The 55445-nt window shown below is 60.3% G+C and carries 58 protein-coding genes, 1 tRNA gene and 2 pseudogenes (1 of these 61 running past the window's edge); 24 read left to right on the top strand and 37 right to left on the bottom strand.

Features of this window, described 5'->3' with window-relative positions; translation table 11 throughout:
* Positions 1–682 carry the final stretch of a Calx-beta domain-containing protein gene (locus tag AC13QO_RS15510; RefSeq protein WP_488541143.1) on the top strand. It extends 3599 nt beyond the left edge of the window, so only the last 682 of its 4281 coding nucleotides appear in the window; its start codon lies off the left edge, out of view; its stop codon occupies positions 680–682.
* A gap of 181 nt (positions 683–863) precedes the next feature.
* Positions 864–1718, top strand: coding sequence for a heparin lyase I family protein (locus AC13QO_RS15505; protein WP_488541142.1), 855 nt, complete (start codon positions 864–866; stop codon positions 1716–1718).
* A gap of 1225 nt (positions 1719–2943) precedes the next feature.
* Here the strand turns inward: AC13QO_RS15505 and AC13QO_RS15500 are convergent.
* The 5 genes from AC13QO_RS15500 to AC13QO_RS15480 form a co-directional block, all read right to left on the bottom strand.
* A complete protein-coding gene (locus AC13QO_RS15500; protein WP_488541141.1) occupies positions 2944–3627 on the bottom strand; it encodes a phosphatase PAP2 family protein in 684 nt (227 codons plus the stop codon).
* Positions 3628–3793: 166 nt separating this feature from the next.
* Positions 3794–4564, bottom strand: a complete 771-nt coding sequence (locus AC13QO_RS15495) for an SOS response-associated peptidase (protein ID WP_085779999.1) — start codon at positions 4562–4564, stop codon at positions 3794–3796.
* A 322-nt stretch (positions 4565–4886) separates the two neighbouring features.
* A complete protein-coding gene (locus tag AC13QO_RS15490; protein WP_488541140.1) occupies positions 4887–5207 on the bottom strand; it encodes a hypothetical protein in 321 nt (106 codons plus the stop codon).
* A 2-nt stretch (positions 5208–5209) separates the two neighbouring features.
* On the bottom strand, positions 5210–5410 hold the full coding sequence (locus AC13QO_RS15485; protein WP_085779998.1) for a hypothetical protein: 201 nt from the start codon (positions 5408–5410) through the stop codon (positions 5210–5212).
* A 145-nt stretch (positions 5411–5555) separates the two neighbouring features.
* Positions 5556–6290, bottom strand: coding sequence for an SOS response-associated peptidase (locus AC13QO_RS15480; protein WP_488541223.1), 735 nt, complete (start codon positions 6288–6290; stop codon positions 5556–5558).
* A gap of 107 nt (positions 6291–6397) precedes the next feature.
* Here AC13QO_RS15480 and AC13QO_RS15475 point away from each other — a divergent pair, with 107 nt between their 5' ends.
* Together AC13QO_RS15475 and AC13QO_RS15470 are read left to right on the top strand one after the other, a co-directional pair.
* The gene (locus AC13QO_RS15475; RefSeq protein WP_488541222.1) at positions 6398–6694 is read left to right on the top strand and encodes an ATP dependent DNA ligase; all 297 of its coding nucleotides are present in this window, start codon (positions 6398–6400) and stop codon (positions 6692–6694) included.
* A 771-nt stretch (positions 6695–7465) separates the two neighbouring features.
* Positions 7466–7636 carry a hypothetical protein gene (locus AC13QO_RS15470; protein WP_488541139.1) on the top strand — a complete coding sequence of 57 codons (171 nt, stop codon included), beginning with the start codon at positions 7466–7468 and terminating at the stop codon, positions 7634–7636.
* A gap of 64 nt (positions 7637–7700) precedes the next feature.
* Here AC13QO_RS15470 and AC13QO_RS15465 read toward each other — a convergent pair whose 3' ends face one another.
* Positions 7701–8042, bottom strand: a complete 342-nt coding sequence (locus AC13QO_RS15465; RefSeq protein ID WP_085777321.1) for an NIPSNAP family protein — start codon at positions 8040–8042, stop codon at positions 7701–7703.
* Between the two features lie 216 nt (positions 8043–8258).
* Positions 8259–10220, bottom strand: a complete 1962-nt coding sequence (locus AC13QO_RS15460) for an elongation factor G (RefSeq protein ID WP_488541138.1) — start codon at positions 10218–10220, stop codon at positions 8259–8261.
* 233 nt (positions 10221–10453) lie between these two features.
* Between AC13QO_RS15460 and zwf the strand changes: the two genes are divergently transcribed.
* From zwf to AC13QO_RS15445, 3 genes are all read left to right on the top strand, one after another.
* On the top strand, positions 10454–11923 hold the full coding sequence (gene zwf / locus AC13QO_RS15455) for a glucose-6-phosphate dehydrogenase (protein ID WP_488541221.1): 1470 nt from the start codon (positions 10454–10456) through the stop codon (positions 11921–11923).
* Between the two features lie 293 nt (positions 11924–12216).
* Positions 12217–12810 carry an ankyrin repeat domain-containing protein gene (locus tag AC13QO_RS15450; protein WP_085777318.1) on the top strand — a complete coding sequence of 198 codons (594 nt, stop codon included), beginning with the start codon at positions 12217–12219 and terminating at the stop codon, positions 12808–12810.
* Positions 12811–12824: 14 nt separating this feature from the next.
* Positions 12825–13328, top strand: coding sequence for a YHS domain-containing (seleno)protein (locus tag AC13QO_RS15445; RefSeq protein ID WP_488541137.1), 504 nt, complete (start codon positions 12825–12827; stop codon positions 13326–13328).
* 15 nt (positions 13329–13343) lie between these two features.
* Here the strand turns inward: AC13QO_RS15445 and AC13QO_RS15440 are convergent, their stop codons facing one another.
* The 10 genes from AC13QO_RS15440 to AC13QO_RS15395 all read right to left on the bottom strand — a co-directional run bounded on the left by AC13QO_RS15440 (position 13344) and on the right by AC13QO_RS15395 (position 24988).
* On the bottom strand, positions 13344–15506 hold the full coding sequence (locus tag AC13QO_RS15440) for a tetratricopeptide repeat protein (RefSeq protein WP_488541136.1): 2163 nt from the start codon (positions 15504–15506) through the stop codon (positions 13344–13346).
* A 107-nt stretch (positions 15507–15613) separates the two neighbouring features.
* A complete protein-coding gene (locus AC13QO_RS15435) occupies positions 15614–16498 on the bottom strand; it encodes an intradiol ring-cleavage dioxygenase (protein WP_488541135.1) in 885 nt (294 codons plus the stop codon).
* A 7-nt stretch (positions 16499–16505) separates the two neighbouring features.
* Positions 16506–18260, bottom strand: a complete 1755-nt coding sequence (locus tag AC13QO_RS15430) for an FAD-dependent oxidoreductase (RefSeq protein ID WP_488541134.1) — start codon at positions 18258–18260, stop codon at positions 16506–16508.
* Positions 18253–19368 carry a branched-chain amino acid ABC transporter permease gene (locus AC13QO_RS15425; RefSeq protein ID WP_488541133.1) on the bottom strand — a complete coding sequence of 372 codons (1116 nt, stop codon included), beginning with the start codon at positions 19366–19368 and terminating at the stop codon, positions 18253–18255. The genes AC13QO_RS15430 and AC13QO_RS15425 overlap by 8 nt, the downstream gene beginning before the upstream one ends.
* A gap of 7 nt (positions 19369–19375) precedes the next feature.
* Positions 19376–20239, bottom strand: coding sequence for a branched-chain amino acid ABC transporter permease (locus AC13QO_RS15420; protein WP_488541132.1), 864 nt, complete (start codon positions 20237–20239; stop codon positions 19376–19378).
* Entirely contained in the window at positions 20226–20945 is a 720-nt protein-coding gene (locus AC13QO_RS15415; RefSeq protein ID WP_285192929.1) for an ABC transporter ATP-binding protein, read from the bottom strand. The genes AC13QO_RS15420 and AC13QO_RS15415 overlap by 14 nt, the downstream gene beginning before the upstream one ends.
* Positions 20946–20947: 2 nt before the next feature.
* The gene (locus tag AC13QO_RS15410) at positions 20948–21667 is read right to left on the bottom strand and encodes an ABC transporter ATP-binding protein (RefSeq protein WP_488541131.1); all 720 of its coding nucleotides are present in this window, start codon (positions 21665–21667) and stop codon (positions 20948–20950) included.
* Between the two features lie 50 nt (positions 21668–21717).
* Complete coding sequence (locus tag AC13QO_RS15405) at positions 21718–22998, bottom strand: ABC transporter substrate-binding protein (protein ID WP_285192927.1); 1281 nt, start codon at positions 22996–22998, stop codon at positions 21718–21720.
* A gap of 56 nt (positions 22999–23054) precedes the next feature.
* On the bottom strand, positions 23055–24116 hold the full coding sequence (locus tag AC13QO_RS15400) for a maleylacetate reductase (protein WP_488541130.1): 1062 nt from the start codon (positions 24114–24116) through the stop codon (positions 23055–23057).
* Entirely contained in the window at positions 24113–24988 is an 876-nt protein-coding gene (locus AC13QO_RS15395; protein ID WP_097597516.1) for a dioxygenase family protein, read from the bottom strand. The genes AC13QO_RS15400 and AC13QO_RS15395 overlap by 4 nt, the downstream gene beginning before the upstream one ends.
* Before the next feature lie 98 nt (positions 24989–25086).
* Between AC13QO_RS15395 and AC13QO_RS15390 the strand changes: the two genes are divergently transcribed.
* Together AC13QO_RS15390 and AC13QO_RS15385 are read left to right on the top strand one after the other, a co-directional pair.
* Positions 25087–26037 carry a LysR family transcriptional regulator gene (locus AC13QO_RS15390; RefSeq protein ID WP_488541129.1) on the top strand — a complete coding sequence of 317 codons (951 nt, stop codon included), beginning with the start codon at positions 25087–25089 and terminating at the stop codon, positions 26035–26037.
* Between the two features lie 286 nt (positions 26038–26323).
* On the top strand, positions 26324–28030 hold the full coding sequence (locus AC13QO_RS15385) for an adenylate/guanylate cyclase domain-containing protein (RefSeq protein ID WP_488541128.1): 1707 nt from the start codon (positions 26324–26326) through the stop codon (positions 28028–28030).
* A gap of 163 nt (positions 28031–28193) precedes the next feature.
* Here AC13QO_RS15385 and AC13QO_RS15380 read toward each other — a convergent pair whose 3' ends face one another.
* A complete protein-coding gene (locus AC13QO_RS15380; RefSeq protein ID WP_488541127.1) occupies positions 28194–29834 on the bottom strand; it encodes a tetratricopeptide repeat protein in 1641 nt (546 codons plus the stop codon).
* Here AC13QO_RS15380 and AC13QO_RS15375 point away from each other — a divergent pair.
* On the top strand, positions 29833–30108 hold the full coding sequence (locus AC13QO_RS15375; RefSeq protein ID WP_085777304.1) for a DUF4242 domain-containing protein: 276 nt from the start codon (positions 29833–29835) through the stop codon (positions 30106–30108). The genes AC13QO_RS15380 and AC13QO_RS15375 overlap by 2 nt on opposite strands.
* Before the next feature lie 204 nt (positions 30109–30312).
* On the opposite strand, the gene AC13QO_RS15370 is transcribed toward AC13QO_RS15375, so the two are convergent.
* Complete coding sequence (locus AC13QO_RS15370) at positions 30313–31254, bottom strand: LysR family transcriptional regulator (protein ID WP_488541126.1); 942 nt, start codon at positions 31252–31254, stop codon at positions 30313–30315.
* A gap of 6 nt (positions 31255–31260) precedes the next feature.
* Here AC13QO_RS15370 and AC13QO_RS15365 point away from each other — a divergent pair, with 6 nt between their 5' ends.
* Positions 31261–32100, top strand: a complete 840-nt coding sequence (locus tag AC13QO_RS15365; protein WP_488541125.1) for an SDR family oxidoreductase — start codon at positions 31261–31263, stop codon at positions 32098–32100.
* Between the two features lie 80 nt (positions 32101–32180).
* Positions 32181–32570 (top strand): limonene-1,2-epoxide hydrolase family protein, encoded by a 390-nt coding sequence (locus AC13QO_RS15360; RefSeq protein WP_488541124.1) that lies wholly within the window; start codon positions 32181–32183, stop codon positions 32568–32570.
* Between the two features lie 349 nt (positions 32571–32919).
* Here AC13QO_RS15360 and AC13QO_RS15355 read toward each other — a convergent pair whose 3' ends face one another.
* The gene (locus AC13QO_RS15355; protein WP_085777301.1) at positions 32920–33471 is read right to left on the bottom strand and encodes a DUF1003 domain-containing protein; all 552 of its coding nucleotides are present in this window, start codon (positions 33469–33471) and stop codon (positions 32920–32922) included.
* Positions 33472–33818: 347 nt separating this feature from the next.
* Here AC13QO_RS15355 and AC13QO_RS15350 point away from each other — a divergent pair, with 347 nt between their 5' ends.
* A complete protein-coding gene (locus AC13QO_RS15350; protein WP_085777300.1) occupies positions 33819–35087 on the top strand; it encodes a DUF892 family protein in 1269 nt (422 codons plus the stop codon).
* Positions 35088–35387: 300 nt separating this feature from the next.
* Here the strand turns inward: AC13QO_RS15350 and AC13QO_RS15345 are convergent, their stop codons facing one another.
* The 6 genes from AC13QO_RS15345 to AC13QO_RS15320 form a co-directional block, all read right to left on the bottom strand.
* The gene (locus AC13QO_RS15345; RefSeq protein ID WP_085777299.1) at positions 35388–36293 is read right to left on the bottom strand and encodes an NAD(P)/FAD-dependent oxidoreductase; all 906 of its coding nucleotides are present in this window, start codon (positions 36291–36293) and stop codon (positions 35388–35390) included.
* A gap of 112 nt (positions 36294–36405) precedes the next feature.
* Positions 36406–36624, bottom strand: coding sequence for a hypothetical protein (locus AC13QO_RS15340; RefSeq protein ID WP_085777298.1), 219 nt, complete (start codon positions 36622–36624; stop codon positions 36406–36408).
* The gene (locus tag AC13QO_RS15335) at positions 36621–36881 is read right to left on the bottom strand and encodes a DUF982 domain-containing protein (protein WP_085777297.1); all 261 of its coding nucleotides are present in this window, start codon (positions 36879–36881) and stop codon (positions 36621–36623) included. The genes AC13QO_RS15340 and AC13QO_RS15335 overlap by 4 nt, the downstream gene beginning before the upstream one ends.
* A gap of 295 nt (positions 36882–37176) precedes the next feature.
* Complete coding sequence (locus AC13QO_RS15330) at positions 37177–37644, bottom strand: DUF2269 family protein (RefSeq protein ID WP_085777296.1); 468 nt, start codon at positions 37642–37644, stop codon at positions 37177–37179.
* Positions 37641–38927, bottom strand: coding sequence for an SDR family oxidoreductase (locus AC13QO_RS15325; protein WP_085777295.1), 1287 nt, complete (start codon positions 38925–38927; stop codon positions 37641–37643). Before AC13QO_RS15325 ends, AC13QO_RS15330 begins: the two co-directional genes overlap by 4 nt.
* 325 nt (positions 38928–39252) lie before the next feature.
* On the bottom strand, positions 39253–39999 hold the full coding sequence (locus AC13QO_RS15320) for a glucose 1-dehydrogenase (protein WP_085777294.1): 747 nt from the start codon (positions 39997–39999) through the stop codon (positions 39253–39255).
* A 107-nt stretch (positions 40000–40106) separates the two neighbouring features.
* Between AC13QO_RS15320 and AC13QO_RS15315 the strand changes: the two genes are divergently transcribed.
* The 6 genes from AC13QO_RS15315 (at position 40107) to AC13QO_RS15290 (ending at position 44551) form a co-directional block, all read left to right on the top strand.
* The gene (locus AC13QO_RS15315) at positions 40107–40451 is read left to right on the top strand and encodes an ArsR/SmtB family transcription factor (RefSeq protein WP_488541123.1); all 345 of its coding nucleotides are present in this window, start codon (positions 40107–40109) and stop codon (positions 40449–40451) included.
* Between the two features lie 218 nt (positions 40452–40669).
* Positions 40670–41311 (top strand): nitrile hydratase subunit alpha, encoded by a 642-nt coding sequence (locus tag AC13QO_RS15310; protein WP_488541122.1) that lies wholly within the window; start codon positions 40670–40672, stop codon positions 41309–41311.
* Positions 41311–41949, top strand: coding sequence for an SH3-like domain-containing protein (locus tag AC13QO_RS15305; RefSeq protein WP_488541121.1), 639 nt, complete (start codon positions 41311–41313; stop codon positions 41947–41949). The genes AC13QO_RS15310 and AC13QO_RS15305 overlap by 1 nt, the downstream gene beginning before the upstream one ends.
* Positions 41936–42286, top strand: coding sequence for a hypothetical protein (locus AC13QO_RS15300; protein WP_488541120.1), 351 nt, complete (start codon positions 41936–41938; stop codon positions 42284–42286). The genes AC13QO_RS15305 and AC13QO_RS15300 overlap by 14 nt, the downstream gene beginning before the upstream one ends.
* 125 nt (positions 42287–42411) lie before the next feature.
* Complete coding sequence (locus AC13QO_RS15295) at positions 42412–43095, top strand: winged helix-turn-helix domain-containing protein (RefSeq protein ID WP_488541119.1); 684 nt, start codon at positions 42412–42414, stop codon at positions 43093–43095.
* 58 nt (positions 43096–43153) lie between these two features.
* Positions 43154–44551 carry a sensor histidine kinase gene (locus AC13QO_RS15290; RefSeq protein ID WP_488541118.1) on the top strand — a complete coding sequence of 466 codons (1398 nt, stop codon included), beginning with the start codon at positions 43154–43156 and terminating at the stop codon, positions 44549–44551.
* On the opposite strand, the gene AC13QO_RS15285 is transcribed toward AC13QO_RS15290, so the two are convergent.
* The 9 genes from AC13QO_RS15285 to AC13QO_RS15245 form a co-directional block, all read right to left on the bottom strand.
* Complete coding sequence (locus AC13QO_RS15285) at positions 44448–45344, bottom strand: glycosyltransferase family 25 protein (RefSeq protein WP_488541117.1); 897 nt, start codon at positions 45342–45344, stop codon at positions 44448–44450. The two genes, AC13QO_RS15290 and AC13QO_RS15285, sit on opposite strands and share 104 nt — an antisense overlap.
* Before the next feature lie 297 nt (positions 45345–45641).
* Positions 45642–46058 (bottom strand): GFA family protein, encoded by a 417-nt coding sequence (locus tag AC13QO_RS15280; protein ID WP_488541116.1) that lies wholly within the window; start codon positions 46056–46058, stop codon positions 45642–45644.
* A gap of 1001 nt (positions 46059–47059) precedes the next feature.
* Positions 47060–47653: a hypothetical protein gene (locus AC13QO_RS15275; protein WP_488541115.1), complete on the bottom strand. Its 594-nt coding sequence runs from the start codon at positions 47651–47653 to the stop codon at positions 47060–47062.
* A gap of 14 nt (positions 47654–47667) precedes the next feature.
* Positions 47668–47877, bottom strand: coding sequence for a response regulator transcription factor (locus tag AC13QO_RS15270; protein ID WP_097597546.1), 210 nt, complete (start codon positions 47875–47877; stop codon positions 47668–47670).
* Positions 47874–48170, bottom strand: a complete 297-nt coding sequence (locus AC13QO_RS15265) for a GcrA family cell cycle regulator (protein ID WP_221114659.1) — start codon at positions 48168–48170, stop codon at positions 47874–47876. Before AC13QO_RS15265 ends, AC13QO_RS15270 begins: the two co-directional genes overlap by 4 nt.
* Positions 48167–48565, bottom strand: coding sequence for a hypothetical protein (locus AC13QO_RS15260; protein WP_488541220.1), 399 nt, complete (start codon positions 48563–48565; stop codon positions 48167–48169). Before AC13QO_RS15260 ends, AC13QO_RS15265 begins: the two co-directional genes overlap by 4 nt.
* A complete protein-coding gene (locus AC13QO_RS15255) occupies positions 48531–48899 on the bottom strand; it encodes a hypothetical protein (RefSeq protein WP_183706706.1) in 369 nt (122 codons plus the stop codon). The genes AC13QO_RS15260 and AC13QO_RS15255 overlap by 35 nt, the downstream gene beginning before the upstream one ends.
* 35 nt (positions 48900–48934) lie before the next feature.
* Complete coding sequence (locus AC13QO_RS15250) at positions 48935–49201, bottom strand: sigma-70 family RNA polymerase sigma factor (RefSeq protein ID WP_285196212.1); 267 nt, start codon at positions 49199–49201, stop codon at positions 48935–48937.
* Positions 49202–49338: 137 nt separating this feature from the next.
* Entirely contained in the window at positions 49339–49563 is a 225-nt protein-coding gene (locus AC13QO_RS15245) for a hypothetical protein (RefSeq protein ID WP_488541114.1), read from the bottom strand.
* 83 nt (positions 49564–49646) lie between these two features.
* On the opposite strand from AC13QO_RS15245, the gene AC13QO_RS15240 reads away from it, so the two are divergent.
* The 3 genes and pseudogenes from AC13QO_RS15240 (at position 49647) to AC13QO_RS15230 (ending at position 51607) form a co-directional block, all read left to right on the top strand.
* Positions 49647–50294: a S24 family peptidase gene (locus AC13QO_RS15240; protein ID WP_488541113.1), complete on the top strand. Its 648-nt coding sequence runs from the start codon at positions 49647–49649 to the stop codon at positions 50292–50294.
* An 809-nt stretch (positions 50295–51103) separates the two neighbouring features.
* Positions 51104–51367, top strand: a complete 264-nt coding sequence (locus AC13QO_RS15235; RefSeq protein WP_085777280.1) for a hypothetical protein — start codon at positions 51104–51106, stop codon at positions 51365–51367.
* Between the two features lie 14 nt (positions 51368–51381).
* Positions 51382–51607: pseudogene (locus tag AC13QO_RS15230) on the top strand (hypothetical protein).
* A gap of 26 nt (positions 51608–51633) precedes the next feature.
* Here the strand turns inward: AC13QO_RS15230 and AC13QO_RS15225 are convergent.
* Positions 51634–51873, bottom strand: a complete 240-nt coding sequence (locus AC13QO_RS15225) for a DUF982 domain-containing protein (protein ID WP_085777278.1) — start codon at positions 51871–51873, stop codon at positions 51634–51636.
* Positions 51874–53220: 1347 nt separating this feature from the next.
* Here AC13QO_RS15225 and AC13QO_RS15220 point away from each other — a divergent pair.
* Positions 53221–54066 (top strand): annotated as a pseudogene (locus tag AC13QO_RS15220) (septal ring lytic transglycosylase RlpA family protein); the annotation flags it as partial.
* Positions 54067–54494: 428 nt separating this feature from the next.
* Here the strand turns inward: AC13QO_RS15220 and AC13QO_RS15215 are convergent.
* A tRNA-Pro gene (locus AC13QO_RS15215) sits at positions 54495–54571 on the bottom strand.
* Positions 54572–54833: 262 nt separating this feature from the next.
* Between AC13QO_RS15215 and AC13QO_RS15210 the strand changes: the two genes are divergently transcribed.
* Positions 54834–55241, top strand: a complete 408-nt coding sequence (locus AC13QO_RS15210) for a hypothetical protein (protein ID WP_085777277.1) — start codon at positions 54834–54836, stop codon at positions 55239–55241.
* Positions 55242–55445 lie beyond the last annotated feature (204 nt).

The raw sequence follows: 55445 nt of genomic DNA, 5'->3' as shown, positions 1-55445 counted from the left end.
CCCTCGCACGGTTCGCGCTCAAGACGTTCACAATCTGTCCGGCAAAGTCCTGAGGATAGATCCGATGACCGGCGCGGGCGTTCCGGGGAACCCCTTCTATGACCCCGCAGATCCGAACAGCAATCAGTCCAAGGTATTCTATTCGGGCGTGCGCAACGCCTATCGCTTCACCTTCGATCCAGTGACCAACCTGCCCGTGCTCGGAGATGTCGGCTGGACCACTTGGGAGGAAATAAATACCGGCCCTGCAGGATCGAATTTCGGTTGGCCGTATCTGGAAGGTCCTGGCCGAACGGGCGGCTACCAGGATCTCCCTCAAGCGATCAGCTTCTACAACAATGGGAACCGAAACAGCCCTTCTGATCAGCCTGCTGTTTTTCCGCTGCTATCGAGAAGCCACGGTTCGCCCGACAACGCCACTGCGATCACCGTCGGGGACTTCTACAACGACAACACCCTGATGTTTGCGGATCTTGTCAATGGAAATGTCTACACCGCCACGATGAACGCAAGCCGGCAGATCTCGAACGTACAGGTCTTCGATACGGGCGTCGCCTATCTCGTAGACATTCAGAAGGGACCCGACGGCTGGCTTTACGGCGCTGATTTGGGCACCGGCACTATCCGTCGCTGGGCAGACCCCAATGCGCCGACCGGCGCGACCCTGTTGACACCGACTTGAGCCGCAGCATTCAGGATGGGATTGGTGGCACGGCTCATTCGGTCGTCTTTAAGCGGTGTGCCGCTGGCCACCGCTGAAGTCGTCTGGTTGAAGCTCCATAATTCCTTCAAAGCTGAAGGTCGCCCCTTATGGCATATTGAACGCGTAACAGGCGATGCCGAGACAATGAGGGAGGTTGGTGATGCCGCTGAGACCTAATTGGTCAAGCTCAGGGTTCAGGAATATCGGCATATTGAACTTCCTCCGCAAAATCCTGGTGGCAGTACTTCTGCCAGTTCTTTCAGCAAATCTTTCATCCGCTGCGGAAAGGACATTTAAAGTTCCTGGCTTCACTCACCCCTTTAGAGTTACGACGGAGCGCAATCAGCCGGGCGGCTTTACTATGGTGAAAGACCCGCTGGATCAGCACAACGCGGCCAAGGTGTTCAAGTTCTCGATCAATCCAGGCCCGTGCGTGCAGGACGACTGCGAGCAACAGTCGGCTCGCGCGACGGTTCAGCAGGGACGCAAGGCCAAGCAACCCAAGGAGGCATGGTATGGCTGGGACATGTATTTCGTGCCCGACTTTCCGATTGGTTCGAAACAGGTAAGAGGTCACGAGATATTCGTCGAATTCAAGGATCAGGACCAATGCCAACTCGTGGCCCTGACCACCAATCCCCATAGCAACGACCAATTCCTTTCATGGAGTATGGAAAAGCCAAGCGGGAAGCAGATGACCCAGTTCGGCGGTGACTGTATTAACCTTTTCGACATGCGCGTCGCCTCTATCAGCGAACTGGCGGGCGCTTGGCACCGTTTCGAACTCTTTGTCCGATGGACCAGGGAAGGCGACGGACGCTTCTTGATGTTTGTGGATGGGAAGCAGGTCGTGGACTATCACGGCGTTACCTGTTTTTCATGCGATAAGCTGAATTACTTTCTTTTCGGCAACTACCTGTGCTGCACGACTGGCACCAAATTGGTGGTGCCCGCGACGGTCTACTATCGCTACGTCAGCATGGCGAAATCTCGTGAGGCTCTCGTTTGGAAGTAGCTCAGCAGGATCGACGGCGATGGAGCTCCGCGCACAACGAAGTTTGCGGAGCCGAAGTGCACGGAGGGAGGTGGGCGGCCCGTCATCAAAATTTCCACGACTCACGAACCAATCCGCCGTCCTTGATCAGCAAATGTGTTCGACACTTATGTTCATTTGGCTGGGCTGATAAAGAAGTCGTGCGTCGCGTTGGGAGCCCACTGGGAAACTTACTCCGCACGACCCCACTCCGGGGTGGGGTGGATCGCAAGCTGAAAGGCGTGTGCGATCCGAAGTAACTACCTCTCTGCCGCGATCCGGTGACTTAACATCACTGTGCTGCCTGTGGTTCCGGTACACTACCGGACAAAAGCCCTCGCAAGGGGGCAAGTCTTGGCAGGCGGCGCCAGGCATTGTGGACATTGGAACATGAGCCGCCGCCAAACATTATGTGCTTGCAACCTGGCTCATTCCCATTGAAGGAGATTCCACGTGAATAACTTAATCTGGCTCGTCGGCGCCGTCGTCATCGTGCTCGCTATCCTGAGCTTCTTCGGCTTCCGTTGAGAAAGAAGTGCGGCGGCTCAACTGCACCATCCATGAACGCAGGAGCACGCCGCTACGCCGGACGAAGAACCCGACCGGCGCAGCATCTTATATGGGGAGCATTAGCAGCGACTTAAATGTCTGCTGTCGTACCCACTGTGGAGGTTGTCCGGTCGAACTCGCGAACTGGATGCGTCCGCGTTTGATGGCGCCTCACATGGAAACGGCGCCATGAGGCCGCGGTGTTAGAACCCTTCACTTCGATCGGATTCTAGGATGCGCTCGACTGAACATCACTCGGCGATTCTTTCGAATTGTCTTGGAAGTGGGCTCGGGCAGTCTCGTCAAGATCGATCAGCTTGTCGATCGCTTCCTCAACAGCGGCGGGTGATCGGGCATAGTGCGGTTCCGGTACGATGCCGGACAAAAAAAGCCCCGCCGAAACGGGGCAAGTCTTGACAACACGGATCGCACAGGAGGAACACCCGTGCTTTCCTGTTGCCTCAACGAACGAGGACCGGCTAGGTTCCGTTACAGCGTTGGAGATAGTTAAACTCAGCTTCGGCCTTCTTAATTAGGCCAATCTCCGCTTGCTACGGTTTTGATTCTCGCCAGCCCGCCGCCAAAGCTTCGTCTATGTGATCCGGAACGGCCTGCAGTGGAAGGATGTGCCGTTTATCCGAGCTCGTCGAACTCGCAATCACGAGATGAGGTGTTGAAGGGCCCTTCCGACGAGCCGCAGTTCTTCGAACTGTGTCACAAATTCATAGGATATGACAAAGAAACCAGAGAAGAACAAACCTGGAAAGCGCTCCTCAGCCGTTAGCACAGACGGCATCAATAGCTTCTGAAGAGGGCGTGCAACCAGAAGGGCTGTGCACACGCCTACAAAAGCGCCACCCAGGATGTCGGTCGCATAATGATAGCCAGCATAGATGCGCGGCAGGCAAATCACGAACGTCGACCAGATGAAGCAGGCCGCACCAAGCGGTCGGGATGCACGCCACATTGTTGTCGATACCGCGAAGGTCAGCGCGGCATGGTCACTGGGGAAGGAACTCCAATGCTCAAGCGCATTCGGATCGACGCCCAAAGGCAGCACGAAGTCGGGATTGCCTGAATGCAGCGGCCTGAGACGCTCTGGCAGGAACAGTTGTATAAATCGCGATATGCCAATTCCGAAGAACATGTCGATGATGCATTCGGTAACAACTGGCTTCCACTTATTTCGAAAAAACCATAGAAACCACAGTAATATAAATAAAGTCAGAAATTTTACAGTGTTCAAGTCAAGAAAATGAATAATGAACTTATTCGCTATAATCGACTTGGATGAATATTGACCCATCAGCTTCATCACGAAGGTGTCGAGACCGTTCAGCATTGAGAAGCCAGCCAATTTCTTTGGTTTGGAATGATCTATGATGTATAGTTATGTCATCATCCCATTAAGACCACTCCGCGCAGCCGGCGACACAGCAATAGTGCTCGATAATCAGGTTAGCGCCCGGCGCCGATGATGCCTTTATGCCCTTGTCCACTCATAGTGGTTACAGCAAATTCGTTTGCACCGGCTCCCCGGCGTTGCTGATGATGGTGGAGCCATAGGCCTCGCGCGAGATCACCCTGATTGCATCGTTCGGCAGCGGGCGGGCGAGCGCCTTCGCCTCTTCCCAAGGGGCGCGCATCCACACGTCGACTTCTTCTTGCGTCAGCAGCAAGACCGGCATCGCCTTTCCATGGATCGGTTTGACGACGTCGTTGGGGTCGGTGGTCAAGAAGCCGTAGAGGTCGTCGGTCGTAAGACCATCCTTGACTTTCCGAACGCTTTGCCATTGCGGAACGTGGATCCCAGCGAAGAACATCAACGGCCTACTGTCGTCACGGGCGAACCACGCGTTCGGCGTGCTTCCACCGTCCTGTTTACTGGCGGGATCGGGTTCGGCAAAACTGGTCACCGGCACTATGCAACGGCTCTGGACGCCGAACCATTTCTTCCAGTGCGAAACATTGAGGTTGCGGACGTTGGTGACGCCCTTATCCGGCTCCATCCGGATGAGCATGTCCATGTCGACGGGCTTGGCTTTTTGGCGCAATTTCTCTGCCCGGGCCTCAGCTGCCTGTTTGATCACGAAGAATGGCGAAGGAAGACCCCATCTCGCATGGACAAGCTGCTTACGGCCATCTGGTGTGTTGCGGACGATCGGGCCCAATTGGTCCGGGTTCATCTGGTAGGCCGGCATCAAGTTGACCAGACTCTCGACGTCTTGAGCCCACTTATTGACCCAATCCTTCGCATCCATCCGGTATAGATTGCACACATCTCCCTCCTTCGGCGTCCAGGCCCCATTGCGGGCCACTTCGTCCGTATCGATTAACTGGCCGTCCCAGCGATCCCTGAATTGCTCTGCAGCTTCGCGGCTGCTGAAGCAAAAGACAAGATAGCTATCCCACTCGATCGACGCCCTATAGCTCTTCGATCTGCTGTCCAGTGCGAGCGCGGAGGTGATGACCGTACCCCGATCGTGAACGGAATAGGGGTGTTCGCCGGAGTGATAGTTGCCCCACCAGAGTATGACGTGATGAGGAAGATCAGTTTTTAGGCGCCAGCGGGCGCTAGGATTATCTCGGCGCGACGCCATCCTACAAAACTCCGTCTTCCCAGATTGGTTTTTTGACCGATGTCACTTTGACCAGTCGGCGCACTGTAAGCTTGCCGATTTCAGCCCCCCAAATCTGGACGACCTTCAGATTCATGTATTCCCTTCGGTCGCAGAGCTGACACCGGAAGCGGCCGGCCAAGCGATCGAGGCTCACGTCCTTCGTCAGCTTCAACAGATCTCGCGGAAAAAACCGGTAAGTCCTTCGACACAGCTGGCACGTTACCTCGAGCAATTGGTTAGCATCAGCCGCGTCGCGCAGGGTCCACCCGCGCAACTTCTTGGAATAGTTGATTTCCGGCATGGTCAGTCTCGGTCGTATCTCGGCCGCCACCCACGCGTGATCCCTCGGCCCATAGCGCCTTCGGTCAGCACTAGCTGCCAGCGAAGGTGACGGATGTCTGCCAGGAGCGTTCCTATCGCCGCTTGCACATCGCCTTTGTGATAGGCAAGCACCTCGGCAATCTCATCATCAACCATGGCTTCGCCAATCGGCTGCTCGCGCATCCCGTGCTCCATACTTTAAGTTTTCAGATTGGCGGCCGCACGCCGATGTTCTCATTATGTTCACGCGGGGCGATGGAGTCAATAATCCTCTGTTTCTTTTCGAGGGCGGCTGATGTCGTGACAGTGTGGAGGGCGGTTCCGCCTCTCAGCGAAGCTGACGAGTCAGAGGACGCCGCGGACCGAGATTAACCGGGCTGATGATCTCGGGGCCGGTATTCTTCAGATTGTCAACGCCCGTGCCGATCGGCCACATGGTCAAAAGGTCGGCCGAGTATGGCTTCATCAGGTCGGATGGATTTGGATCAGGAGATAGCCAGCGCTCATAGTCTTGCCGACGGAGAATGACTGGCATTCGTTCACTGATTGTCGTCATCATCTCATTCGGCGCGCAGGTGACGACGGCGAAGGTGCGGATATCGATGCCGGCTGGGTGGCGCCAGAGCTCCCAAATGCCTGCGAGAGCAAACAGAACGTCCGTCTTCATCGCGATAGCATAGGGTTGCTTGTCTCGGCTGTGAGCGGAGATCAACTTCCACTCAAAGAATCCGTTGACTGGAATCAAGCAGCGCCGAGACCGGTAGGCAGGCCCGGCGAGTCTGTGTGCGGCAATCTTTTCGCAGCGAACATCGACCAATGGGCGACGCCGGTCGCTAGGCGTTCTAGATGCCGGCGCCAGTCCCCACTTTGCTATTGCAAAGACCGGGCCAACGATACCGGTTCCCGGCGCTGCTTCCTGGATGATGATCGGATAGACTTGGCCTGGTGAGCCGTTGTATCGAGGGATGCGGTCAACCAAGCCGTCAAGCTCGCCGTATCCGGCGAAAGAGAAACTACGCGCGAGCTCGTGAAGCGATTCTTTGATGTAAACGCGACTACACATTCGGTATTCCATGGGGAAACTACTTATTTAGATATAACCCTCCCTCAGCAGGTCAAGGCAGCCGAAATGTTTTCCCCGCCGCGACTTATGAAGTGTCAATACTCAATATGGGTCAATTGCATTTTAAGATATGGCTGTTCAACTTGCGGTATGACAACGCCGCCTCGCAAGCCTTCCCAGCCGGAACTGGCTTTAAGGCAAGCCGCAAAAACCTGGTCTGGATCAAGCCGAAACTCGTCGCTGAGATCGAATACGGAGCTTGGACACATCACGGGAAGCTGCGGCACCCCTCATATAAGAGCCGCGGGACGCTGCTGATAGTGCGGCAATTTATGAGTTATAGGAGATGGCGATTGATGGTGATAGGCTGCCAGCAAGTCAGCGAGATGGCGCACTTTCTTTGACATTCATGCTGAGCACTGAATTCTTTGGAGGCTAGGGTGACAAAGCGCCTGTGTATCAATTGTCTAATAGGTTTCATCCTCTGTTTCGTTGGTATGTACGCGCTAAGTGTTTTCAGTGGTGGCGTGCAAAATATGCATGGATTTGCGAGATACATATACAATATTCTTTGGGCGCTTCTTGCAATACTGTTCCTGCCGTTAACATGCAGGATATCCGTTCCGGAAGAAACGGCAGGTCACGCCGTCCCGTCGACGTCCCCATCTTCGTCCAACTCGTGCACCGGCAGATGGGTGTTCTGCTCCACTAACGGGCGACGCTAACCTACTGCCCCGTCGGCAGAAGCGTACACGTCATCAATCCGAGAAAAATGCGGGAGCCGGGCCGTTGTCATACGTACCTGCGCGTGCAATTCTGATGCGTAGACTGTTTGGGCAAGGTGCACATGGCGGCAACAACATTCGCATCTCCACCCTGGTGGAGAATTGCAGTTGCACTAATCGTAGTGCCTTTGGTGGCATCCTTCGCATATGCGGTTTACGCACCAGCCTATCAGGGCCTGCCGGATATGATGGAGCGCGTTGTCCAAACGACTGCAGTCGTCGCGTTCTTCGGTGTGTATCCGCCAACTGTTGTATTGGGGATACCATTGATCCTCTACCTCAGGGGACGAGTACGGGCATCTCTTGCAAATTGTGCGATGGTCGGGGCCCTCCGTCGCGACCTTCCCGTGGTTTTGCCTAACTGTATTTTTCGGCCCCGACGAGGCCTACGTGAACAATCACATGACCTACCAGCACGGGATGATGACGTGGTGGGGATTGCTGGAAGCAATCGAATTGCTCACGGAAACAGCTGTATTCGGAATTGCCGCCGGGGGATTGTTCTGGCTGATCGCCGCAGCCGGCATCAAAAAACAGCCCCCTTCTAAAGTGTTTGAATAGCGGCTCTCGATATCGCCCGATGACGGTGCCGGACATGGTCATGCGATCTCGGCTGCCGTAACCGTTATTCCGACGGGTTGGAGAAGCCGCGGTAGAAGCGTGTCGGCTGCAGCAGCGAACTGGTGATGTTGGCGATGATCGGCCCATCCGCCTCGCTCTTCGCCTTCGCTTCCTTCCACTCCGGATCGGCGATGAACTCGGACCATTTTTGCTCGCGCTCCGCCAGCGACCGCCATTCGAGCAGGTAGGTCAGATCGTTGCTGGAAGAACCGATCATCGTTGTCCAGAAGCCGAGTGAGCGGATGCCGAGCCGTTCCCAGATCGCCAGCGTCGCGGTCTCGAAACGCTGTTGCAGTGCCGGCAGCCTCTCCGGCAGACAAGTATAGATGCGCAATTCGTGGATCATCGGATGCCCCTCATGAATGCCCTTTGGAGCGTCCTCAAGCCGCTCACGGTAATGAGGGGCAGCTTATAAAGTTTCGCAAGGTAATCAATGGTTCCGCGGCGCGCCATCCTCGAAAGCGAGGATCGGAGCTCAGGCGCATTCCGAAAACCAGTGCGAACTGACCGGCCCCGGCCGCATGCTGCCCCCCAAGGCCGTCGAGGTATTGGCGGGAAGATTTCAGTGTGCGCCGCCCGTTTCCTCCTGTGCCCTCACGATGGCGTCCGCTTCCTTGCCGTATAGCTCCTCGAAGTGATCGAAGGTCTTGGAAAAGTAACCAATGCCCTGCGTCGCCGAGCGCAGCGCCCGCGCCAGATCGTCAAGCGCGCCGCCCGGAACAAGTGCCCGGAAGATGTCCCATCCCTTGGCGTTTTCATCCCGGTCGAAGCCAAGAACCTGACCCTTGAGAGCGGAAACGATCTGGACGAGGCTGCCGGAATAGATCGACGGAATGTGAATTTCGCTGCGGAAGACCGGTTGCATCAAAACGGCCGACCCTTCGGAAAGCGCCTGTCGCACTCCCATTTTCGAAGCAGTCCTGAAGGCGTGTTCCGAACTGTCGACAGCATGGTGCTGACCATCGAACAGCGTTACGCCGACATCGATGACCTGGAAGCCGAGCGGCCCTTTCTCCATCGCTTCGCGCGCGCCTGCTTCGACGGCAGGGATGTAGTTGCGCGGAACGACGCCACCCTTGACGGTTTCGCTGAAGGTGAAGCCCCGGCCACGCTCGTTGGGGCGAATGCTGAGCTTCACATCCGCGAATTGCCCGGCGCCGCCGGTCTGTTTGCGATGCCGGTAGTGAACCTCGGACGGCTTCGCGATGGTTTCACGATAGATCGGGCGGGGCGTTCGATCTGTTACCTCGATGTGGAAGACGTCGGACAGGGTTCGGCAGAGATCGCGCAGATGTACCGGGCCCTGGGCGCGGACGAGCTGGGCGCCGGTGCCTTCCTCCTGCAGAACGACAAGACCGCGATCCGTCTCGGCAAGTTTTGCCAGCGTTTCGGAGAGCTTGTTTTCATCGCGTTCACTGCCCGGGACCAGGATCCTTTCAAGCATCGGCGTCGGTGGCTCGGTCCATTCGGGCGGGGCGAGCGCCGCGTTTGATGTCAACAGCGACGGGACGGGCAAGTGGTCGGACTTGACTGTTGCGAAGACATCCCCCGGTGCAGGCGTGATCGCCGAACTGGACCGTCCGTTTGCGGGATCCTGCACGGCGCCGAGGCCGGAGCCGCCAAGTGATGCGCCTTGCCGCAGTCCCTCGCCAAATGCACGCACCAGCACCGTCTTGCCGATATTCTGACGATGATAGGCATGGAAGCTCACGGCGGTCAGCTTGTTTTCATCGACATTGCCCGCACGAGCCAGGCGCTGTCGAAGAGCCGTGACCTGCGGCGCCTCGTGGCGCAGCGCTTTCATCAGCCTCATCATGCCGTTGCCGTGACTTGCGGCGCCGATCAGGACCGGAATAATCCTGTTTTCGCTCAGAACCCGCGATGAAATGGCATAGAGCGCGTCGCTGGGCGGCTGGCGATCTTCGATCAGTTCCTCAAGAAGCCAGTCATCGAATTCGGACAGGTGTTCCAAAAGCTCGCTGCGCGCTTCCTGCTCGCGCTCGGCAGCACTTTCGGGGATTGCAATCAGCGCCGAAGTCTGGCCTTCCCGGTAGCGCCACGCCCGTTCGGAAATCAGATCGCAACTGCCGACGATCTTGTCTCCCTCGCGGATCGGGATCTGGCGAAGCAAAAGCGTGTGGTTGGCGTAGTCTTGAAGCGCGGCGATCACATCCCTCAGCCGCCCTCTCGGTTCGTCCATCCGGTTGACGAAGAGGATGCAGGGCGTCCCCGAGGCTTCGATTATCCGCAGATAGGGTGCGGCGAGCACGGCCTCTTCGGGAGCCGGAGAAGCACACAGAATGCAGGCGTCGCTGGCAAGAAGCGCGTGCTGCACATGCGCCAAGGCTTCGTTCGGTCCCGGCGCATCGAGCGCGCACCACGCCTCATTTCCAAAGGTGAATTCCGTGAGGTTCAGTCCATAAGGGGAGCTGGATTTTCTCGGCGTTCCCTCCAGCGAGGCGAGCTTTTCGACGACCGTCGATTTTCCAGTCTGCGAGGGTCCAAGTACGGTAAAGCAACGCATCGGCATTCCTCCAACTGCCATAGACACAACTTTCAGCCATCATAGGATGCCCTGAACCGCGGCAAGGCGCCAGAGGGGTTCAGCCCCCTTGCTCCGCTACACGATCCATGCCTCTATTTAACCTTAGAGGGGTGAGCTTCAACGTCATGGCATCACGCACGAAGATAGCCGCTTCGCGGCAGCGCGGAGCTAGGGTCGACCTCCATCCCCAAGCAACAACGGAAGGCTTGAGGATGAGTGTTTTGCGCAAGAATTCAACTCGGGTTGGCCCCGGCTACCCACAGGTCGTTGTGCTCGTCGGCGCGACGGGTGATCTCTCAAGGCGCAAACTACTGACCGGGCTGTTCCACCTCACCAATGCGGGCTTCATCCCAGGATGTCGCATTATCGGCGTTTCGCTTGACGACATCGATGCCGATGCCTTCCGCACCATCGCCCGTGACTCACTGGACAAATTCTTGACGCGCAAGTTCTCGCCGTCCGAATGGGAAGCGTTTGCCGCATCGCTCGACTACGTTCCGCTCGCTGCCGGCGCCAATGCTCTCAAGGAAGCGGTCGACAGGGCCGAGAAAGCGCTGGGCGCCGAGACGCGGCGCGTGCATTATTTGTCCGTGCCACCCAGTGCCGCCCTGCTGGCCGTGCAACTCCTCGCCCAGGCTGAGCTGACTGAACGCTCCCGTATCATCATGGAAAAGCCCTTCGGCACGGACCTTGCCAGTGCCGTTGCACTGAACAAGAAGCTGCACGAGGTGTTCGACGAGAAGCAGATCTTCCGCATTGACCATTTCCTCGGCAAGGAGCCGGCGCAAAACATCCTGGCCTTCCGATTTGCCAATGGCCTGTTCGAACCAATCTGGAACCGCAACTTCATCGACCATGTGCAGATCGACGTTCCGGAGACGCTCGGCCTTTCCACCCGCGCCGCCTTTTACGAGACCACCGGCGCCTATCGTGACATGGTGGTGACCCACCTTTTCCAAATCCTCGCCTTCATGGCGATGGAGCCGCCCACTGCCCTTGAGCCTGCGCCGATCTCGGAAGAGAAGAACAAGGTGTTCCGCTCCATGTTGCCGATTGAGCCGCGCGACGTGGTGCGCGGTCAATACATCGGCTACCGTAAGGAGCCTGGCGTCGATCCCGAAAGCGACACTGACACCTTCATCGCCTTAAAATGCGCCATCGACAACTGGCGCTGGGCTGGCGTGCCCTTCTACCTGCGTACCGGCAAGCGCATGGCCGAGGGGCAGCGCATTATTTCCATCGCATTCCGTGAGCCCCCGAAATCGATGTTCCCTGCGGGCTCTGGCGTGGGGGCGCAGGGCCCTGACCACCTTACCTTCGACCTTGCCGATGCCTCCAAGGTCTCGCTTTCCTTCTATGGCAAGCGCCCTGGACCGGGCTTCCGGCTCGACAAACTCTCGCTGCAATTCGCCATGAGCGAAACCGGCCTGATTGGCGAAGTTCTGGAGGCCTATGAGCGTCTGATCCTCGACGCCATGCGCGGCGACCACACGCTGTTCACTACGGCCGAGGGTATTGAGCGGCTCTGGGAGGTTTCCCAATCTCTCCTCGATAACCCGCCGCCCGTACGCCTTTACGACCAGGGCGGCTGGGGGCCGAAGTCGATCCACCAACTCATTGCCCCGCACGCCTGGCGCCTACCGTTCGAGCGCGCCTGGAGGGATGCGGCAAAGCGTGATTGAGGGTCAACAGTTGAATCGGTGCCGGGCGACCAGAATGGCGCTGACCAATTGCATGCGGAGCGTCGGGCGGCCCTCTCTGGCTGCAGCCGCAGGTGATCGGCCGCGACAAGGAGGACGGCCGTGTCGCCGAGCCGGAGGACATCCGCATCTGGAATGACTCCCTTTGCCGGCGGCTTCCGTCCCCCAGGTTGAGAGGCGTCGTCACCGCGGGTCGCCGCTATGGCCGATGCAGGTGTCAGGTAGCTTAAGCGCCGACGGCGTGGTATTCTGTGGGGAAATTTCAAGGTGAAGCTATGCGCCGGTTTCTTACATCGGTGGCGTTGTTTTTTTCAGCGACAGTGGCGGCCGCTGGGGACCCCTTGTTCGATGCCATTTCAGCAGGAAACACCGTTGCCGTGGAACAGTCTCTGGCTTCGGGTGCCGATGTCAACAGCCGCACGCGGGATCAAGCAACACCACTCATCAACGCCGCGCTTGAAAATCAGCTTGCCGTTGCCGAGCTGTTAATAGACAGACATGCCGATGTTATGGCGAGGAATTCAGGCGGCTTTACGCCCCTTCATGCTGCGGCATTTTCGGGTAGCCTACCCATCAGCAAACTGCTCCTGGACCATGGAGCCGTTCTCGACGATGCATCCAACAAAGCCGGTGTTACGCCCCTCATGGTTGCGGGCGAAGAGAACCATGTCCTCCTAGCCGAGTTTTTGCTTACCAAGGGGGCCGATGTCAACCACGCCGAGGTTCACGGCTACGCGCCAATCACGAGGGCCATGTGGAAAGGCAATTTCGATATCGTCCGCCTGTTCAAGCGACATGGTGTGGCCTGCCCTCCGGGCAGCATCCTCGGCGCGGCCAATTACGCTAAGTGCATGGAAATACATGATTAAGACAGGAGGAGCAGATGCATTCTGGAAACGGGACACGATGCATTGGCCGTTCTTCGGCAATGATCGGTCTGGCTGTCGCAGGTGCAGTCAGCGGATCACCAGCCATGGCCGACGATTCCGTAAACACGGGCTACTTCGGCGGTGTCGCTATCATGGGATACGACACTGTCGCCTACTTTACCGAAGGCAAAGCGACGAAAGGCTCGGAAAAAATCTCCTACGATTGGATGGGGACGCCCTGGCATTTCGCCAATGCCAAACATCGTGAGATGTTTATGAGCGAGCCGCTTAAATACGCGCCCCAGTACGGCGGCTACTGCACGGGCGAGGTGAGCGGCGGGTCCGTCACCGTCAACATCGATCCGCAAGCCTTCAAGATTGTCGAAGGAAAGCTTTACCTGATGTATGACAAGGCGGATGCGGAGGACTTTGCCGCGCATCCGGCGGACACTGTGGCGAAGGCCGATGCCAAATGGGCGAAGGTCGCGGCCGATCTCGAACTGGATCAGTATCACTGACGGACTGACAAGCGCCTATTGTGCCGGTGAAAAATAAAAGACCTTGGTCGAATTTACGTAGGCATAGCTGGTTTCGCCAGCCGGGTTTGCGTGTCTATAGACCGGGCCGCAATCGGCTCGGCCAAATGCGTTTTCACTTTGCTCGCAAAGCAGGTCCCCCTTGACAGAAATCTTCTCGGTCATCATTTGGGACGCCGAGCGAAATGCGGCCTTTCCGTCCAGTTGGACTTGCATCAGCGCAGGGCTATCGGACGGCTCGGTCTTTCCCCGCAGTAGTTTGCCCATGACGGTGGCAGCGATCTCGGCACCCTTCAACCGGTTTTGCTCGTCCCCCTGGAAGCGGAACGGCCATTCCGGCAGCCCCGCCTCGCGCAGCGCGTCGAGGATAAATGCCAAATCCTGGTCTCTGAAATGGGCACTGCCCAGCCGCCATGACGCGAGGCAGTCACGCCCCCCCATGAGACGTTCGGCCTCGGCGACAGTCGCTCGAGCCTCATCAATGCGACCGACACGGACATAGGCCATGGCGAGAGCGGTAACGAACTCGCCGTTACCTTGGGAGCCATAGCCTGCGCGTTTGAAACTGTCTATCGCCCTCTCGTAGTCGCGTTGCAGATAGAAAATCATGCCAGCCGTATATCGGTCGACAGCAGAGGGGTTCGGATCAAACCTGAGCGCCTTGTCGACCGCAGCAGCGGCGTCGGCGTGATTGCCCGTTACCAATTGAACATATGCGGCCGCCATATGGGCCTCGGCATCGGCGGGCCCGAGCGACACGGCCTTCTGCGCCGAGGCGATCGCCTGGTCATAACGTCGGTCCACGACCTGCATGATAGCGAGGACCGCATAAGGCGACGGTAGTTCGGGATCGAGGGCGAGCGCGCGACTTGCCTTGTCGTATGTTCTTTTTCGCGCCAGGGCACTCTGGAGGACGTCGTCATATGCGCTTCGCCAGACAAAGGCCGACGCATGCGCATCGGACGCGAAGGCTTCAGCAAAGCCGCTGTCGAGTTCCTCGGCCTTGTCAAACAGCGCCAATGCCTCCAGCATCCGAGAACGACGGCCGGTACGGGCCGCCTGCTCGGCACGCAGATAATAGTCATAAGCTTCGAGATTGGCGGTCGGGGGTCGGGCAATTCGCTCTACCTCGGACGGGGTGAGTTCCAGACCGAGCGCATTGGCGATCTGGCGGCTCATCGCATCCTGGACAGCAAACACATCCGCCCCGCTGCGATCAAACCGATTGGCCCACAGATGGTCGCCGCTCACAGCGTCGACCAGCTGCGCGTTGACGCGCATCAGGTCGCCCATGCGCTGAACACTGCCCTCCACGACAAAGCGCACGCCGAGGTCACGGCGTATGTCTGCCAGCAAGTGGGGCTTATCCTTGTAGGCAAAGACGGAATTCTGTGAAATGACATCAAGTTTCGACAACCTGGTGAGGTCGGTGATCAGGTTGTCGGTAATGCCGTCGGCGAAGTAATCCTGGGTTTGGTCACTCAAGTTGGCGAAGGGTAGCACTGCGATCGATGCGCGTTGCTTCTGCGGCCATTGCCAGGCGACGACAGCCGCGCTGGCAAGGATCAACAGCGCCGCGAGCGCCAGCAGTGCGATACCTCGTGACCTTGGCCGAGGGGAAAAGACGACCGTGCCGATGTGCCCTGGGTCAAGCAGAACGCGATAGACGCGAACCGGGTCCGCAATGTTTTTCAGTCGATGCTCGCCGAGTGCCGAGAAGCCGACATCGACCTTGTGCACAACATGGTCGAATGCGGTCCCGGATATGAAGATTCCGCCAGGTTCGGCAATTGCCTGCAGACGGGCGGCTATGTTGACGCCGTCGCCATAGATGTCATCGGCTTCAACGATAATGTCGCCAAGATTGATCCCGATGCGAAATCGAATGCGCTGCTCCTCGGAAACTCCTTGGTCTCTGCTGGGCATTTTCCGCTGGATGACGGCCGCACATTGAACCGCGTCCACAACGCTGGCAAACTCGACGAGTGCGCCGTCACCCATGAGTTTGATGATCCGGCCATGATGCTCTTCGATGGCGGAATCAACCAGCTCCCGGCGGCAGGCCTTCAACCGCTCGAAGGTGCCGCTCTCATCCACTCCCATGAGACGACTATAGCCTACCACGTCAGCGGAAAGTATCGCGGCGAGACGCCTCTCCATTTCTCTGCCCCACGATTTTGATACAGGGAGCTGAGCATCTTACCACGACCGAGGGCGCGCTGGCACAGGAGTCCGGTCTTTTCGCTAATTTGGGGGCTAGCCTGTTTTCACTTTCGTTCCGGCGCCAGCACGAAATCGTGCTCGACCTGCCAGAATGATCCTGCGAAACCGAGCTCCCCTGCCTTTGTGGGGTCGTCCGTCAGCTTGAATTCGGCCAGCAAACTCTCCTTGACCCCGAAGACCGCATCGGAATGGATGTAGCGATCGTCGGGATCAAAAATATGGGTCGTCAGCGTCTCAAACCCGTCTGCCTTGATGATATAGTGCAGATGGGCAGGTCGGTAGGGGTGACGGCCGAGCGCAGCGAGCAATTGCCCCACGGGACCATCGTCTGGGATCGGATAGTATTTCGGCTTCACCGCGCGGAACCAATAGTGTCCGTCCTTGCCGGTGCGGAATACGCCGCGCAAATTGAAATCGGGCTGGATGCCCTTCTGCTGGACGTCATAGAACCCTTCGTCATTCGCCTGCCAGACGTCGAGCACCGCGTTTTCGATCGGGCGGCCTTCGGTATCGAGGATTCGGCCGCTGATCACCATGTCCTCACCCTTCTGGTCGAGGCAGATATTGGCGCCCATCGGCAGTTCCGGCGCATCCGCGACATGGAAGGGGCCGAGAACCGTGCTTTCGGACGCGCCGGATGGTTTACGGTTGTTGATTGCGTCGACCAACATCGACACGCCGAGCACGTCCGACAGCAGAATGAATTCCTGCCGCCAGTCGGTGCAGGTGTGACCGGTGCGGGTGAGAAAGAGGATCGCTTCCATCCATTCGTCCTGGGTCGGCTCCAGCTCTTTCACCGCCTCATGCAGCTTGCGGGTCACCACCTCCATCACCTGCTTCAGCCGCGCATCGAGTGCATTGGTGTTGCGGCCGGTGACAACCTCGACAGAGTTTTCCTCAGTGAAATAGCCTTTTTCTTCAAAGCTCATTGTCGCCTCACCGATCCAGAATTGCTTTCAATGCACGACGCAGCTCGTTTTCCGGATCGGCGACTGCGGCATGCGAACGCCAGCCGACATGATGGTCCGGACGCACGAGCAGAACGCCGGCATCGCGGATTTCGCGGGCGCGCGCCCAGTCTCCCGTCAGGTCCTGCCATTCCTGCCGCGGGCCGATCTTATGAGTCGTGATTGGCAGGCCGAACTCCTTCGACAAAGCCCTCGCCGCCGCAATCCAGCCGTCGCCACCGATACCGGTCAACAGGGTGAAGACGCCATGACCGGTGAGATCGAGGCTCGATACTTTCCTGCCGCTGTCGTTGAACAGCCAGGCATGCGGCAGCCGCGCACCCGGCCACGTCGTCGGTTGGAAATGCAGCTCGGCATCCTTCTCGTAGGCTGGCTCCGGCTGCCCGTCCTTGATGATGGCGTTCGAAGCATAGCGATGGTTCATCTCCACGCCATGCGCGTCGAACTCGTAGACCTTATAGGCGATCGCCTCGCGGATCGCCGTGCGCTGGCGCTCCGCATCGGCGGTGTCATCGCAGCGCGCATCCATGTTCTGCTGCATTTTCACCGGATCGACGGAATCGAGCAGACCCAGCGACTTGAAGATCGGGCCGAATTCCTCGATCGACTTGTTGGCGCGGGTAACGATCTGCTTGGCGACCGGCGCACGTTCGGCCTGGTAGCTCTCAAGCAGGCCCATGCCCGCCTGACCCTTGAGGACCAATGCGAGCTTCCACGCGAGATTGAAGCCATCCTGGATCGAGGTGTTGGAGCCGAGGCCGTTCGAAGGCGGATGGCGATGGACGGCATCCCCCATGCAGAACACCCGACCGTTCGACATAGTCGTCGCGTACATGTTGTTCACGGTCCAGGTCGAAACGGATTTGATCTTCGGCTTGAGATCGGCAACGCCGACCAGTTCGCGCACGACCTTGGTGGCGAAAGCATCGTCGACCTGAGGCGCGGGCTGATTGATGTCATAGCCCCAGACGATCAGCCATTCATTCCATGGCCGCACCATGCGAACAAGGCCCATGCCGATGCCGCCGACATCGGCGCCAGGCTGCAGCACCCAGTAAAGCACCGACGGGCGATGGGCGACATAGCGCGAGAGATCGGCCTCGAACAGAATGTTCATCGAGCCGGCAACGCCCATCTTACCTTCGAAGGTCAGGCCGGCATGTTCCGCCACCTTGGAGTTGCCGCCATCGGCGCCGATCAGGAATTTCGAACGGATCACCAGCTCCCTGCCGGTCAAGCGGTCGAGACAGGTGGTCGTGACCCCTTCGGCATCCTGAACATGGCTCACATACTCCGTCGACATGCGCGCCTGCGCGCCGCGCGAGCATGCTGTCTTGAACAGCAGCGGCTCCATGTAAGTCTGCGGCAGGTCGTTCATGTGGGCGGGCGATGAAAGAAGGTGCTCGGCACGCGACAGCGGGTGGTTGCCCCAGCTCTGCATGCGGCCGATTTCCTCGCCGGCAACCGCCGTGCAGAAGACATTCTGCCCCATCAGATCCTGTTCGACCGCGAAGAGATAGGCCTCCTCCTCGACGTCGCGACCGAGATCGCGCAGAACCTCCATCGTCCGCTGGTTGGTGATGTGCGCGCGCGGCGTGCTAGCCAGCCAGCGATAACGGTTGATCACCATCGGCTCGAGGCCGTAGGTCGCAAGCAGCGCTGATGTCGCCGAGCCGGCGGGTCCCGTACCGATGATCAGAACGTCGGTGGTGATGTCAGCCATTTGGCCCTCCCTTTTCATCATGTAGCGTTGATCCGCCTCTCAGCAGGCGGCGGACCGGAAAGAGTTCCCAACCGGTACGGCTGGATATGAGACCCCAGAGACCCCGTGGCGCGAACAGCATCGTGACGATAGCAAGCGCGCCCAGCGCAAGGAGATACCAGGAGCCGTAGCTCGAAAAGGCATTCTGCAGCAGGAAGAAGACGAGCACGCCGACCAGCGGCCCTTCGATGGTGCCGATGCCGCCTATGACGACAATGAACACGACATAGGCGGTCCAGTCGGTCAGCGAGAACGCGGCATCCGGCGATATGCGCGCCTTCTGCAGGTAAATGAGCGCACCGACCATGCCGGTGACGGAAGCGGTTGCCAGATAGACAAGGATCTTCAGCCGCCGCGCATCGACGCCGAGCGCACGGGCCGCTGTCTCATTGTCGCGCACGGCAGCAAGGCCAAGGCCCTGCTTGCTGCGCAGCAGCCGATAGATGAAGCCGATCGTCAGCGCGACGAGAGCCAGCGCCAGCCAATAGGTGAGCGCATCGGCCGCGGCCGCGGAACGCATGCCGAACCAGTTCTGCAGCACCGAAATACCGAGCATATCCTTGGTGGCTTCGCGCGGCAGCGAAGTTCCCGTTCCGCCGCCGAGCATCTTCCATTGGGCGAACAGCAACCGCCCGACTTCGGCGATGACCCAGGTGCCGATCGCAAAATAGGGGCCGTAAAGCCGGAAGGAAAAGAAGGCGGCTGGCGCTGCGATCAGCATTGCAAAGAGGCCGGCGAGCGGAATGGCGAGGATCGGGTCGACGCCGGCAAGAATGACGAAGCCGAACAGCGCATAGGCGCCGGAGCCGACAAAGAGCTGCTGCCCGACCGAGATCAGTCCGGCATAGCCGGCAAGCAGGTTCCAACTCTGCGCCAGCGCCAGCATCGTCAGGATGAAGAAAAGATCCTGCACGACGCCGCGCGACACCATGAAGGGTGCAGCGGCGAGCGCGGCCGCCGCGACAAGCGAGAGGATGATGAAGATGCTCGAAAGCCGCGTCCGCGTTTCCACCCGCCAGCCCGGCGGTGCAGCAATTTCGCTCGGCATTGTTTCGAAACCCGGAGTCATGGCGCCCTCAATCCACGGCGCGAGGGAAAAGACCGCGCGGCCGGAAGACCAGCACGAGCAGGAAGGCGATATGCCCGGCAAGAATCTGCCATTCGGGATTGACCGCAGCGCCGACCGTCTGGGCAACTCCCAGGATGACCCCGCCTGCAAGCGTGCCCCACAGCGAGCCGAGACCACCGATGATAACGGCTTCGAAGGCGTAGATCAGCCGCGCCGGCCCAGCCGTCGGATCGAAGTTCGCCCGCATACCGAGATAAAGGGCAGCAACCGTCACGATCATCATCGCAAGCCCGGTCGCGACGGCGAAGATCGTATTCGGCCGAATGCCCATCAGGCTCGCCGTCACCACATCGTCCGAGGTGGCTCGAAAGGCGCAGCCGAGCTCGGTGCGGTAGATGAGCTGGTTGAGACCGACGATCACGAGGACTGCCGAGGCAAAGGTGATGAGCGGCATCAGGCCGGCGCCCACACCACCGAATTGGAGTGAAGCCGTTTCGAGGGCGCCCGCGGAGATCCGCCGGCTATCGGCCGTGAAGCCCTCCAGCAGACCGTTCTGAATGACGATCGACAGGCCGAAGGTGACGAGCAAGGGTGGCAGGATGTCGTTGCCAAGGGTGCGGTTCAGCAGGTGATATTGCAGCACCCAACCGACGGCGAACATCAAGGGTGCGGCGATCAGCGCAGCCAGGAAGGGATTGAGCCCCAACAAAGAGACAAGCACCAGGATCAGGAAAGCCGCCAGGACGATGAGATCGCCATGGGCGAGATTGACCAGGCGCATGATGCCGAAAACCAGGCTGAGACCTGCCGCGAACAGCGCATAGAGCCCCCCGAGCAGAACACCTTGCAGAAGCGTATCAAGCCAGTTCATGGGTGTCCGCTCCAAAATAGGCCGCATGGATATCGGCGCGATCGAGTTCTGCAGGGCGGCCGGTCAGGGTGATGCGGCCCTCCATCATGCAGTAGATGCGATCGGCCACCTTCAGCGCCTGGGCGATATCCTGCTCGACGATGACGGTGGCCGCACCCGCAGCACGGATATGGGAAAAGGCGGCATAAATGTCCTTGATGACCACGGGGGCGAGGCCGAGGCTCAGCTCGTCGCACAGAAGAACCTCCGGATTGGACATCAGCGCCCGGCCGATGGCGACCATCTGCTGTTGCCCGCCCGAGAGCGCCGTCGCCGGATTGCGGCGTCTCTCCTTCAGGACCGGAAATAGCGAATAGATGCTGTCGAGCGTCCAAGGTCCAGCGACGCGGCGGCCATAGCGGCCGATCTGCAGATTTTCCTCGACCGACAGCGACGGGAACAACTTCCGCCCCTCCGGCACGAGCGCGATGCCGCGCCGCACGACATCGGATGCAAGCATTGCCCCAATCGGCTCGCCATGGTGCAGGACCATATCGGGCTTGTTGGCAATGACACCGGCGATCGAGCGCATCAATGTCGATTTCCCCGCGCCATTGGCGCCGATAATGGCGATGGTCTCGCCCGCCTCAAGCCTGATATCAACCCCGAGCACGGCCTGGAAATCGCCGTAGGAGGCCGTAAGGCCGCGAGTTTCGATGAGGCTCATCGTCAGACCTCCATCCCGAGATAGATTTCGCGCACCTCGCTCGAACCCATGATCGCATCGGGCTTGCCGATGCCGATCACCCGGCCGAAATTGAGCACGAGGATGCGCTCGGCCACAGCTGTAAGAGCATGCAGCACATGCTCGATCCAGATGATGGCGATGCCGCGCTGGTGAACCCGCTTGATCGTCGCGATGAGCTGGCGGCATTCGCCTTCCGTCAATCCGCCGGCGATCTCGTCGAGAAGCAACAGCTTCGGCTGGGTGGCGAGCGCACGCGCCAATTCCAGCCGCTTGCGTTCAAGCAGGGTCAACGATCCGGCAGGCACATTGGCTTCGGCGATCAAGCCGGTCTCGACAAGGATGTCCGCGCACGAAGCCGAGACATCGCTTTCCCGCGCCTTGGCACCGAAAGCACCGGCAACCAGCAGGTTTTCATAGGCCGTCAGACGCGCGAAAGGCTGCGGGATCTGGAAGGTGCGGCCCATGCCGGCAAGGCAACGTTGCATCGGCGGCACATGGGTGACATCGCGGCCGTCGAACTGGATCGATCCTCCGGCAACGGAGAGATTGCCGTTGATAAGGTTGAACAGCGTCGATTTGCCGGCGCCGTTCGGCCCGATGACGCCGAGCGCCTCGCCAGGCTCGACAGAGAAGCCGATATCCTCGGCGACGACGAGCGCGCCGAACGACTTCGAGACTCCCTTCAATTCCAGTAGGGGCATTGTCGTTCTCCGTTGGCGGCCGCCCGACCGAGTGCCGGGCAACCCTCCTTTCACGCAAGGGCTTCGAGCTTGCCGCCAAGCGGTACGTTCGGCGCCAGCCCGTTTTCGACGACGACGAGATCGTAGCCGCCGCCGGATTTCAGCCGCCATTGGCCGCCGACCAGCGGCGTCTTGGCGACATTCTTTTGCGCGAACGGCGGCAGTTTCTCGTTTCCCCAGGCAACCGGCCCGACGAGCGTGTCGAGCTTGGTCTCGCCGATCGCCTTGGCGACGGCATCGCCATCGCTCGCATCCTCGCTCCGCGTCATGACATCGACGGCGAGCTCGAACAGTGCATGGGCAAAGCCGATCGGCTGGGTCCATGGTCGGCCGGTTGTCTTGGTGAAGGCAGCCGCCACGGCGGCTGCGGTCTCGCCCGTCAGCGACGATTTGAACGGATGCGTCGGGGTCCACCAAACCTCGGTCGAGAGATTGTGCCCGGCATTTCCCAACGCTTCGACGGTCTGCGGGAAGAGAAGCGCCTTGCCGATCGAGGCGACCTTGGGCTTCAGGCCTTGCTGCTTGGCCTGGTTCCAGAAAGTGGTGAGGTCGGGTGGGATCATCACCCCGGTCAGGATATCGGTGCCTGCCTGCTTGAAGGCATTGATCTGCGCCGAGAAATCATCCGTGAGGTTCTGGTAGCGGCCGGTATCCGTCAGTCCGTAGCCGAGCTTTTCCAGAACCGGCGGGAAGCCGACGACCTTGTCGCCCCAGGCATTCCCGTCACCATCGTTCGGGAACAGGCCACCGACCTTTTTATTCGTCTCGATTTGGCTCCACATGCCTGTAAAGACGGCGATGATATCCTCAAGGCCCCAGAAGAAATGATAGGCGTAATTGAAGGGCTTCCAGGAGGCCGGATCGCCGGGATTGCCCTGCTGGCCGATGAACCAGGGCTGCCACGGCGCGACCGTGGAAATGCAGGGCATCTCCTCGCCCTCGCAGGTCGTGGAAACCGGATTGGTCGTCTCCGGCGTCGAGGATACGAGCATCAGGTTGATCTGGCTGTCGACGATCAGCTCCTTTGCGACCTCGGCAGCGCGGTTCGGGTTCGACTGGCTGTCCTTGACCACGACCTCGTAGTTCAGGCCCTTTGCCTTCGTCGTCGCCAGAAAGGCATCGATGACGAACTTGTCGGCCTCGCCGAAAGCGGCGAGCGGCCCCGTCTGCGGGCTGACATAGCCAAGCTTGATTGCCGCATTCTTGGCAATCGCCGGCATGGGCAGGCCCGACGTTGCAATCAATGCGCCGCCGGCCGCCGTCGTCTTCAGAAAATCGCGTCTCGTGAACATGTTTCCTCCTCCCATTGTCGCTCCTCCCAAAGAGCGCGCCCGCAGGCGCCTGTGTCTCAGTCCGTCGGCCGCCGGCCCTCCCAAGCGTCCTGCAGAAGCTGGCGGATCGCACTCCGTTCGATCGGTCGCGGATTCCAGTAGGGATTCTCAACAGCGATCGCAGCCGCGCGATTGAGATCATTTTCTGTCAGCCCGAATTCCTTGAGCGATAAGGGCGATCCGATCGCCCTGGCGAAATCCCAGAGCCCGCCACCGATGGCGCCGCCGAAAATATCGGCCGCGCCTGCCAGCTCCGATGCCGCGGCTGCGGCATTGAAGGCGGCCGTATGCGGCAGCATCACCGCATGGGTTTCGGCATGCGGCGTATCGAAGGAACCGCCGAGCGTATGACAAATCTTGTGATGCAACGCCATGCCGACCGTGCCGAGCACCGAACCGCAGAGCCAGGCGCCGTAAAGGGCATCGCTGCGCGCCTCGGCGTTCTTCGGATCGTTGACGATAACCGGCAGGCTTCGGGCAAAGGCGCGCAGGCCTTCCAGCGCCATCAGGCTCGAAATCGGGTTGCGGTCTTGCGCGTAAAGCCCTTCGATCGCATGGGCCATGGCGTTCAGCCCACTCGTCACGCTCATGGCGACCGGCAGGCCGAGCGTCAGCTCGGGATCGTAAATCACGATCTCCGGCAATATGCTGGCATCGCGCACCGTCGTCTTGCGGCCGGCTTCGGTCTGCCCGAGGATCGGCGTCACCTCCGAGCCGGCATAGGTCGTGGGAATGACGATCTGGAGAAGATCGGTGCGATAGGCAACCGCCTTGCCGAGCCCCGTTGTCGATCCGCCGCCGAGGGAGACGACACAGTCCGCCGCGGTTTCCGCCACCACCCGCATCGCCGCCTCCGTCACCTCGACCGGCGTGTGCATGGTCGCGCCCGAGAAGACGCCGCAGGCAAGCGGCCCGATCTCTTCGGCCAGCGCGTCTGCATCAGCCTTCTGATGCGGCGTCGAGAGGATCAAGGCCCGCTTGCGGCCGGCTTTGGCGACCCATTGCGCGACCCGATTGCGGCTGCCGGCACCGAAGACGATTTGGGCGGGACTGCCCGCATAGGAAAAATCCTGGGTCATGCCGCCCTCCCCGGCTTTGCTCGCACCATCACGAAGGTGAGGCTCAACGCCTTGGCGGGCTGTCCATCGATCTCGGACGGCTCGAAGCAGACAATGAGCTCGGGCCGCACGCCGAAGAGGGCGTCTTCGCCAAGGTGTGGATCGCTCGCATCGTAAATCTGGGTGGTGATCGTCTCGAAGCCCTTGGCACGAACGACGAAATGCAGGTTCGCCGGGCGACGCAGCGGATAGCCCGCCTCGGCGAGCAGCCGCCCGACCGGGCCATCGTCCGGCACGCCATAACCCGACGGCATGACGGAGCGATAATGGAACCGTCCGTCGATATCGGTATGGAAGAGGCCGCGCAGATTATGTTCCGGCTGCAAATCCGGCTGCTGGTTCTCGTAAAAGCCCTCGGCATTCGCCTGCCAGGTGACGACCTCGGCGCCTGCGATCGGCAGGCCATCGAGATCCTGCACCCGCACGGCCACCGCCAGCGGCTCGCCGATGCCGTCGAGCGAGATCGAAGAGCCCGATACCCTTGCTGGCGCATCATTGCGGAAAAACGGTCCGCGAATGGTATTCGGCGTCGCCGCTTTCGGTCGCCGCGAATTGATTTCCTCGACCAGGGCCGACGCCCCGATGAGATCGGACAGAAGCACCCATTCCTGTCGCCGCTCGTCCGAGGCATGGCCGACATCGGTCAGGAAGGCAATGACCTTGCGCCACTCGTCCTGGGTCGGGCGAAACTGCTTGATGAGATCATGAACATGGATGACGGCGGCAGCGATCAGCCGTGACAGATTGCCGTCACTGCCGGCGGAGAAGCGTTCCGAGAAAACCTCCGCCGAGGTCGCCTCGCTGAATGTGAGCGCCTTTGCACGCTCCGCCATGCTCATCCTCCACGATCTCACGTGTATCCGAGATTGATACTAGCAGTCGGAATTGCATGGATTGATGATTTTGTTGCAAAACAATATAACGCATTGTTATGAAGTTCGATGAACGTCACCTGATCCAGCTTGCCGCCGTTGTCAAAACAGGCGGCGTAACCGAAGGTGCGGCCTTACTGGGCCTCGCTCAGCCTGCCGTGTCGCGCACCTTGTCCATGTTGGAGAAGCGCGTGGCCGAGCCGCTCTTCGTCAAGGGTCGCCGGCCATTGCAGCCGACGCCGTTTGGCCTTTCGCTCGCCGAGCACGGCCTCGTCATGCTCGCAGCCTCGCGCAAAGCCTCCGATCTCGTCGAAAGCTTCCGCGTCGGCAAGAGCGGCGTCGTGCGGATCGGCGGCACGCCCTTCTTCATGGATGCGCTGATTGCCGGACTGTGCGCAGAGTTTCAGACAAGCCGTCCGGACGTGCGGATCGATCAAAGCTACGGTTATTTCCCGGATCTGCGCGCGGCGCTGAAGGCAGATCAGATCGACCTCGCCATATGCCCGATCGACATACTCGACGAGGGTTCCGGGCTCGAATTCCAGCAGATCCTCCCGGGCCGCAATGTCGTGGCCTGTCGGGTAACCCATCCGCTGCTTCTGAAACGGCGGCCGCAGCCGAGCCATCTGCTCGACTATCCGTGGATTGCGCCGCCACCCGGAAGCCCGCTGCTGGCGGACCTGCGCGCACTGCTGCTCTCCTTCGGCGCCACCGAGATCAAGATCCGCTACGGCGGCGGCTCGCTGATGAGTGTAATCAACTACCTGAAATCGGCGGATGCGCTGACCATCATGCCGCACAGCGTCGTCTTCGCGCAGCGCAAGGAAAAGACGATCACCGCACTGCCAATCACGATCCCTCATCCAGAGCGCGCACTTGCGATCCTCAAGCGCGTCGATGCTCCACGAGCTCCCGCCGTCGATCAATTTGCCGAATTCGTCCGCCTGGGTTTCCAAGATCTTCGGCACTTGATCAAACGTCATGAGGAGTCGGTGATTTGGGGAGTTTGAGAGCCCCCATGAGATACGAACCGGGACCGCGTTCTGGGCTAGAAGTCCCATATCTCAAATGTTCCAGGAGCAGGCCCGGCTGCGGCCGAGAAGGAATGACCGATTTGGGGCCGGGAGCGGTCGTCGGCCTATCGGCTCTCAAGAGAGAACTCGACGCCGGCGGCCACAAAGAGGGATGACGGCTTGATGGAGGTGGAGGTCGCCTGGGCATTAGCCCTTTACCTTTTGTTGACTCACCCGCGCTTGAACAATAACTTGGGAACTTGGTCGTGGGGCTTGTCCTCAAATGACGGATCATTCTCTTCAGCGTCGCCTTGCCGTCATCGTCGTTGCCGATGTGGTGGGATATTCACGCCTGATGGAGGCTGATGAAGTCGCAACGCTTGAGAACCTCAGGGAACTCCGTTCTGGCGTTATCGAGCCGGCTGTGTTGCGTCACAAGGGTCGCATCTTCAAGGTTGTGGGCGACGGCTTCCTGATCGAGTTCGGCAGCGCGGTGGACGCGGTCGACGCGGCCTTGGAAATGCAACGAGCCATCACCGCTGTTGAGGGTTCCGAAGACCGGCGCCTGCTTTTGCGCGTGGGCGTCAATCTCGGAGATGTCATCGACGACGGTTCAGACGTCCTCGGCGACGGGGTCAATGTCGCGGCGCGCCTCCAGACGCAGGCCGCGCCGGGAGGTATCTGCATTTCAGCCAGCGTTCACGGCGAGATCGTCGGGGAGATCGCCGACCAGTTCTTCGATGCAGGTGAACGCTACCTGAAGAACCTGACCCGCCCAGTCCACGTGTGGCATTGGCCGGATGCGCTGCAGAGCATATTGCCGCTGCCGGAAAATCCCTCGATCGCTGTATTGCCGTTCACGAATATGAGTGGGAATGAAACGGATGAGCCTTTCGTCGACGGCTTGACTGAAGACCTGATCACCGACCTTTCCCGCACTGCTGGCCTGTTCGTCATCGCGCGCAATTCCGTCTACGGCTACAAAGGCAAGCCGATCGACGTACGGCTCGTCGCCCAGGAACTCGGCGTCCGCTACGTCCTCGAGGGGAGCGCCAGACGCGCAATGGGCCGTGTCCGCATCAATGCTCAATTGGTCGACGCGCTTGGCGGCCAGCACTTGTGGGCCGAACGGTTTGACAGGACGTTGGAAGATGTTTTCGAGTTGCAGGATGAGGTCAACGCCAAGATTGTTGAAGCTCTCGTCGGCCGGCTGACCATTCCGACGCCGCGCAATCGGCCGAAAAACTTCGAGGCCTACGATCTGTGTGTGCGCGCCCGCCTGTTGACGGAAGAGTCGCCGCAAACCGAGCGTGAGGCCTATATGCTGCTCCAACGCGCGGTCAAGCTCGAGCCATCCTATGCCGAGGCGCTCGGTCTGCTCGCCTATAACCGTTGGCTTGCCTGGACTCATTTCGGCGAGCCCGAAGATCCTAATCGTCGGATGGCGGTGACATCAGCGCAGAAGGCGGTCGACCTCGATCCCAACGATGCCGGCTGCCGTTACGTTCTGGGGACCATTCTGGCTTATGAGCGGCGATGGGAGGAATCCGAGGCCGCCTTCGCCATGGCCCTGAAACTCGACCCCAACCACGCCGATACCTGGGCCGCCATGTCTGATATGTCCGTGCTGGACGGCAGGATTGCCGACGGACTGGCGCAGATCGAAAAAGCTCTGCGGCTCAATCCCTATCCAGCCTGCTGGTATCTTTGTCATCTTGGCCAGGCGCAATACGCTGCGGGTGACTATGAGGCGGCAACCGCTACACTGCGCAGGAAAGAAACGTATCGCACCAACTCACGCAAATTCCTGGCTGCTGCGCTTGCGCAGTTGGGCCACCATGAGGAGGCGCGGCGAGAAGCGGAATTGTTCCTGATCGCCCACCCTCATTTCACGATCGGCCATTGGCTCAGCTCCCAGCCGCTGCGCGATGCATCTGTACGGGACCACTTTGTCGACGGCTTCCGAAAGGCTGGCCTGCCGGAGACGTGACAGCGGGAGGGGGACAGTCCGGACGCGCTCAGGACTTGATCAACGGAAATGCGCTGCGGCGCATTTCTGCCATCTCTGTCACAGCGCTATTACTCGAAACGACCATATGCGCCTGGTCAAGGTGCGAAGCAAACCGAGCAAGCGATGATTACGCCAAAGGCGATCATTGTAGCGGTTTGCGGGGCGCCGCGCCGCCGGCGAGTTGGGCGGATACGCCCCTCCGGCCTCCGTCATTCCAGGCCTCGAGCCGGGAATCCATGGCCACAGCCGATAATGCCGGCGTGGGTCCTCGGGTCAAGCCCGGCCAATGCCGCCTGCGGCCGAACGTGCCCGCCATCCTCACCCTGAAGAGAGCTCGTTCGCTTTCCGGGCATAGCGATCCGCCTGCTCCTGCTCGCCCATTGCTGCCAGCAGAAGGGCCAGGGTTCCGATACGACTGGGGGTCCCCGGGACGCGACCTTATCGCCGTAAGGTAATGTGACCTTGCTTCCATGAAGGCGCCTTTCTCGTGAAGCAGCACCCCAAGATTGTTATGTGCTTCGGCGTAATTCGGCGACGAGCTCAGTGCTGCGCGATAGTGTGATTCTGCTGCCTCGACGTCCCGAGCCTCAAGAAGCATCGCATAGTTATAATGCGCTTCGGCGTAGTCTGACCTCAGCTGCAACGCCTGTCGGTAGTGCGCCTCAGCGGCTCCCGCATCACCGTTTTTCTCGAGGAAGACCGCGAAATTGTTGTGGGCTTCGGCAAAGCCTGGTCGAAGCCGCAGGGCCTCCTGAAAATGCTGATGCGCTTCGAAGCGGTCACCCCATTGGTCGAAAAGACCAGCCAGACGCAGAAGGGCGTCGACGTGACCCGGTCGGCACTTTAGAGCCAGCCGATAATGGGCTGCCGCTTCATCAGGGCGATCGGTTTCCTCGAGGAGTATCGCGAAATTGTAGTGAGCTTCCGGATATTGGGGCCAGAGACGAACGGCATCCCGGTATCGAGCCTCAGCGGCGGTTCTGTGGCCGGCGGCCTTCAGGATGACACCCAGATTGTTGTGCGCTTCCGGATAGTCCGCGCGTAGCTCCAATGCCTTTTCGTAACAATGCCGTTCCCCTGCCAACTCCTTCTCATCCGCAGCGGTCATTCCCGCCCCTTTCAGGAACCAGTCCTCGGCGGTCATCCGCTCTTCGGAACGCCCCGCAAGCGCTGCGTGGTCGACCGACACGATCCGATAGAGATGTCGCCTCGGCAGGAAGTCGCCCTTGAGTTCGAAGACATCAACCTCCTGGAAGAGATAGACGGGCAAATCGATAAGATCGAGTATGGTCTGCGTGACGAAGAGGGTGTCCGGCTCGGCACATGATTCCACCCGCTTCGCGATGTTCAAGGCACGACCGATCCAGGCGTGGTCATCGTGCATTTGGGAACATTCGCCGAAGTGACAGCCCACCCGGATTGGCAAATCGTTCGCCTGGCCGGCCGTCAGGTGACGCCGCCGCTGTTTCCAGTAGGCGATGAGTTTCAACGAGAAATGGACGGCTACGTCAGCAGATTCGAATAGATAAAGATGCCCGTCGCCTGTAAAATTCTCGTGCCGTCGTCCGTATTGGCTGGCAAGCGTCTGAGACAGGTAACGATATTCTGCAATCGCGCTCGTGATCGTGTCGCGCGAAACCGTGTTCCAAACCGCTGAGTGTCGGACGAGGTCTGTGAATACGGCGGCAAAATAGATGTCCATTCGCAACGGCCGGAAGTTAAAGCGATCGCGCGACATGTCCAAACGCATGCTGTCATCGCTCAACACAAGGACAATCATCATGCCACAGTACATGGTCGAAAGACATCTGCCAGGAATCACTCCCGATCAGCTCAGTGCAGCGGCATCGCGCGCAAAAAATGTCACTGCCGAGATGACCAGGCAAGGTAAGCCGGTGCGCTATCTGCGCTCGACATTCATCCCCGCCGAGGAACGATCATTCTGCCTATTCGACGCTTCGTCGGAGCAGGATGTGAAGGAGGCAAACGAACGCGCCGAGATCCCGCTGGTGAGAATTACCGAAGTCAGGCACATCTCGGCCGACGATGTGAACTAGCGCATCCAGCGCAACAAAGCGCAATTGTTGCGACACCGCGTCCGGTCAGCCCCCGCCTTGAGCCTTTCGGGCTGGCTGAAACTCTTGTTGGCTCAATGGGTCATAGACCAGCCCTGCGGCCAAGCCGGTCGGGCGGCGCTTTGGGGGATTGCGATCAGCGCCGAAGTCTGGCCTTCCCGCTAGCGCCACCCGAACCCCGCAACACTACTGTCCGGCAAACACCACCTCGTCCCAAGGTGGACGCGCCGGGAAAACCTCATCGAGAAATGTCAGAAATGCTTTGACATTCGGATTGGCGCGGCGGCTCTCTGGCCAGAGTGCAATCATGCTGGAGCGGTCGACGGCGAAGGCGGCGAGGATCGGCACGAGTTCGCCACGTTTCACATAGGGCGCGGCGATGTAGGTTGGAGAGATGCCGACGCCGCCGCCGGCGACGAGGACAGCGGCGACACCATCGCTTGTGTCCACCGTGATCCCAATCTCTGGCGTGGCCTCGAAGACTCGTTTTCCTGATGCAAAGGGCCAGCGAAGTGTCTGGCCCGAGCTCTGGAAGCGAAAATTGACGCAGTCATGCCCCGCCAGTTCGTCAGGATGTCGAGGCGTACCCCGTCGTCTCAGATACTCGGGCGAAGCAAAGGCACAAAGGCGATGCGGCGCAAGCCGTCGGGACTTCAAACGGGAGTCGGCCAGCGCTCCAACCCGAATGGCGACATCTATACCCTCCTCGATCATGTCCACGAACTGATCTCCCAGGCGCAGATCGATTGCGAGTTTCGGATGGCGTGCGCGCAAGCGAGGAAGCGCCGGGCCGAGTATATGCACGCCGACCGGAAGTGGTGCCGATATCCGGAGAATGCCGGACGGTTCGGCGCGGGCGGCCATTGCGGCCTGCTCGATATCCTCGGCCTGCCGCAGCAGACGCAGCGCGCGATCGTGCAGATCGCGGCCCTCCGGCGTAAGCGTCAGAGAGCGCGTGGTACGGAGGAACAGGACAATGCCGAGCTGCTGCTCGAGCCGCTGGACGCTCTTGCTGACGGCCGACGGTGACACCGCAAGCGCGCGGGCTGCCGCAGTGTAGCTTCCAAGGGATGCGGCCCGCGCAAATGCAATCAGGCCCGTGAGACGTTCTATGCCGATTTGTGCCATGATGGCATGAGTAAAGCGAATATTGGGCCAATTATCAATCGAGGCAATTGGAATTACTTTCTGGCCATCGGCGCAATCGAGCGCCTCCAAAACGGAGCCAGAGCGATGGGCACTCAATCAAACATCTCGGATACCCTATCAGGCAAAACCATACTCATCGTCGGCGGCACCTCGGGGATCGGCCTCGCCGCAGCCACACAAGCCAAGTCCTTCGGCGCAAAAGTCATCGTGGTCGGATCTGACGCCGAACGGGCAAAACAAGCCGCAGAACAACATGGCCTCAGTGGCTGGAGGGCGGCCGATGTGACCAAGCGCGCGGCCATCGAATCCGCGCTCGCTGATATCGACCATGTCGATCACCTCGTCTTGCTGGCCGGAAGCTTCGTCGTCGGCAAGGTGCTGGAAGCCGACGTCGACCATCTGCGCCGCGCGTTCGAAGAGCGCGTCTGGGCGGGGATATATACGCTTCGGTCCATTGGAGACCGGCTCGCCGCCGACGGTTCGGTGACATTCGTATCCGGAGCACTGGGCGACCGACCAAATGCCTATGGGACGGCGGTTCTAGCTGCCGCTTCGGCAGCGATGGAAGCATTGGCACGCGGCCTTGCGTTGGAACTCGCGCCGCGCCGGGTGAACACCCTTTCGCCGGGTCCGATCGATACTCCACTGCTCGGCAAGGCACTTGGCGACGGTCGCGACGCCTTTGTCGAGGGCCTCAGGGCAACATTGCCGTTACATCGTCTCGGGAGCGCTGGGGAAGCCGGGGCGGCAGTCGTGTTCTTGATGGCGAATGGCTGGATGAACGGCGCGACGCTCAACCTGGACGGTGGATCGCGGCTGGTCTGAAGGCTTTTCAGCATTGCGAGCCAGACCTCTCTGAAATTTGTCGCTAGGGTTCTCGAACCCTTCAAGAAGGAATTCACTGAATGTCGACTGATCCAACCAAGACAGCCCTGACCTTCTTCGGCCACTGGAACGCGGGCCACATCGACGAGGCGATCGCCATGCTTTCCGAAGAAGTGCTGTATGACAACGTACCGCTCCCGAATATCATCGGGCGCGAGAACGTCCGAAAGTTTCACCGGGATTTCGGAATTGGAACGACATTCACCGTCGATTGGACGGTGACACAGATCGCGGCGGCCGGAAATCTCGTCCTTAACGAACGGCTTGATGTGTTCCTGCATGAGGGTGGTGGAAAAATCATACTTCCGGTCATGGGGACGCTGACAGTCGTGGAGGGAGCGATCACCGTGTGGCGCGACTATTTCGATCCCTCTGATTTCGATCGGCAGTTGGCTCTCATCGGGAAATAACTCGATGGAATATATTGGAGGGCCAACGGCGAGCGGGCGGCAACGCACCCCCCACTCACCGTCATTCCAGGCCTTGAGCCGGAATCCATTGCCACAGTCGCGGAGGCGGGCGTGGGTCCTCGGGTCAAGCCCGAGGACGACGGAGGGGTGAACCTTCTGCCGATACAGTATGCGCGCGCCAAAGGCGCACGCACCGCCACCGCAAGCCTCAGCGGACACCGCGGCCACATCATCAACACGGCATCCGTGGCCGCCTACAAGCTATTTCCGACAGCGGCCGTCCACTGCGCCGACAACAACGGCGAGGCACCAACATCCGCCCGCTTTTACAGCGCGAACATTGCCCCTTCTACTTGTCTTCCCCTTCCGCCTGGATGCGATCCAACACGGCTTCCGGCGCGATGTCCTTCTTCAGCTCTTCTACCTCATGGTCCGCCTCGGTCGGGACTTCAAGCTTCTTTGCAATGGCTTCGACCATGGCGATCAGGCGTGTCGTCTCGTGTTCGTTTAATAAGCTGATCTGGAGGTCGAGATCGGCGCGGATATTGTCTTGTGCAGCCATTCGGTTCTGGTTGATCAAGACGAATGTCGAGAGAAAGATCGCCTCGACCGAAGCCTCCATAGCGAGAATGACCAAAGAGGGGTCCCAGGGTGGAACCTGTGGGAGCAATCCCACATTGGCGATGATCCAGACTCCGTAAAACACGATGTGAATGTAGACGAACATCATGGAACCGGCGAACTTGCTGATCAAAGCAGCGGAACGCTCCTGAGCAGACGCTGCATTTTGGCTCTGCCGGCGGCGCTGCATGATAGCCTCGATGTTACGGGTTAACGCAGGCGTTAATCCTTCCGCGGCCGGTGTTGTCGGGCTCTTGCGCTCCGGATGGTCGTCGTTCATTCCGCAATCCTCGGATCTGTAATTGATGGTTTCCACCTTTGCCGAAAACTGCCCTACGAAGATCCGGTTCAATGTTGGCTGCAATTCCCTGGGGCGAACGTCGCCCCGGCAGTTTGCGCCAAGCGTTGCCGCCGTCGTTCTGCAATATCTCGCTTTGAGTGGAGTGGACTGTGGGCGCGGCGAACTCAGACAGCAATCAAGTATCATGCGGCCTGCGCTGGCGAGCAGGCTATGACCGAAAGATTGCACGCGCTTGACGACCGGGTGACTAGCTACCTCCTCCGCCGGCCCGTGTGGAACATTCGCCACCGAGTGCGGTTATGGGCCAGTTCAAAGGAGGACTCGGCATGTACCATCACGTCAAAAAGCTCATGTACACCGTTCGGGTGGATGAGCCTGATCCCCGATTCGGAAATATGCTCCTTGAGCAGTTCGGCGGGGCCAACGGCGAACTCGCGGCGGCAATGCAGTATTCGATCCAAGGCCTGAACTGCGAGGATCCCGGGCGGAAAGACCTGCTGATGGATATCGGCACCGAGGAGCTCAGCCATCTCGAAATCGTCGGCACGCTTGCCAGAATGCACCTAAAACCCTTGAAGTCCGTTCGCGAGGAGGCTGAAGCCGATCCTTTGATTGCCATTGCTGGCGGCGGCGGCGTGAACCTCTTCAATTCCATGGGCAACCCCTGGACGGCCGACTATCTGAAGATAACCGGCGAGCTCGACGTGGACTTGCGAAGCAACATCGCAGCCGAAGCCCGTGCGAAGATCGTCTATGAACGCCTGATCGACTTCTGCCGCGATTCCGGCACGAAGGACGCTCTGCAATTTCTCATGACAAGAGAGATCACCCATATGCGGGCATTCCAGCTCGCACTCGAAAGCATGGGCAAACCTCCCCTCAGTGTTGGAAGAATCGCTCCCACACCGGGGCTGGTCGACCAATTCTTCAACGACTCGACGGGCGAAGGCGACCTCGGCGAGGTCGATGTTCGCGGTCCGTGGAACGAAGGAGAGCCCTGGAAATTCGTCGAGGCTCCGGCGTTCCAGGGGTTCAAGGGCGCCGACGAGACTGCACCGGCAATCGAAGCGCGAAGCGCGCCGCCGGAAAGATCGGAAGGGATCGAGGCGGTGCTCGTGGACGAGCTTCGCGACCTGCTGCATGCCGAAAAGCAGTTGCTCAAAGCGCTTCCCAAGCTGCAGAAGGCAGCCCGCTCCCAGCAACTGCAGACCTTGCTGCAGAAACATCTTGCCGAGACCGAAGCGCAGGTCGAACGGCTGAACGAGTGTCTGCGAGTACTCGGCTCCGCGGCAAGAGCAAAACCTTGCAAGGGAATGGCTGGCCTGATCGAGGAGGGTGAAGAGGTAATGGCGGAAGGCAAGAAGAGAGAAGACGCTCCTGCAGATCTGGCTCTCATCGGTGCAGCATTGCGCGTCGAACATTACGAAATTGCCGCTTACACCACCGCGCGTAATCTTGCCCTTCAGCTTGCACAGCCGGCGGTCGCTCGATTGCTGACATTGTCGCTGGGTGAGGAACAGAATGCGGGCCATCTCTTGGATCAGCTTGCTCAACCCCTTATGTCGGCGGCAAGAATGCCTGCCAGCGTCCGTTGACGTGGCTGGTAATCGTGGCACCCGCGGAGGCGTCAGAGGCGCCGCCCGCGGGTGCCGCTTTACGGCAGAATTGGGCTAAGGCTCTATCGCACGCCTCCCCGTCGAGCTTCCTGGCAGCGGCTCAACTTTGATTTGCGAGATCGTGAGCGCCGACGTAGAGCAAGGCTCCAGGCTCACCCGGGGCCTAGAGCGGTTCAGGTTTTCAGAGCTGAACCGCTCTGACCTTTTGTTTTTACGCAATTCCGGACGAAAAACCGCTTCGCACTTTTCCTGGAATTGCTCTAGCAGCGACGGCATCCCTTAGCGTGCTAGAGGACTAGCCTCGTTCAGATCGTTTCGGATCGCGGTGGCCGCTATGCCCGCCTGCCCCATTGCGGTCCCGATCTGATCCAAGCCGATGACCACGTCTCCCGCTGCATAAAGGCCAGGAAGGCTTGACCTTTGGTGACTGTCGACGATGACGCAGCCGTTCTCCGACAATTCTGCGCCGACCATAGCTGCCAGTTCCGACCGAACGTCCGATCCTAGCGCCGGGTAAATAGACGAAAACACGCCGATGCTGGAAGCTGTTGCGATTGTGATCCTATCGCGCTCAGGGTCGATAGATTTTATCGGACCTTCCTGGAGGCCGATCCGCAAGTCCCGCAGCCGATTGAGCTCAATCTCCGAGAGCTCGTGTTCCTCTTGCGGAGTAATGATCGTTACGTGTGTCGTATAACTCCGCAGGAACAGCGCCTCTGCAAACGCTCTCGATCCGCAACCGATGACGGCGACAGGCTTGTCGGTGATCTCGAACCCGTCGCAGACAGGACAGTAGCGGATAAGGCCGCGCGCAACAGCCTCGTCATGACGCTCGGCCAACATCGGTGGCTTGCGGTCGACGACGCCGGTGGCGAGAAGGACTGTTCGCGCCCGCATGCTGCCGCTGCTGGAGAGAACTCGAAAGCCGACCTGCTCCTGCTGAAGCTGTCTGACGCTCTCACTGCGGATCTGAACTTTGTACCTTTGAAGCTGTGTGCGCATCCTGACGAGAAGCTCCCCTCCGCTGATGCCCTCCGGGAACCCTGCGAGGTTATGGGAAATCGGAATGGTGGCGGCACGACTGCTATTGTCATCGAAGACGGTTGTCGAAAGGTGGTAGCGCGCGAGATAAACGGCCGCAGTCAAGCCAGCAGGTCCACCTCCGATGATAATGCAGTCGCGCATCATGTCTCCAGACCGTCGCCGCTCAAGACGTCGTAAGGCGTTGGAATAACTCACATCGCCTGCATCGACCAGGTAGACCGCTCCGAGGAAGCCGTCCGGCGTTCGTTGCTCGTCAGGCGGATACCAAGATGGTGATCATCACTAGTGCGGAGCCAACGCCCGCCCCAGCGAGGCCCGTTGTCATATAGCCGGCAAATCTCCCGGCTTGGCCGTGCCTGATCTCCTCAGCGGTGCCGAGAACGGCCGCCAGGCCGGCAGCAATCCAGCATGTAAGCGTCAACGTCCCCAAAAGTATCGCCCAGTGCGGTGCGTCGATCGAAAGCACGGTCATGCGAATACCCTCGCGGCGAGCGCCGCCTCCATAAACGCCTTGCGGGCTCCCTCGGCACTTCCACGGCGAGCGATGGCATCGACGCATCTGCGCTTGGCGATGCCGAACTCACGAGAATTGGTCGACGGCCAGCGATGGAGAAGCGCCGCAAGCGCCGCGTCCGGACCCTCAATGCGCTCACGCATGCCGTCGCCGATCCGGACGTATACCGGTGGCTTCCAAGTGACATGGAAGTCGATATTGATAACCTTTTCCATTGCAGACCTCATTGCCAGGTTTCCCCGACAACCGCCTTCAGCTGTCCGAGTTCCCAAGCCGTAATGGTTGGTCCGTTATCGGACAGCTTGGAAGAGAACATGGGGAGAAGGTCGTGATCGTTGAGATCTTACACGAGCGTCGATACGGACGGATTCGCTGGAGTGTGCAGTCTGAGCGACGGCGTCCGCGATGACGCCAAGTTCGTGCAGCGGCGGTGGAGCTACATTTCCGGTCAGAGGGTGGCACGGAGGTCGGACAGGCAGGAGGTTGGTCGAAAAGCCGGAACTCCGCGGATTATCCAACCGGGCGGGTGATCATCAGCCAGAGAATTGCCAGCACCGCCGCGAAAGCCGGAAAGCCGAAATAGAACCAGGTCCAGAACAGCCGATGGTATCGCGCCGGCAGCGGCTCACCGTTGGCCGCTGCTCCCTTCGCAATCTTGCGCATCTCCATCTGCATCCAAACGACTGGTAACCAAAAAGCACCCGTGATGAGATAAAGAACGATCGACCAAATGAGCCAGCGCTCCCAAAGGGAATAGCCGACATACCAGGCGAGTGCTATGCCGGTGACCGGCTGAGCGATCACGGCCGTTGTTGTGAAGACGAAATCCGCAATGACCACGATCCTCGCGACGGCGGCCACGGTCGCTGCATTGCCGGTGCGATGCGCGACCAACATGAAAAAGGCGATGCCCGCGCCGGTGCCGAGGAGAACGGTGGCGCCGATGATATGCAGGAATTTCAGCACGAAATAGGTCATCGCTCCTCCAGGATTGCGAGAGCAACCAGGTGCAACACGAGGATCGGCCATATCTTTGTCAACGGGCCAAGCGGCTCATTCCATAACTCTGGCAATATCGCGGTGCCGGCCGCCGCATAGAAAAGTGACAGCAGGATAGCTGCGTAAAGGCCCCACCGCGCAGTGCGGCGTATGGCGATGGCGCATCCTATCGCGATGTCCGCAAGTGCCCCGGCAATAACGGTTGGTACCGCCAAACTACCTGCCCCGCCCCCCATCATCAGCTTGACACCCTGCTCGAAGCCCGATGTCAGCGAAATTATTCCCGTCGATATCCAGAAGAGGGGCAGCAGCACAAAAGTGACGGGCTTCAGGAAGTAGAGTTTTGCAAACCAACGCTCCTGAACCGAAACCGGGCGACGTGCCAAGGCATCGTCCAACGACGATGGCCGGATACCCGTTGCGTCGATCCATTCGCTGGGATCACCGACGGCGCCGCGGACGATCTCCCTTGCGGCCGTGGTTCGAACCGGCGGCCGCCAGCCCAGCAACCCGGCAAAATCGCCGAGCCAATAGAGAAGGCTGGCGAGCGGGCGGGGCAGCAGATAGCGCTTGGCCGGAGGCCAGCCAAGCCATCTGCGGTATCGCGCCACAATCTCTTCAAACTCGAGCGCCTGCGGGCCGACGATTTCGAGCGCGATTTTAGACGGGGCCGTTTTGTCGAGCAGCCGAATGACGGTTTCGGCGACGTCGTCGAGCTGCACCACCTGAAGTTTCCCGGTCGATGGCATCACTGGCAGAAACGGCAGCGCCGCAAGTCCGCGAAACAATGCACTGGAGCCGAAGGCCGCATCACCAAGGATCACGGACGGACGCAGTATTACCCAGTCGAGATCCGTCTCCATCAAGGCCATGTCGCCGGAAAGTTTCGTCCGCGAGAACGTCGATGGCTGCTGCCGATCCACTCCAATTGCCGAGAAATGAATCACACGGCGCACGCCGGATTGCTCGCATGCGAGGAACAGCGCTCCCGGTCCCTGCGCGTGGACGCCGGCCATGTTGTGGGTCACTCCGTCCTGCAATGCCCCGGCGCAATTGACGACGGCGTCCATTCCCTCGAGATGATGCAGCCAGGCAGAGGGCGCCACTGCTTTGGCCACATCGACTTCAACCCAACTGCCGGTGCCTTCAACCGGCCGTTTTCCAGGACGCACCACACAGATGATATCATGTCCGCATGCCGCTAGCCTGGCGCAGACGGCACAGCCAACAAGACCTGTTGCGCCGGTAACAAGGATTTTCATACGGACGACCTTCGCACTCAAAAGCCCCGAACCTGTGAGTTCAGGATTTCGTTCCAGTGCCCTTCCTCGTGACAATGATGGGATAAGTTTTGAATTGCGTCGACCCAGCAATTCCGAGTGCTTGAGTTCCCAGATCGCGTCTGCTCGATGCGGCGAGTTGGACGGAAACGCACCCTCATTCTCCGTCATCCCAAGGACGATGGCCACAGCCGATAACGCCGGCGTTGGTCCTCGGGTCAAGCCCGAGGACGACGGAGGGGTGAACCTTCTGCCGACACAGTATGCGCGCGCCTCCATAAAGGCGCACGCACCGCCATCGCAAGCCTTAGCGGAAACCGCCGCTCGCGACCAGCCGTTCGCCGGTCAGCCAGCGGGCATCGTCGGAAGCGAGGAAGACGGCAACATCGGCGATATCGTCCGGCTGGCCGATGCGGCCGAGCGGCGTCTGGTCGGCCATGTTCTGTTCGAGATCGGAGCCGATGACGCCGGCCGTGTGGGTGCCCTCGGTCTCGACCATGCCCGGCAGAATGGCGTTGACGCGGATCTTGCGCGGGCCAAGCTCCTTGGCAAGCACGCTGTTGATGCCCTCGACGGCGCCCTTGGTGCCGGTGTAGACGGCAGTGGCCGGCAGCCCGATGCTGGTGACCACCGAGGAGATGTTGATGATGCTGCCGCCCTCGCCGAGATGCTTGGCCGCTGCCTGGGTGGTCAGGAGAACGCCGAGAACATTGACGTCGAACATGCGGCGATAGTGCTCCTCGGTCACCTCGCCGATCGGGGCGAATTCATAGACGCCTGAGTTGTTGACCAGCACGTCGAGCTTGCCGAATTCCTTGACCGCGGCATCGACCACGCCCTGCGCCTGCTCGGCTTTGGAAACATCGCCCTGCACCGCGATGGCCTTGCCGCCGGCCGCACCGATCGCCTCGACCACGGCCTCGGCTCCGGCCTTGCTCGAGGCGTAATTCACCACCACTTCAGCACCTTCAGCCGCCATCGCTTTGGCAATCGCGGCGCCGATGCCCTTGGAGGCTCCCGTGACCACTGCGACCTTTCCTGTGAGCTTAGCCATTTCTTGTTCCTTCTGATCCGGATGACCGCCGGAATTGACGGCCTTGTTCCGTAGTTCAGAAATTCGGAACTGTTGATCTCGATGTCAAGTGGCCCTATATAAAATTCATGCGACCGATTTTTCACCCCGCCCTGGAGGACATAAAACCCGAGGCGATCCTCTATGCGCTCTCTGATCCGGAGCGCGTCGCGATCTTCGCCAAGCTCGCCGGCACCGCCTGCGGCGGCACCTGTTCGGCGCTCGCCGATCTCGGCGACCGCGTCATTCCGAAATCGTCGCTGTCGAACCATTTCAAGGTGCTGCGCGAATCCGGGCTGATCCGCAGCGAGCGCCAGGGGGTGGAGATGCGCAACCAGACCCGCTGCGCCGAGCTCGATGAGCGCTTTCCCGGGCTGGTCAGGGCGATTCTGACGGCTTACGGACAGCTTCCGGAGCAACTGCAGACGGGTTGACGGACGCTGGCCGGCGAACCGTCTGCGCGGATTGGAAAACCCGGGATTTGTCGACGCAAACAAAGCTCCCCGCTCCATCCTCGGACGGCGACGCCCTTGGCGCCGACATGACAAAAGCCGCTTTTTCAGCTATTAATCAAGGCGCGACCGAAACCGCCGGTCACCCCCACGGTCAAGCAATTTCGGGCCTCATATGATTGTCAGCCAGGAGGAGCGTCATGACCTCGTATGATTCTGACAAGGCAGCCAAACTTCATCGTGAATTGCATAGCCACCTTCCGCCGGCACCGGCATTGCGTTTGAAGGCCCTGGAAACGGTCCTGACCGAAAAAGGCTTTCTCGATGCCGATGCCGTTGACAAATGGCTCGACAACTATTCTGAGAATGTCGGGCCGATGAACGGCGCCAAGGTGATTGCCCATGCCTGGGCGGATCAGGCCTTTGCTGACCGGCTGGCCGAGAACGCGATCTCCGCCTTTGCAGAGGTGGTGCCGAGCGTCGATCATGATTACAATCTGCGCGCGGTCTTCAACACGCCGGATGTTCACAACCTTATCGTCTGCACCCTCTGTTCCTGCTACCCGCTCAGCATCCTTGGCATGTCGCCTTCCTGGTACAAATCGACCGAATACAGGGCGCGCGCCGTCCGCGATCCTCGCGGCGTCCTCGAGGAATTCGGCACCGTCCTGCATGAAACTGTGGAGGTCCGGGTGTGGGATTCAACATCCGACCGTCGCTACATCGTCATTCCGGAGCGGCCCGAGGCGACCGAAGGCTGGTCGGAAGAGCAGCTTGCGGCGCTCGTCACCCGCAACGCGATGATCGGCACCCAAAGGACACTCCGGCCGGAGGCGAGGTGATGGACACGATTCACGATCTCGGCGGCAAACAGGGTTTTGGACCGGTTCGGCACCAGTTCGACGATGACGACTTCATGTTTCCGGAAGAATGGAAAGCGCGCATCTGGGCGATCGCGATGATGTCGATGTCGAAACTCAGCCAGGAACAAACCGGATGGACGCTCGACTGGTATCGCCACGTTCTGGAGCGGTTGCCGCCGGATCTCTATCTCCGCTTCGACTATTTCGAAAAGTGGATATTGGCCATGATGGTCACGGCGATCGATGAAGGCATTGCCGATGTGAGCGAGTTTGTCGACGGGCATGCAGGGTCCGCCGGAATGCAGTTGAAGCGCATGCCGCCGCGGACGGAGAGCACCGGAGCAACCGGCTCCTACAAATCGGGCGACAGGGTCGTCGCCAAGCGGGACACCGGCGCAATGCATAGCCGTCTGCCGGCCTATCTCAGAGGGCGCAGCGGCGTCATCGAAAGCGTCACGGGACCGCAAGCTCTGCCGGACCTTTCCGCGACCGGCAGACTCGCGATTGAGCAGACCTATGCCGTTCGCTTCGAAATGAAGGAGCTTTGGCCCGAGGCCGCTCACAGCCGCGACGCGCTCCTGATTGACATGTGGGAGAGCTATCTTGACCCCGTCTGAGATTTTTCGCGGCTCGCTTCGGTCCCCAGACCGCGGCCCCGCATTCCAGGAACAATGGCATGCGCAGGTCGTTGCCATCGTCGAAGTGCTGATCGCTTCGGGGAAACTGGAGCCGCAGCGCTGGTCGCAAACACTCGGCGCGGAACTCGAAAGGCGATCGCGCGCCGGCGAACCCGATGACGACGCGACCTATTACGGAGCATTCAAGGACGCCCTCGAACGCATTCTCGACAGCAACGGAATCGCCTCCCGTTCGGAGGTGGACCGACGCGAGAGCGACTGGCGCCAAGCCTATCTCAGCACGCCGCACGGCAAGCCGGTCGTGCTCCCAGGCTGATGCGTTCGAGGGAGGGACTTCTCCCCGCTGGGCGGCAAGTCACCCTCCCCTTACCAATCCGTAAGTTGCCGCCCAGTTGCCCTCTCGGCTAGATCTGGCCACTCCAGGCATGTCGGGAGCGGCCGATGCGAATCCTGCTGATCGAGGACGATCTCAAGACGTCCGATTATATCGCCAAGGGCTTCACCGAGGCCGGGCACGTCTGTGACGTCATCGGCGACGGTCGCGACGGGCTGTTTCAGGCGCAGCGCGAGGCCTATGACGTCATCATAGTCGACCGCATGCTGCCGGGCCTCGACGGGCTGGCGATCGTGCGCTCGTTGCGCGCCGCCAAGGTCGGCACGCCGGCGCTGTTCCTGACCTCGATCGGCGGCGTCGACGATCGGGTCGAGGGGCTGGAGGCCGGCGGCGACGATTATCTCACCAAACCCTTCGCCTTCTCCGAGCTTCTGGCGCGCGTCAATGCGCTCGGCCGTCGCCCGCCGGTGCAGGAGCAGCGCACCGTCTTGAAGGTCGCCGATCTCGAGCTCGATCTGATCCGGCGGGAGGCGCGGCGCGCCGGCCAGGTGATCGAGCTGCAGCCGCGCGAATTCACCCTGCTCGAGGTGCTGATGCGCGGCGAAGGCCGGGTCATCACCAAGACGATGCTCTTGGAGCGGGTCTGGGATTTCCACTTCGACCCGAAGACCAGCGTCGTCGAGACCCATATCAGCCGCCTCAGGGCCAAGGTCGACAAGCCGTTCCAGGTCCAGCTCCTGCATACGATCCGCAACACCGGATACAGCCTGCATGCGCCTCGAACAGGATGATTCCAGGCCCATCGGCCTGAAAATCTCAAATCCTGTTCGCAATTTAAAGAGTAAGAGCATGATGTCGTCCGAAAACCGCGCACACTTTTCGGCATCATGCTCTAGCCTTCGCAGGAGCACGCCGTTTCGCCTGGCCGTCACCTTCGGCGTGCTCTTCGTCGTCGCCTTCGTCTTCAGCGGCGCGATCATCTATCACATGCTCAGCCTCGGACTCGGCCGCGATGTCGACCAGTCGCTGAGCGAGATGAATTCACTGATTGTCTCGACCTATCAGCCTGGCGACACCGAAGATCTGATCAACACGCTGAACAATTATGCAAGCTTCCAGTCGACCTCCGACGGGCTCTATTCGCTGACCGATGCCGGCGGGCGCAAGCTTGCCGGCAATTTCGCAGCACCCCGCATCCCGATCGGCGTCTATACTGTCACCTCTGGCGATGTCGGGTTCAAGGGGCATGAACGCTACCGGATGCAGGTATCGATGGTCGGCCCCTACAGCCTTGTCGTGGCCGAGAACTTCAACGATGCCGACGAGATGCTGCGGATCGTGCTGGTGAGCTTCGAATGGGCGGCCGCCATCGTGGTGGCGACGGCGATCGGCGGCGGCGTCTTTCTCGCCGTTCGCGCCCAGGCGAGACTGGACCGGGTCGCCAACACCATGAACGAGGTCTCCCACGGCGCGCTCGACGCCCGCATTCCGATCACCGGCAACGGCGATGATCTCGATACGGTTGCGATCCAGATCAACGCGGCGCTGGAGCGGCTGCAGCGATTGGTCGAGAGCATGCGGCAGGTGAGCGCCGATATTGCCCATGATCTGAAAACGCCGCTCAACAGGCTGCGCCTGACGCTCGATGCCGCGGTGGCCGGAAACGAGCAGCAGGCGGATGTTTCGGCTCTGCTCGACGAGGCGCGGAATGAGAGCGACCGCATCAACGCCACCTTCGAGGCGCTGCTGCGCATTTCCCAGATCGAGGCCGGCGCCCGCAAGGAGCGTTTCCAGCAGACGGATCTCGACGCCGTGCTCACCGTCATCTCCGAGGTCTATGTCGATGTCGCCGAAGACGCGGGGCAGTCGTTCCGGATCGCCGGGCGCGCGCCTGGCGTCATCTGGGGCGACCGCGATCTCCTGACGCAGATGATCGCCAACCTGGTGGAGAACGCGATCAATCACTGCCCAGCCGGAACCGGCATCACCCTGTCGCTCCGCCGCCAGGAGGATCGCGCCGTGCTCTCGGTCGCCGATACCGGCCCCGGCATCCCCGCCGAGGAAAGGGACAAGGTCTTCCGGCGCCTCTACCGGATCGACAAGAGCCGCACGACGCCGGGAAGCGGCCTCGGCCTCAGCCTCGTCAAGGCGATCGCCGAGTTGCATTCGGCCGAGATTGCGCTGACGGACAATTATCCCGGCCTTCGTGTTTCGATCGCCTTCCCATTGATGCCGGAGAAATCCTGAGCCGCCATGCCGCGAGCCTGATGAAGCGGGCAACAAAACGACGGATTTCGGCCGCAGCGCGAAAGGGCAGTACGCTCCACGGCCTGCGGCGGCCGAGCCGGTAGGCCGAAAGCCCCGCCTGGATCTGCGAGCAGGGATCGGCCCTTTGGCTCACCGGCAGCGGATCGACGAAGCAGGCGCGTAGCCCCTCATCGAACTCCAGGTCGAAGGCGAGATCATAGGGCAGCCGCATCGGCAACATCGCCCCGTCTATCCAGCCCGCCGCCTTGCGGTTGATCAGATAGGCGCCGGAGCCCTTCTCGCGGGTCAGCGCGATGGCGAGCGAGCGGGCGCCTGTCAGCGGCTCGACCCGGTGCTTCCGCCCGGAATTGACCGTCGAGAGCCGCAGAATGTCCCACTGCGCCTCGTGCTGGAGGGCGGCCTCGAGCAGCTCGGCAAAATCATCATCGAAGTCGAGGTCGTCTTCGAGGATGAGGGCGAATTCGGCATTGCTGCCGAGGAAGCGCCTGGCGCATACGACATGGCTGAGATAGCAGCCGATCTCGAAAAGGTTCGGCCGGCGGCCGTGCCGGCGGAGATAGGATCTCTCGTCGAAGTCGGGATGCGGCAGGCTCAGCCCCGCCCCGTCGACCGCCGCCACGCGCTCATAGGCAAGGCCGAAGCCTGACAGCAGCCGTTCCATTCGAAAACGGCGCAACGGCGCGCGGTCGAGATTGATGAGATAGGTATTCACCCGCAGGCTGACCGGATGAAAGGCCGGCATAAGGGCGGCAGGCGTGGCGCGCATATTCATGAGACTTGGCCTCGACTTGGCAATGACGACGCCAAGCCTGCGCTGCCAATCTCACCGGGACTTCGCCTGAATCATACATTTTCGTAAGCTGCGTCATCGCCGGCCGAGCGATGCATTCTTACGGATTGGTATTGTCCCGGCAAAAAGCCCGTAAGAATGCCGCGCTACATCTCGCTTGCTGCACGCAATGGGTCACTTCCCTTCCCGCGATCATGACGACATCAATCACGCCTTCGATGACGACGGCGACCCATTGCGTGCCGCGCCAGAGTCAGAAACTCGCGTCGGCCGGAACCCCTAATTTCCGGCATGACGCTCGATCGAGTCGGCGAGGTCGATCCATTGAGGGCGATTGTCCCACCAATGAACGTGATCGGGAGCAGGAAAGTACGGATCGGCGAATGTGCCGGCCGCGACGACGACGGTGCCGGGGAAGTATGCGCCGGATCTGGAAAACCCGCCGCCACCGCAGATCCGGCAGAAGGCTTTCATCACATCCGGCACGGTTTCGCCCTGCGGAAACCATAGGGAATAGTCTCCCGAAACGATCCGGACATCTTCCTCACGGAACCATACATTGTGGGCGAGAGCGCTACCGGATGCGCGCTGGCAGCGCGTGCACGTGCAGACGTGATTGTGCACCGGATCGCCATCGATCTCCAGGCACAGGGCGCCGCAGCTGCACTTGGCATGAAAGACGGGCATTTGGCTCATTCCCTGTTCATCTCACGGCGGAGTGCCGTTGTTCAGATCGTTCTGACGCGCCTCGCATCCAAAATACTTCGTCGGTTCGGGAACAACGGGCTTCGCCGATCGTAAGGTCTGTGGGCCGTGCGGAGGTGCTTATAACACAGCCATGCACTTCGATACTCTGTGCGGCCCACTCCGGTCAAAGCCAGGGCGCGACCATAGGTTTGGAAGCGCCCACGCCATTACCCACTTCCGATCGGCATCGCGATTGGAGCCGCACCCGCACCCTCCATCATCCCAGGCCTTGAGGCTGGGATCCATGCCCGGAGTTGGAGATCAGCGTGGATCCTCGGGTCAGGCCCTGGGATGACGGAGAGGGTGGGCACGCTCTCCGGCAACCGAATGAACTTCCGGATAAACTGTGGGTTGGCCTTGTTGCCCAACGCGCCGCCGTTGCGGCTTGCGCCGCTTTTGCCGCAGTTGCCGCCGGTGAAGCGTGTGAGGCGGCTTTTGGCGTGGTACCGCCGGCCAGCGTGAGGCGCTGCCTTTGCAGGAACGTCATCGCGCCGACGCCGCCTATCTATACGGGCACCACCTATCCTCCGTCATCCCAGGGCTTGACCCTGGGATCCATGCGGGCGAGGCACTGCGTGCCGACGCTGTGCGGCGCAAACAACTGCAGCCGCGTGCGCGGCTGTGGATCCCAGGGTCAAGCCCTGGGATGACGGAGGATGGGGTTGGCCTTGTTGCCCAACGCACCGCCGGTGCCGATTGCGCCCGCTGTTGCCGGAGCGACCGCGGGTGAAGCGCGTGAGGCGCGGCTTTTGGCGTGGTACCGCAGGTCAGCTAGGCACCGCCTTTGCCGGAACGTCATCGCGCCGACGCCGCCTATCTATACGGGTACCACCTCTCCTCCGTCATCCCAGGGCTTGACCCTGGGATCCATGCCACATCTGATGGAGCCAGCATGGATCCTCGGCCCGAGGAGACGGAGGATGAGGCACGCTCTGCGGCCGACACCCATATCACCCCGCCTTCGCCCTGCGCAGCGCGATCAACCCCCGCCGCAGCCACAGCAATTGTTGCGGCGGCATCTGGCGCAGGTGTTCGTAATCCATCACCGCCACGTTATAGACGGTGCTGCGCACCTGCGGCCCGTCCTCGCAGCGCAGAAGGACGGCCTGCAGTTCCATCATGCGGTTGCTGGCCTTGCGGGCGCGGTCGGCGAGGCTTTCGGTCACCTCGCCTTCATGGCCCTTGACGGCAAAGAGCGACTGGGCCCTCGGGCTCGGGGCCGGGATGCCGGTCGTCTTGTGGTAGCGCGCCATGACCTCGGCATAGTCGTCGCCGGCCTGGCGCTGTTCGTCAGTGATCAGCCCGTCGAGGAACATGCGGCCGAGGGTATAACCGGCATAGGGGCTCCTGACCGTCTCGTCATCAACCGTCCTGCCGAAACCGTGAATGCGCCGGCGCGCCGCCATCGCCACGCTGATATTCTCCTTCTCGGTTTCGAAGGGCTTGATCTTGCCGCAGGGGAAACGCTCGACATTGGCCTTGCGCGGCCGGCCGGCGCCCTTGTTAACCCGCTGTATCTTCACCTTGGTGGCCTTGCCGCCCATGCTGATTATCCTTCCTATCGAATGATGCCGTTTCGCAGCGCGGCGGCGACCAGGGCGGTCTCCTTGAACACGCCGAGTTTCGCCTTGGCATTGGCAATGTGGGTGTTGACGGTGATCGGCGAGATGCCGAGGATGGTGCCGATCTCGGCGGCGGTCTTGCCTTGCGCCATCCAGCCGATGATCTCTCGCTCGCGCGGGGTCACGGCACTGGTCACGGCACTCATGGCGCCGGCCCGTCGATCGTCGGCACGCGCGGCATCGTCACCTCGGCGCCGGACAGCGTCACCCGCCGCACCCGGTCGGGATGGCTTATCGGTGCGGGCGCCGCGCTGGCGACCGCCAGCGTCTTGCGCGGGTCCTGCCTCGGCGGAAACCGGTCGCGGTTGCGATGCGCCATGTTGATGACGGTGTTCTTCTTCGAGCCGAAGAGTTCGGCGATTTGACGTGCCGACAACCCCTCCTGCCAGAGCTTCTGCGCCTTGACGATCTTGTCTTCCGTCCAGAACAGATCTCTCATCCCACTGCCTCCTGTGCGTCTCGTGCGGCCCTTGCGATGACCGGATTGTCGGGAAACATCTCAGCCAGCGCCCGCTTGGCGCTGCGGCTGCCGTTTGCCGCCTGTCTCAGAAGCCGCATCTTATGGGCGGCCACCTTCGGCTGCGGCGGTTCGGGCGGCGCCTCGACGCGGGGGCGGCTTTGCGCTTCCATCACCGCCTGCTGCTGGCGGGCAATTTCGGCAAAGCTCGCCGCACTCGGGGCAAAGGCGCGGTTATGGTCCCTGACCTTGCCTGACAGGAACAGCTTGGCGGCGCGCCAGACCGCCTCTCCCGCAATGCCGTCGATGGCGACGAGATAGGCGCGGATCTGCATGTCGGGATCAATGCCGGCGCAGGCCGGAAAGCCCGAAAGCATCCCCGCTATGATCTTCACCGGAGAGGAAATCTCTTGCGGCATCGACCGTTGTCCTTCTGCCCGTGCTTGCATTGATCGACCCGGCTTCCCTCGCCTTTTCATTGAAATACCAATCGGATTTGATCGCCCGCCAGCCGCGCAGGATCTGCATCTCGGCGGCCTCGACCGGGTTGCCGGTCTTCAGATATTCCCTGACCTGGATCCTCGCCGCATAGGCCGTCAGCGGCTTTTTCAGCGTGCGGCTGCGATGCTCGATAATCGCCGCCGCCAGCTCCTGCCCCAGCACGGGGCTCAAGATCTCCATGATGTCCTTGCTCATCTCTGCCTTTTCCATGCGATTGCTTTTCCGCTCGCGACGTGTTGCCGTCGTCATACCGGGCGCCTCGGCCGCCCTCGGGCGAAGTTGACCAGGGCGCCCGGCCTTAAAGCGCGGCCGGGAAAACGCCGGACCGCGCGGCCGGCATGATCCTGCTGGGCGGTGTCGCCTTTCTCGGCGCTGCGAAGCCGGTGGATCTCGCTTTCCACGACCGGCACCGGCACGCCGAGGATGGCAGCGATTTCGATATAGTCCCGGCCGGAGCGGAAGAGCTCGAGGGCGTTGATGTGGGTGGCTTGATGCGCCGGAGCGGTGCTCATCGCTTGATCCTCTTTTCATTCGATCCGCGGCCGAGCCCTTCCCGCAAAGCGGGCGCCGGCGAGATCGTTTGTCTCAAATCTTGTGGACGGTGCCGGCGTCGCCGAGGGAGCGCGGCGACGCCAGCTGCCGATAGCCTTCAGGGAGGAGTGAGGCTGCCGGATTTGCTGTTCGGCCGAGAGCCGGGGAAGACCGGCGTCTGCCGCATCTCTTCGGGCTTGGTCTGCCTGCCGCAATTTTCGCAATGGCGCTCGATCACCTCGGCGATCGACAGCGCCCTGCCGCAGCGCGGGCAGCCGGTGTAGCGGACATTGGCAATGCCCGAAAGCAGGGGCCGGTTGTTGATGATATCGGTGCTTGTCATGGGCATAAGGGTACGTACAATACCTCGCACGTCAAGCGATTTAGGGGATTACATGTACCTTTTTTTAGGGTATTATTTATATCATGTTGAAAGATCAGGAACAATTTGAGCGCGAAGAACGCGCAAAGCGTCTGGTCATGGCCAGGAAGAACGCGGGCTTTGCCGGGCCGAAGGCGATCGTCGATCGTTTCGGCTGGAACGCCAATGTTTACAAGGCGCACGAGTCGGGCCGGAACGGCTTCGGCATCGCCGACGCGAAGAAATATGCCAAGGCGTTCAGGGTCAATCTCAACTGGCTGCAGTTCGGAACCGGCGATGCGCTCGATCCGGAGGAGCGGCCGGTTTCCGTTGCCGACGTGCCGAAGATCTCCTGGGTCAGCGCTGGCCAGCTGACCGAGCAGGCGCCGATCACCGACTTCTCGGAATTCCCGACCGTCGCCGCGCTCGATCTGCCCGACGGCGACTGGATCGCGCTCGAGGTCGAGGGCAATTCGATGAACAAGATCTCGCCGCCAGGCTCGATCATTTTCGTCAACCGCCGCGACAAGCGCCTGGCGCCGAACGCGCTCTATGTCGTCGCCGACGAGACCGGGGCTGCGACCTACAAGCGCTACCGCCCGAACGACAATCCGCCCTTCCAGCCCACCTCCTACGAGGACGTGCCGCCGCCGGAATTCCACGGCGCCGTCACCATCGTCGGCCGCGTCCGCCGGTCGGTGATCGAGATGTGAGAGCAAGGCTCTTCAAAAAAATATAAATTTAATCTGTGACTTAACGCTTAGAGTTGCAGCAACATTCCAACCACTTCCCAAAAAGATTCAAGATCATCCGCCCGTCCTCACGAGCCGGCAGGATCTGGTTCCAAATCGCGACACTTGCCGTGCTGATCACCGCTTTCGGCGCCACGCAGGCGATCCTGCTTTGAGGTGAACCCCTCACAACGAAGACGGCTCTCAAGACCGAAGCCCGCTCTACCCGGGCTCCACTCGCCCCGCGCAAGGTGCCTGCAGCGACCTCGCTGCACTGAGGCGCCTGCAAACAACCGCTTCGAGCGCAGGCGTCCGATCCAAAGGCCGCGACGCGCCGCAGAGCGGATCATCGCCCGCCCCGCGCGCCTGCGATATCCGGATCTCTCTCACTCCCTCTCTCTTCCATCTCTTTCCAGTTCCTGAAGGCTGGTGAGGGAGGGTTCCGGCCAAAGCTTCCCCCTACCCCATGAGCAAAGCCCATGAGGCCGGGAGAGCATTGGCCATGTCCTGAAGGCCGGAGCCGGGATGGGACACGTGCCAGAGGGGCCATTCGCTTCGCCCTCGTCCTGATTTTCTGACAGCGCACTTAAGGACTTTCGCTTCCCGCGCCGCTGGGCTTCGTCAGCTCGGGAGTTGCACCCGGTCGCCCAATCATCTGGTCGAGACATACGCCTACGATTCGTACCTCGTCAATCTGTAAGGTATTTTTTGTACCTTTTTTGATTGACGATTTGGGGTATATTATGTACCTTTTCCGATATGCCGACCGGCCGGCGCGAGAGGGCAGAGCAATGCAGCATATCCGCAGGATCGAGACCGAGCAGAGCCGGCGGGACGCCCGCTGGAATGCGGTGCGAGGGCTCGACGACTGCGATGCCTATATGGCCAACGAGGCCCAGCGCATGGGCGCCCTCGGCTTTGCCTATCTCGGCCGCCCCGAACATTCGGTCCGCGGCCCGTCATGGCTGCGCGGCGCCACGGCCAGCGTCGAGGCGCATTACCGTTATGCCCGCGAGATCATGGGCATCACCGATCGCGATCAGCTCTATGCCTGAGGGAGAAAACCGACATGTCCGCCGATTGCATCATCAAGCCTTTTCCGGCTGCGCCTGCCTGCCCGGCCAATGCGGAGAGAAGCCCATTATCCCGGCGCCGGTCACCTTCGTCTCTTGGCGGCTCCAGGCAATCACCTGCATCGCCTTCGGCTTTCTGGCGGCGATCGTCTCGTCCGCCTGGATGCAGCCGCAACTCAAGAATCCGACCTCGATAATCGGAAGCAAGCATCATGGAAGTAAGCGAATGGTTTTCGAAGCACCGCCAGTCAGGAGCTGAACTTGATGTCGCTCGCCTTCGCCGCGGTGATGAAGGCGCGGCGCACCTGCTCGGGCTCGGCGACATCGTTGAACACATCGAGCACCAGCAGCTCGGCGGCCTTGGCCGCCGGCGTCTGCTCCGGCCAGTCGTTCAGCAAGGCATTGCCGGCCTGAACGACGTTGTAAACGGTCCTGGTCTTGCCGTTGATGGTGATCTTCACCGGCTTGAAGCTTCGTCTCCTGCTCATGATGCAGCCCCTCACGCGGAACACGCGACTCAACGAGCGGCGCTCGGACTCGTTCCGGTTGCGATGACTATCTCACATCTAATTGTCGCCGAGCGAATCAACTTGCGGGCAGCCAGACGTTCGAGAGCCAGAAAAACGTGGCGACCGGTTTTTGGGTCGACCGCCTGACGTTCAGGGACGCGATGCTTGGGGTTTAGCAAACGGTCATCGGACGGCCACGGAATACCAAGAAATTATGAGCCTGAGTTGTAGATAGTTTGCTTCCCTGAAGAATAAACTACAATCGCTCGAATATTCCTTCTATTTATAGCCGCTAGAATAGCACTCACGATAGTGTTAATCCTTGCAATAAATATTGATTTGTGTATAATAATTTCACAAACCTAGACGCTGATACCTAGGAAACACCCCCTCTCTTCATCCCCGCTTTTGCGGGGCTTTCCTTATCTCAGCCGTAGTTTCAGAAGCAGGTGGACTTTTTGTTGTGTGGGCATGCAAGTAGGACTTTCGGCAGCAGGCACCGAGCGCGCTCCTGCCAATCGCCGACCGTGCCGGCGCGTCCTAAGTATCAGCAAAAGCGATTTTGGCGCCCCTGCGGGGGCTGGCGACATCAATGGTGCCATCATGGAAAGCTCAGGTCCAAACCGAGCATCCTGCTGAGGACGAATGCGACGAGCCCCACGGCCAGGATCGCTAGCACGAAGACTGCGGCCATCGTGACGCCCGTGCGTAGTGCCGCTCGCCTCTCCCCCTTCTCCCCTTGATCGTAATGCCACTTGATGGCGAAGAACATGGCCATGCCTAACGCGAGAACCTTGAACGTAACGAAGACTATAGGGACCCAATCCATAAAAAATGGCTCTCCTGAGCATCAGCCACGCGCCTTATGACCTCACTCGGGCAAACGCATACTTCCTGTTATGCAATGCTGATATGTAGCAGCAGTCTGGCGGCTTGCAGGCCCGTATCGTTGGGTTTGGGAATGACCGCTTAGGGCCTCAGCAGACTTCAGCCGTGTGTTCGCCCCCGGCAATTGGATAGTGGTCGTCCGATAGCCAATGCCGCCCGGCGACCACTCGGTGCCTGAGGTGGCAACCGGCCCTGGCAAAGCACAGCGTAAAATCGCATGTCCCCACGGAACTATTGCCCTCAGGCCAGCTTTCACTCACAGGGATGGAGCGAATTGACGACAATCCCAGAAGGCAGTAGGGCCTCGAAGTGCGCTTGGGCTGCTATTCTGTCTGGCTCTCGCCCCCCGCGTAGCAAACTTCGAGTACGCGGCCGGCATGAGCGTTTGTATCGACCCATGGCGCGGATACATGGAAGACTGTTGTCAACGATGAACGGATGGCTATTGATGTAAGTGCTACAAAGGGCTTGCGATGGCTGGCGATCATGGCGGTCTGCGCATGCTGTGCCTGTACGACCACACAAACACCGAACACGTATCGCAGCAGAGGATATGTTTCCGAGAAGGTTTACGGTGTGACGGCGAGCCCGCGACCCGCCCACGGCAGGAATATTCGCAAGGGCGGTGGCCGTTATACCGTCGGCAAGCCCTACGTGGTGAAAGGCAAACTTTACTCACCGAAGGAGGACCCCAGTTACGACAGGAATGGTGTCGCTTCCTGGTACGGCTCAGCGTCTCATGGTCGCTTGACTGCAAACGGCGAAGTTTACGACAGGCATCACCTTTCCGCCGCGCATCCCACCCTCCCTTTGCCCAGCTACGTGAGGGTGACCAATCTTGAAAACGGTTCTTCCCTCATCGTGCGTGTTAACGATCGCGGTCCCTACCATAGGGGCCGCATCATTGACCTTTCCAGCAAGGCAGCAGATTTGCTGGACCTGAAGCACCATGGCACGGCCTATGTTCGGGTCCAGTATGTAGGCCGCGCCCGCTCGGACGGACATGATATGCCTTTTCTTATGGCGTCCTAAGTCAGGAAGCGTGATCGCCTCCAGGACATCAAACCCGAGCCTCAGATCGCGACCGACGCGACGGTAGCCTCGAACCAGTCGACCGGCGATCATTTGGGGGGCCACAGCAAGTTCTTCTCGTCGTCACGCGTGAACCCTGCCATCAAGGCGATGAGCGCCTCCTCCCAGCCAGGGGCAATCGCCGCGGCGTCGTTTCCGACATTCGGGCAATTCGTGATGTTACCTGAGATCGGCCCTACTACCTTTGAGCGGACGCCCGAATTCGCTCCGTCGATGCCGCAACTAAAATACTGCTTGAACGAGGATAGTGATGACCGTGAGCGCGGCTCCTGCGAGGTTCAGGCTCTCCCGCTGCCGGGTGTCAATCGCAATGTGCGTCTGACGGTGGTTGTCTCAATAAAGCAACGCCGCTCTCGACTAAAAGGCCACCGCCGGCGAGGAACAGCACTGGTTCTTCCCTAGAATGCGCAAGAAGCCGTCACGAGACATGCCCACCCGCGGCGATCGTGCCGAGATAGCGGCCGATAGCGCCCGGTCAAAAGCCGTGGCAGTAAAATCAATACAGCAATTCTACCGCCCCAGAGCAGAATCAAATGCTAAGTCCGGGGTGGCTGTCATGGTGGCGGATCGCAAGGCATATTAGCGATAAGAAAAAAGCCCGCTTTCGCGGGCTTTTCGGCTGGTCGGAGTGGAGTGATTCGAACACTCGACCCCCACGTCCCGAACGTGGTGCGCTACCAGACTGCGCTACACTCCGTGACCAGCGGCGCTTCTATAGAACAGCCTATCTGGTTGCACAAGCGCCAAATTTCAAAAAGGCGACGGATTTTTTGACCGGTTGATGACAGAGGCCGGAATGGGCCGCTGCTGCAAAAAGACACACCCTGAGCAAATCGAACGGAAGTGCAAAAGGGGCAATTTTCTTTTGCCGGGTTCCGCGCTAAAGGGCTCGGCGGGACAGGCGAAACCGCCGTGACGGCGGCTTCGCGGCCAATGCGCTAGAGATCAGGGACGACACGATGAAACTCCGCACCATTACCGCGGCCGGGCTTGCAATTGCGCTTGCCGGATGCACGACCATTCCTTCCGCCGGCAATCCGATCGAGGCCCGCTGGGTCGGCAAATCGGCCGGCGTCTTCTTTGCCGCCTACGGGCCGCCGATCAGCGATCGCGAGGAAGGTGCGAGCACCATCTACACCTGGCGCGGCGGCTACAAGACCGTGCGCATTCCGGCGAAATATGCCGAGGGCGCCGACGGCAAGCGCGGCAAGCAGATCGCCGCCGCCCGCACCGCCTATCTGCGCTGCCAGGCCGAAATCACCACCAATTCCGATTACACGATCCGCGACATCCGCACCGTCGCCGACATTCCGGGCGTCAACGGCCCGTCCTATTGCGCAGAGTTCCTGGCGCCCGAACAGAAATAACGGACGCTTCGTCCGGCACATGGAGACAGGCGGCAAGGGTGCCGCCTGTTTTCGTTTGGGGCTACAAGTCTAGCCTCAAAGCATCCGCACGAGGGGCAGTTGCGGATCGTTTCAGGGACGGGGACGGGGTCGGGCACGGAGTCACCGAGCCAATGATGAATTTTGGTTGTGCCGCGAGGCCCCCTCATCCGACCCTTCGGGCCA

Source organism: Rhizobium sp. CNPSo 3670, from assembly GCF_057784555.1.
This window is presented reverse-complemented; position numbering and strand designations above follow the sequence as displayed.

Bases quoted from the DNA above. Each gene is read 5' to 3' on its own strand.
- AC13QO_RS15505 (WP_488541142.1), top strand. From the start codon at position 864: ATGCCGCTGAGACCTAATTGGTCAAGCTCAGGGTTCAGGAATATCGGC.
- AC13QO_RS15500 (WP_488541141.1), bottom strand. From the start codon at position 3,627: ATGCTGAACGGTCTCGACACCTTCGTGATGAAGCTGATGGGTCAATAT.
- AC13QO_RS15490 (WP_488541140.1), bottom strand. From the start codon at position 5,207: ATGCCGGAAATCAACTATTCCAAGAAGTTGCGCGGGTGGACCCTGCGC.
- AC13QO_RS15485 (WP_085779998.1), bottom strand. From the start codon at position 5,410: ATGCGCGAGCAGCCGATTGGCGAAGCCATGGTTGATGATGAGATTGCC.
- AC13QO_RS15480 (WP_488541223.1), bottom strand. From the start codon at position 6,290: ATGTGTAGTCGCGTTTACATCAAAGAATCGCTTCACGAGCTCGCGCGT.
- AC13QO_RS15475 (WP_488541222.1), top strand. From the start codon at position 6,398: ATGGGTCAATTGCATTTTAAGATATGGCTGTTCAACTTGCGGTATGAC.
- AC13QO_RS15465 (WP_085777321.1), bottom strand. From the start codon at position 8,042: ATGATCCACGAATTGCGCATCTATACTTGTCTGCCGGAGAGGCTGCCG.
- AC13QO_RS15460 (WP_488541138.1), bottom strand. From the start codon at position 10,220: ATGCGTTGCTTTACCGTACTTGGACCCTCGCAGACTGGAAAATCGACG.
- zwf (WP_488541221.1), top strand. From the start codon at position 10,454: ATGAGTGTTTTGCGCAAGAATTCAACTCGGGTTGGCCCCGGCTACCCA.
- AC13QO_RS15450 (WP_085777318.1), top strand. From the start codon at position 12,217: ATGCGCCGGTTTCTTACATCGGTGGCGTTGTTTTTTTCAGCGACAGTG.
- AC13QO_RS15445 (WP_488541137.1), top strand. From the start codon at position 12,825: ATGCATTCTGGAAACGGGACACGATGCATTGGCCGTTCTTCGGCAATG.
- AC13QO_RS15440 (WP_488541136.1), bottom strand. From the start codon at position 15,506: ATGGAGAGGCGTCTCGCCGCGATACTTTCCGCTGACGTGGTAGGCTAT.
- AC13QO_RS15435 (WP_488541135.1), bottom strand. From the start codon at position 16,498: ATGAGCTTTGAAGAAAAAGGCTATTTCACTGAGGAAAACTCTGTCGAG.
- AC13QO_RS15430 (WP_488541134.1), bottom strand. From the start codon at position 18,260: ATGGCTGACATCACCACCGACGTTCTGATCATCGGTACGGGACCCGCC.
- AC13QO_RS15425 (WP_488541133.1), bottom strand. From the start codon at position 19,368: ATGACTCCGGGTTTCGAAACAATGCCGAGCGAAATTGCTGCACCGCCG.
- AC13QO_RS15420 (WP_488541132.1), bottom strand. From the start codon at position 20,239: ATGAACTGGCTTGATACGCTTCTGCAAGGTGTTCTGCTCGGGGGGCTC.
- AC13QO_RS15415 (WP_285192929.1), bottom strand. From the start codon at position 20,945: ATGAGCCTCATCGAAACTCGCGGCCTTACGGCCTCCTACGGCGATTTC.
- AC13QO_RS15410 (WP_488541131.1), bottom strand. From the start codon at position 21,667: ATGCCCCTACTGGAATTGAAGGGAGTCTCGAAGTCGTTCGGCGCGCTC.
- AC13QO_RS15405 (WP_285192927.1), bottom strand. From the start codon at position 22,998: ATGTTCACGAGACGCGATTTTCTGAAGACGACGGCGGCCGGCGGCGCA.
- AC13QO_RS15400 (WP_488541130.1), bottom strand. From the start codon at position 24,116: ATGACCCAGGATTTTTCCTATGCGGGCAGTCCCGCCCAAATCGTCTTC.
- AC13QO_RS15395 (WP_097597516.1), bottom strand. From the start codon at position 24,988: ATGGCGGAGCGTGCAAAGGCGCTCACATTCAGCGAGGCGACCTCGGCG.
- AC13QO_RS15390 (WP_488541129.1), top strand. From the start codon at position 25,087: ATGAAGTTCGATGAACGTCACCTGATCCAGCTTGCCGCCGTTGTCAAA.
- AC13QO_RS15385 (WP_488541128.1), top strand. From the start codon at position 26,324: ATGACGGATCATTCTCTTCAGCGTCGCCTTGCCGTCATCGTCGTTGCC.
- AC13QO_RS15375 (WP_085777304.1), top strand. From the start codon at position 29,833: ATGCCACAGTACATGGTCGAAAGACATCTGCCAGGAATCACTCCCGAT.
- AC13QO_RS15380 (WP_488541127.1), bottom strand. From the start codon at position 29,834: ATGATGATTGTCCTTGTGTTGAGCGATGACAGCATGCGTTTGGACATG.
- AC13QO_RS15370 (WP_488541126.1), bottom strand. From the start codon at position 31,254: ATGGCACAAATCGGCATAGAACGTCTCACGGGCCTGATTGCATTTGCG.
- AC13QO_RS15365 (WP_488541125.1), top strand. From the start codon at position 31,261: ATGAGTAAAGCGAATATTGGGCCAATTATCAATCGAGGCAATTGGAAT.
- AC13QO_RS15360 (WP_488541124.1), top strand. From the start codon at position 32,181: ATGTCGACTGATCCAACCAAGACAGCCCTGACCTTCTTCGGCCACTGG.
- AC13QO_RS15355 (WP_085777301.1), bottom strand. From the start codon at position 33,471: ATGAACGACGACCATCCGGAGCGCAAGAGCCCGACAACACCGGCCGCG.
- AC13QO_RS15350 (WP_085777300.1), top strand. From the start codon at position 33,819: ATGTACCATCACGTCAAAAAGCTCATGTACACCGTTCGGGTGGATGAG.
- AC13QO_RS15345 (WP_085777299.1), bottom strand. From the start codon at position 36,293: ATGCGCGACTGCATTATCATCGGAGGTGGACCTGCTGGCTTGACTGCG.
- AC13QO_RS15340 (WP_085777298.1), bottom strand. From the start codon at position 36,624: ATGACCGTGCTTTCGATCGACGCACCGCACTGGGCGATACTTTTGGGG.
- AC13QO_RS15335 (WP_085777297.1), bottom strand. From the start codon at position 36,881: ATGGAAAAGGTTATCAATATCGACTTCCATGTCACTTGGAAGCCACCG.
- AC13QO_RS15330 (WP_085777296.1), bottom strand. From the start codon at position 37,644: ATGACCTATTTCGTGCTGAAATTCCTGCATATCATCGGCGCCACCGTT.
- AC13QO_RS15325 (WP_085777295.1), bottom strand. From the start codon at position 38,927: ATGAAAATCCTTGTTACCGGCGCAACAGGTCTTGTTGGCTGTGCCGTC.
- AC13QO_RS15320 (WP_085777294.1), bottom strand. From the start codon at position 39,999: ATGGCTAAGCTCACAGGAAAGGTCGCAGTGGTCACGGGAGCCTCCAAG.
- AC13QO_RS15315 (WP_488541123.1), top strand. From the start codon at position 40,107: ATGCGACCGATTTTTCACCCCGCCCTGGAGGACATAAAACCCGAGGCG.
- AC13QO_RS15310 (WP_488541122.1), top strand. From the start codon at position 40,670: ATGACCTCGTATGATTCTGACAAGGCAGCCAAACTTCATCGTGAATTG.
- AC13QO_RS15305 (WP_488541121.1), top strand. From the start codon at position 41,311: ATGGACACGATTCACGATCTCGGCGGCAAACAGGGTTTTGGACCGGTT.
- AC13QO_RS15295 (WP_488541119.1), top strand. From the start codon at position 42,412: ATGCGAATCCTGCTGATCGAGGACGATCTCAAGACGTCCGATTATATC.
- AC13QO_RS15290 (WP_488541118.1), top strand. From the start codon at position 43,154: ATGATGTCGTCCGAAAACCGCGCACACTTTTCGGCATCATGCTCTAGC.
- AC13QO_RS15285 (WP_488541117.1), bottom strand. From the start codon at position 45,344: ATGAATATGCGCGCCACGCCTGCCGCCCTTATGCCGGCCTTTCATCCG.
- AC13QO_RS15280 (WP_488541116.1), bottom strand. From the start codon at position 46,058: ATGAGCCAAATGCCCGTCTTTCATGCCAAGTGCAGCTGCGGCGCCCTG.
- AC13QO_RS15275 (WP_488541115.1), bottom strand. From the start codon at position 47,653: ATGGGCGGCAAGGCCACCAAGGTGAAGATACAGCGGGTTAACAAGGGC.
- AC13QO_RS15270 (WP_097597546.1), bottom strand. From the start codon at position 47,877: ATGAGTGCCGTGACCAGTGCCGTGACCCCGCGCGAGCGAGAGATCATC.
- AC13QO_RS15265 (WP_221114659.1), bottom strand. From the start codon at position 48,170: ATGAGAGATCTGTTCTGGACGGAAGACAAGATCGTCAAGGCGCAGAAG.
- AC13QO_RS15260 (WP_488541220.1), bottom strand. From the start codon at position 48,565: ATGCTTTCGGGCTTTCCGGCCTGCGCCGGCATTGATCCCGACATGCAG.
- AC13QO_RS15255 (WP_183706706.1), bottom strand. From the start codon at position 48,899: ATGGAAAAGGCAGAGATGAGCAAGGACATCATGGAGATCTTGAGCCCC.
- AC13QO_RS15250 (WP_285196212.1), bottom strand. From the start codon at position 49,201: ATGAGCACCGCTCCGGCGCATCAAGCCACCCACATCAACGCCCTCGAG.
- AC13QO_RS15245 (WP_488541114.1), bottom strand. From the start codon at position 49,563: ATGACAAGCACCGATATCATCAACAACCGGCCCCTGCTTTCGGGCATT.
- AC13QO_RS15240 (WP_488541113.1), top strand. From the start codon at position 49,647: ATGTTGAAAGATCAGGAACAATTTGAGCGCGAAGAACGCGCAAAGCGT.
- AC13QO_RS15235 (WP_085777280.1), top strand. From the start codon at position 51,104: ATGCAGCATATCCGCAGGATCGAGACCGAGCAGAGCCGGCGGGACGCC.
- AC13QO_RS15225 (WP_085777278.1), bottom strand. From the start codon at position 51,873: ATGAGCAGGAGACGAAGCTTCAAGCCGGTGAAGATCACCATCAACGGC.
- AC13QO_RS15210 (WP_085777277.1), top strand. From the start codon at position 54,834: ATGAAACTCCGCACCATTACCGCGGCCGGGCTTGCAATTGCGCTTGCC.